The 57,671-nt window shown below is 34.0% G+C and carries 44 protein-coding genes and 3 tRNA genes (1 of these 47 running past the window's edge); 23 read left to right on the forward strand and 24 right to left on the reverse strand.

Annotation, left to right across the window (positions count from 1 at the left end; translation table 11 throughout):
* Window positions 1–241, forward strand: a 241-nt coding sequence (locus tag NTX22_05775; GenBank protein ID MCX6150014.1) for a hypothetical protein, incomplete at its 5' end; no start/stop codon positions are given.
* A gap of 46 nt (window positions 242–287) precedes the next feature.
* Here the strand turns inward: NTX22_05775 and NTX22_05780 are convergent.
* Window positions 288–941: a response regulator transcription factor gene (locus tag NTX22_05780; protein ID MCX6150015.1), complete on the reverse strand. Its 654-nt coding sequence runs from the start codon at window positions 939–941 to the stop codon at window positions 288–290.
* Between the two features lie 115 nt (window positions 942–1,056).
* Entirely contained in the window at window positions 1,057–4,200 is a 3,144-nt protein-coding gene (locus NTX22_05785) for a triple tyrosine motif-containing protein (GenBank protein MCX6150016.1), read from the reverse strand.
* 82 nt (window positions 4,201–4,282) lie between these two features.
* Between NTX22_05785 and NTX22_05790 the strand changes: the two genes are divergently transcribed.
* The 4 genes from NTX22_05790 (at window position 4,283) to NTX22_05805 (ending at window position 9,483) form a co-directional block, all read left to right on the forward strand.
* On the forward strand, window positions 4,283–7,234 hold the full coding sequence (locus tag NTX22_05790; protein ID MCX6150017.1) for a GH116 family glycosyl hydrolase: 2,952 nt from the start codon (window positions 4,283–4,285) through the stop codon (window positions 7,232–7,234).
* Window positions 7,235–7,281: 47 nt separating this feature from the next.
* The gene (locus NTX22_05795; GenBank protein ID MCX6150018.1) at window positions 7,282–8,079 is read left to right on the forward strand and encodes an alpha/beta hydrolase family protein; all 798 of its coding nucleotides are present in this window, start codon (window positions 7,282–7,284) and stop codon (window positions 8,077–8,079) included.
* Window positions 8,080–8,151: 72 nt separating this feature from the next.
* Window positions 8,152–8,565 carry a PspC domain-containing protein gene (locus NTX22_05800; GenBank protein MCX6150019.1) on the forward strand — a complete coding sequence of 138 codons (414 nt, stop codon included), beginning with the start codon at window positions 8,152–8,154 and terminating at the stop codon, window positions 8,563–8,565.
* Window positions 8,566–8,583: 18 nt separating this feature from the next.
* On the forward strand, window positions 8,584–9,483 hold the full coding sequence (locus NTX22_05805; protein ID MCX6150020.1) for a DUF5668 domain-containing protein: 900 nt from the start codon (window positions 8,584–8,586) through the stop codon (window positions 9,481–9,483).
* A gap of 1 nt (window position 9,484) precedes the next feature.
* Here the strand turns inward: NTX22_05805 and NTX22_05810 are convergent, their stop codons facing one another.
* From NTX22_05810 to NTX22_05840, 7 genes are all read right to left on the reverse strand, one after another.
* On the reverse strand, window positions 9,485–9,880 hold the full coding sequence (locus NTX22_05810; GenBank protein MCX6150021.1) for an MGMT family protein: 396 nt from the start codon (window positions 9,878–9,880) through the stop codon (window positions 9,485–9,487).
* Between the two features lie 125 nt (window positions 9,881–10,005).
* Window positions 10,006–10,419, reverse strand: coding sequence for a secondary thiamine-phosphate synthase enzyme YjbQ (locus NTX22_05815; protein ID MCX6150022.1), 414 nt, complete (start codon window positions 10,417–10,419; stop codon window positions 10,006–10,008).
* A gap of 1 nt (window position 10,420) precedes the next feature.
* Entirely contained in the window at window positions 10,421–11,458 is a 1,038-nt protein-coding gene (prfB, locus tag NTX22_05820) for a peptide chain release factor 2 (protein MCX6150023.1), read from the reverse strand.
* A 98-nt stretch (window positions 11,459–11,556) separates the two neighbouring features.
* Window positions 11,557–11,880, reverse strand: a complete 324-nt coding sequence (locus NTX22_05825; protein MCX6150024.1) for a hypothetical protein — start codon at window positions 11,878–11,880, stop codon at window positions 11,557–11,559.
* A gap of 76 nt (window positions 11,881–11,956) precedes the next feature.
* A complete protein-coding gene (locus NTX22_05830) occupies window positions 11,957–13,321 on the reverse strand; it encodes a DUF1446 domain-containing protein (protein ID MCX6150025.1) in 1,365 nt (454 codons plus the stop codon).
* 42 nt (window positions 13,322–13,363) lie between these two features.
* Entirely contained in the window at window positions 13,364–14,284 is a 921-nt protein-coding gene (gene miaA, locus NTX22_05835) for a tRNA (adenosine(37)-N6)-dimethylallyltransferase MiaA (GenBank protein ID MCX6150026.1), read from the reverse strand.
* Window positions 14,269–14,907: a protein-L-isoaspartate(D-aspartate) O-methyltransferase gene (locus tag NTX22_05840; protein ID MCX6150027.1), complete on the reverse strand. Its 639-nt coding sequence runs from the start codon at window positions 14,905–14,907 to the stop codon at window positions 14,269–14,271. Before NTX22_05840 ends, miaA begins: the two co-directional genes overlap by 16 nt.
* Window positions 14,908–15,001: 94 nt before the next feature.
* On the opposite strand from NTX22_05840, the gene NTX22_05845 reads away from it, so the two are divergent.
* From NTX22_05845 to NTX22_05855, 3 genes are all read left to right on the forward strand, one after another.
* A complete protein-coding gene (locus NTX22_05845) occupies window positions 15,002–15,520 on the forward strand; it encodes a DUF5698 domain-containing protein (GenBank protein MCX6150028.1) in 519 nt (172 codons plus the stop codon).
* A gap of 174 nt (window positions 15,521–15,694) precedes the next feature.
* Window positions 15,695–15,767 (forward strand) — tRNA-Gly (locus NTX22_05850).
* Window positions 15,768–15,926: 159 nt separating this feature from the next.
* Window positions 15,927–16,000: transfer RNA gene (locus tag NTX22_05855), tRNA-Cys, on the forward strand.
* A gap of 271 nt (window positions 16,001–16,271) precedes the next feature.
* On the opposite strand, the gene NTX22_05860 is transcribed toward NTX22_05855, so the two are convergent.
* From NTX22_05860 to NTX22_05875, 4 genes are all read right to left on the reverse strand, one after another.
* Entirely contained in the window at window positions 16,272–17,516 is a 1,245-nt protein-coding gene (locus NTX22_05860) for an IPT/TIG domain-containing protein (protein MCX6150029.1), read from the reverse strand.
* Window positions 17,517–17,719: 203 nt separating this feature from the next.
* The gene (locus tag NTX22_05865) at window positions 17,720–19,882 is read right to left on the reverse strand and encodes a hypothetical protein (protein MCX6150030.1); all 2,163 of its coding nucleotides are present in this window, start codon (window positions 19,880–19,882) and stop codon (window positions 17,720–17,722) included.
* A gap of 35 nt (window positions 19,883–19,917) precedes the next feature.
* Window positions 19,918–22,977, reverse strand: coding sequence for a TonB-dependent receptor (locus NTX22_05870; GenBank protein ID MCX6150031.1), 3,060 nt, complete (start codon window positions 22,975–22,977; stop codon window positions 19,918–19,920).
* Between the two features lie 65 nt (window positions 22,978–23,042).
* Complete coding sequence (locus NTX22_05875) at window positions 23,043–24,101, reverse strand: PorV/PorQ family protein (GenBank protein ID MCX6150032.1); 1,059 nt, start codon at window positions 24,099–24,101, stop codon at window positions 23,043–23,045.
* Window positions 24,102–24,580: 479 nt separating this feature from the next.
* On the opposite strand from NTX22_05875, the gene NTX22_05880 reads away from it, so the two are divergent.
* The 7 genes from NTX22_05880 (at window position 24,581) to NTX22_05910 (ending at window position 32,228) form a co-directional block, all read left to right on the forward strand.
* Complete coding sequence (locus NTX22_05880; GenBank protein MCX6150033.1) at window positions 24,581–25,747, forward strand: trypsin-like peptidase domain-containing protein; 1,167 nt, start codon at window positions 24,581–24,583, stop codon at window positions 25,745–25,747.
* Window positions 25,740–27,041 (forward strand): adenylosuccinate lyase, encoded by a 1,302-nt coding sequence (purB, locus tag NTX22_05885; GenBank protein ID MCX6150034.1) that lies wholly within the window; start codon window positions 25,740–25,742, stop codon window positions 27,039–27,041. Before NTX22_05880 ends, purB begins: the two co-directional genes overlap by 8 nt.
* Window positions 27,042–27,113: 72 nt before the next feature.
* On the forward strand, window positions 27,114–27,635 hold the full coding sequence (locus NTX22_05890; GenBank protein MCX6150035.1) for a peroxiredoxin: 522 nt from the start codon (window positions 27,114–27,116) through the stop codon (window positions 27,633–27,635).
* A gap of 213 nt (window positions 27,636–27,848) precedes the next feature.
* Window positions 27,849–29,456 carry a PAS domain S-box protein gene (locus NTX22_05895; GenBank protein MCX6150036.1) on the forward strand — a complete coding sequence of 536 codons (1,608 nt, stop codon included), beginning with the start codon at window positions 27,849–27,851 and terminating at the stop codon, window positions 29,454–29,456.
* Window positions 29,453–30,856, forward strand: a complete 1,404-nt coding sequence (locus NTX22_05900) for a sigma-54 dependent transcriptional regulator (protein MCX6150037.1) — start codon at window positions 29,453–29,455, stop codon at window positions 30,854–30,856. The genes NTX22_05895 and NTX22_05900 overlap by 4 nt, the downstream gene beginning before the upstream one ends.
* Before the next feature lie 156 nt (window positions 30,857–31,012).
* Entirely contained in the window at window positions 31,013–31,459 is a 447-nt protein-coding gene (locus NTX22_05905; protein MCX6150038.1) for a response regulator, read from the forward strand.
* 79 nt (window positions 31,460–31,538) lie between these two features.
* Window positions 31,539–32,228, forward strand: a complete 690-nt coding sequence (locus NTX22_05910) for a hypothetical protein (protein ID MCX6150039.1) — start codon at window positions 31,539–31,541, stop codon at window positions 32,226–32,228.
* Window positions 32,229–32,322: 94 nt separating this feature from the next.
* Here the strand turns inward: NTX22_05910 and NTX22_05915 are convergent, their stop codons facing one another.
* A complete protein-coding gene (locus NTX22_05915; protein MCX6150040.1) occupies window positions 32,323–33,882 on the reverse strand; it encodes an aldehyde dehydrogenase family protein in 1,560 nt (519 codons plus the stop codon).
* Window positions 33,883–34,247: 365 nt separating this feature from the next.
* Here NTX22_05915 and NTX22_05920 point away from each other — a divergent pair, with 365 nt between their 5' ends.
* The 3 genes from NTX22_05920 (at window position 34,248) to rsmI (ending at window position 37,938) form a co-directional block, all read left to right on the forward strand.
* Window positions 34,248–35,567: a bifunctional lysine ketoglutarate reductase /saccharopine dehydrogenase family protein gene (locus tag NTX22_05920; GenBank protein MCX6150041.1), complete on the forward strand. Its 1,320-nt coding sequence runs from the start codon at window positions 34,248–34,250 to the stop codon at window positions 35,565–35,567.
* Window positions 35,564–36,886: a saccharopine dehydrogenase NADP-binding domain-containing protein gene (locus tag NTX22_05925; protein MCX6150042.1), complete on the forward strand. Its 1,323-nt coding sequence runs from the start codon at window positions 35,564–35,566 to the stop codon at window positions 36,884–36,886. Before NTX22_05920 ends, NTX22_05925 begins: the two co-directional genes overlap by 4 nt.
* 302 nt (window positions 36,887–37,188) lie before the next feature.
* Window positions 37,189–37,938: a 16S rRNA (cytidine(1402)-2'-O)-methyltransferase gene (gene rsmI, locus NTX22_05930; GenBank protein MCX6150043.1), complete on the forward strand. Its 750-nt coding sequence runs from the start codon at window positions 37,189–37,191 to the stop codon at window positions 37,936–37,938.
* A gap of 78 nt (window positions 37,939–38,016) precedes the next feature.
* On the opposite strand, the gene NTX22_05935 is transcribed toward rsmI, so the two are convergent.
* From NTX22_05935 to NTX22_05950, 4 genes are all read right to left on the reverse strand, one after another.
* On the reverse strand, window positions 38,017–38,904 hold the full coding sequence (locus NTX22_05935; protein MCX6150044.1) for a malectin domain-containing carbohydrate-binding protein: 888 nt from the start codon (window positions 38,902–38,904) through the stop codon (window positions 38,017–38,019).
* Between the two features lie 164 nt (window positions 38,905–39,068).
* Window positions 39,069–40,208, reverse strand: coding sequence for an alpha/beta hydrolase-fold protein (locus NTX22_05940; protein ID MCX6150045.1), 1,140 nt, complete (start codon window positions 40,206–40,208; stop codon window positions 39,069–39,071).
* 21 nt (window positions 40,209–40,229) lie between these two features.
* A complete protein-coding gene (locus NTX22_05945; protein ID MCX6150046.1) occupies window positions 40,230–40,862 on the reverse strand; it encodes a YceH family protein in 633 nt (210 codons plus the stop codon).
* Between the two features lie 21 nt (window positions 40,863–40,883).
* Complete coding sequence (locus NTX22_05950; GenBank protein MCX6150047.1) at window positions 40,884–41,435, reverse strand: thioredoxin family protein; 552 nt, start codon at window positions 41,433–41,435, stop codon at window positions 40,884–40,886.
* 181 nt (window positions 41,436–41,616) lie between these two features.
* Between NTX22_05950 and NTX22_05955 the strand changes: the two genes are divergently transcribed.
* Window positions 41,617–42,900, forward strand: coding sequence for a nodulation protein NfeD (locus NTX22_05955; protein ID MCX6150048.1), 1,284 nt, complete (start codon window positions 41,617–41,619; stop codon window positions 42,898–42,900).
* 18 nt (window positions 42,901–42,918) lie between these two features.
* A complete protein-coding gene (locus tag NTX22_05960) occupies window positions 42,919–43,692 on the forward strand; it encodes a slipin family protein (GenBank protein MCX6150049.1) in 774 nt (257 codons plus the stop codon).
* A 77-nt stretch (window positions 43,693–43,769) separates the two neighbouring features.
* Here the strand turns inward: NTX22_05960 and NTX22_05965 are convergent, their stop codons facing one another.
* On the reverse strand, window positions 43,770–44,129 hold the full coding sequence (locus NTX22_05965; protein MCX6150050.1) for an MmcQ/YjbR family DNA-binding protein: 360 nt from the start codon (window positions 44,127–44,129) through the stop codon (window positions 43,770–43,772).
* A gap of 102 nt (window positions 44,130–44,231) precedes the next feature.
* Here NTX22_05965 and NTX22_05970 point away from each other — a divergent pair, with 102 nt between their 5' ends.
* Window positions 44,232–45,467 carry a cellulase family glycosylhydrolase gene (locus NTX22_05970; protein ID MCX6150051.1) on the forward strand — a complete coding sequence of 412 codons (1,236 nt, stop codon included), beginning with the start codon at window positions 44,232–44,234 and terminating at the stop codon, window positions 45,465–45,467.
* Between the two features lie 136 nt (window positions 45,468–45,603).
* On the opposite strand, the gene NTX22_05975 is transcribed toward NTX22_05970, so the two are convergent.
* Window positions 45,604–46,254, reverse strand: a complete 651-nt coding sequence (locus NTX22_05975; protein ID MCX6150052.1) for a rhomboid family intramembrane serine protease — start codon at window positions 46,252–46,254, stop codon at window positions 45,604–45,606.
* Between the two features lie 333 nt (window positions 46,255–46,587).
* On the opposite strand from NTX22_05975, the gene NTX22_05980 reads away from it, so the two are divergent.
* Window positions 46,588–48,249: a peptidoglycan DD-metalloendopeptidase family protein gene (locus NTX22_05980; protein ID MCX6150053.1), complete on the forward strand. Its 1,662-nt coding sequence runs from the start codon at window positions 46,588–46,590 to the stop codon at window positions 48,247–48,249.
* A 32-nt stretch (window positions 48,250–48,281) separates the two neighbouring features.
* Here the strand turns inward: NTX22_05980 and NTX22_05985 are convergent, their stop codons facing one another.
* Window positions 48,282–50,126: a PQQ-binding-like beta-propeller repeat protein gene (locus tag NTX22_05985; GenBank protein MCX6150054.1), complete on the reverse strand. Its 1,845-nt coding sequence runs from the start codon at window positions 50,124–50,126 to the stop codon at window positions 48,282–48,284.
* A gap of 204 nt (window positions 50,127–50,330) precedes the next feature.
* Here NTX22_05985 and NTX22_05990 point away from each other — a divergent pair.
* Window positions 50,331–50,404: transfer RNA gene (locus NTX22_05990), tRNA-Arg, on the forward strand.
* A 358-nt stretch (window positions 50,405–50,762) separates the two neighbouring features.
* On the opposite strand, the gene NTX22_05995 is transcribed toward NTX22_05990, so the two are convergent.
* From NTX22_05995 to NTX22_06005, 3 genes are all read right to left on the reverse strand, one after another.
* On the reverse strand, window positions 50,763–52,691 hold the full coding sequence (locus tag NTX22_05995; GenBank protein ID MCX6150055.1) for an ATP-binding protein: 1,929 nt from the start codon (window positions 52,689–52,691) through the stop codon (window positions 50,763–50,765).
* 103 nt (window positions 52,692–52,794) lie between these two features.
* Window positions 52,795–53,853, reverse strand: coding sequence for a hypothetical protein (locus tag NTX22_06000; protein ID MCX6150056.1), 1,059 nt, complete (start codon window positions 53,851–53,853; stop codon window positions 52,795–52,797).
* Window positions 53,854–54,007: 154 nt separating this feature from the next.
* Window positions 54,008–57,671: the 3' portion of a PAS domain S-box protein gene (locus NTX22_06005; protein ID MCX6150057.1), read on the reverse strand. It continues 14 nt past the right edge of the window; the window shows 3,664 of its 3,678 coding nt (coding positions 15–3,678); its start codon lies beyond the right edge, outside the window; it ends in the stop codon at window positions 54,008–54,010.

The raw sequence follows: 57,671 nt of genomic DNA on the forward strand, positions 1-57,671 counted from the left end.
CTCTATTTGCGGAACTGATGAACGTGTCCCTTCTTATAATAATGCAATAGGTCGTATTGTAAGAGGTAATAGCGTGGTTGGTACAGCGTGGGCAACAAAAAATAATAAGTTTGTTACGGCAGGTCATTGTTTTAAAAATGGAACGGACAATTTAACCCTGGAATTTAATGTGCCTTTTTCGAACACCCATAAGTCAATAGTTCAGCAACTTCGTAACTCATTTTTAGCATTAGCAATTTAACAACTATTCTTGATGTTTGGTAAATAAAATCGATGGTGAATTGGGACTATATTTCCCCGCGAAGAGATTTAGAAACCACTTCTGATTTGGAATTAACATGAAGCTTTTTGTAAATGTTCTTAATATGATGGCGAATTGTTTCAATTGAATTGTTCATTTGTGAGGCTATCATTTTATAGCTTGACCCATCAACTAAACATGCAACAACTTGTTTTTCTTTTTCAGTTAAGTGAGTATTTTGTTTTAATATTTTATGCGGACTAAAATATTCTAAAACTGCACGGGCAATTTGTGGAGACATTGGAGAGCCTCCTGAAGCTACTTCCTCTATCGCCTCTTTAATTTTAGGTAAAGGTGTGTTCTTTAAAAGATACCCGGTAGCACCGGCACAAATGGATTGGAAAATTTTATTGTGATCATCATATACCGTAAGCATTATAATATCAACATCAGGAATTTTTTCCTTTATCAATTTCATTCCAACAATGCCAGAAATTCCTGGAAGACCAATATCAAGTAACAATACATCCGGAGGATTGTTAAAATCCACTTGCTTCATAAATTCCTGCACAGAATCCGAAGCAACTTCGCAAAGAAAATTCGGCTGGGTTTTAAGAAATTCTTTCAATGCTTCCCGAATTTCTTTTATATCTTCTATGATGGCAATTGAAATCACACTAAAAATTACTTTTCTATTCATAATTGCACAATCCCATATTTGTGTGATAGAGTTTCAATTGTAATTTTTTATTTCTTAATCAAAAATTACCTGAACAGCATAAATTCAATTTTCCCTACTTAATACAATCCTTCTGTTAAATTTCTTTTCTTTCTAAATAAATTGTAAATCCTTTATGATTTATAAGATCCAGTTTGCCTTCAATACGTGCAGCCCGCATTTTCATGTTCTTCAAACCATTTCCTTTATAATCTATTGAGGTATCCAGACCAATACCATCATCGGAGATCTTCAAAATGAATTTATCTTCCTCATTTTTCATAATTACAAATACATTTTTTGCCTTTGAATACTTTGATAAATTATTCAGCGCTTCTTTAAAGATTAAATAAATATTCTGACGCAGATCCACAGACATTTTTTTTCTAAAATTCAGATTCTCAGTTTTAAAATCGATTTCAATATCCTGATCATTTAATAAGTTAAAAGCAAAATCGCGCATTCTATCAACAAGGTTACCAATTGAATCATTCCTGGAATCAATAGACCAGATTACATCGCTCATCGTGCTAACTATTTCGCGGCTTGTTAATTCAATTTTATTAAGTTTCTGCTTTATCCTAAAAATTTCCGAATCGTTGTAAGCCAATCCTGCATTTAGTGAAATTTTAGTCAATGAGGAGCCAACTTCATCATGTAAATCGCAGGCGATTCTAATGCGTAATCTTTCTAATTCTAAAATTCTTTTTGTGCGTACTTTATAAATAATAAATAAGATTATTGATATACCTAAAACTAAAAGTATCCTAAACCACCAGGTCATCCAATACGGTGGAGTAACAATAATTTTCCAAAAAGCGATTTGATCATTCCACACACCATCGTTATTAGAGCCTTTTACCTGCAGAATATAAGTTCCAGGATTTAAATTAGTATAACTTGCAAACCTGTTTCCACCGGAATTAATCCAGGACTTATCAAAACCTAACATTCGATACATATACAAATTATTTTTCGGTTCAGTAAAATCAAGCGCAGCAAATTCAAAGGTTAGAAAATTTTCGAAATATGAAACTGTAAGTTGATTATTATGAAAGTCAATTTTATTCTTGTCAAGGATATTATTCCATAGTTTAATTTTGGTAAACTGAATTTGTGGAAGATGCTGGTTATCCTTAATGCTGTCTGGAAAGAAATAATTAATACCATTTATTCCGCCAAAAAACATTTCCCCGGTATTGCTACGGTAATATGCACCTTGATTAAACTCTGCACTCTGAATTCCATCATCAATATTATAATTTTTAAAAATATTTGTCTTAGGATTAAATTTAGAAATTCCTTTATTAGTGCTCAACCAGATGTTATTATTTTTATCACCAAGCACTCCATAAATAATATTATTTGGTAAGCCATCTTTTTCAGTAAACTGGATTATCTTACCGGTTGTTTTATCCAACTTATTCAATCCAATGTCTGTACCTAACCAAAGAAATCCTTTTACATCTTCATAAATAGACATAACCGAATTATTACTTAAGCTATTTGGATCGCCCGGTTTGTTTTTATAATGCGTGAAAGTATTATTATTCTTATCAAACTTATCTAATCCACCGCCATACGTTCCAATCCATATAATTCCTTCTTTGTCTTCATAAACATCCAGCACAGCATTATTGCTAAGGCTATTTATATTTTGGAAATCATTCAGATAATGGCAAAACTTATTTTCCTTTTTGTTAAATCGGTTCAATCCCCCGGCTGTGCCTGCCCAAATATCACCATTTTTATCCTCCATTAAAATCCATACATAGTTATGGCTTAAACTATTCTTGTTATTTGCTTCATTTGCGTAATGATAAAATCTATTTGTTTTCTTATCAAATTTATTTATGCCTCCACCAAATGTAGCGATCCAAAGGAATCCTTCCCGATCCTCAATAATTGAAGAAACTGCATCATGACTAATGCTAAATGGATTTTGTGAATCCTGGTGGTAATTATGGAATTTATTTTTATTCCTGTCATACCGATCCAATCCTTTTCCATCAGTTCCAATCCAAATAATTCCATCTTTATCCTGAAAGATTGACCAAACAGAATTATAACTTAAACTATTTTTATCTTTTGGATTGGAAAAATAATGGTGAAATTTAGTACGGTTCTTCAGGCACTTATTCAGTCCACCGTCTGCTGTTCCTAACCAAATCAAATCAGAACCATCTTCATAAATGCATCTGATATGATTACTGCTAATGCTCATTTGATTGGCAGGATCATTTTTAATATGAACAAATTCATTTGAATTATTTTTAAGGAAATTTAATCCATTGTCAGTTCCAATCCAGTGATCTCCATTTTCATCTTCTAAAATTGAATAAATAAAATTATTGCTAACACTATGAATATCATTTGGATTATGAGCGAACCGGATAACTTCTTGTGTTGAAGGATCGAACTTATTTATTCCGCCGACGTAAGTTCCTATCCAAATTATTCCATTTCTATCAATAGAAAGCGTTTTAATTTTATTATCACTTTGTGATTTTCCATCGCCAGGAATATTTAATATGTGTTGAAATTTATAAGAAGTTCTATCAAACTTGTTCAGTCCTTCTTCGGTACCTACCCATAAGTTTCCATTCTTATCCTCGCAAATGGAATTAACAATATTACTGCTTAAACTAAATTTATCATTTTCATTAAAATGGAAGTGGGTAAAAGAACTGGAATTATGTTCAAGTAGATTTAATCCACAACCTTGCGTACCTATCCACAGATTGTTAAACCTGTCTTCATAAATAGATGTAACAATATTGTAATTAAAATTAGGTATATCCCCCTGCATATTTTTGAAGTGAATAAATGATTCGGAAATAGGATCGAATTTTTCTAATCCACCGCCCTGTGTACCTAACCAAAGATTATTCTCTCTATCTTCATAAATACAAATTACATTATTGTTACTTAAACTATTTTCATCGAACGGATTATTTGTATAAACAGTAAAGCCATATCCATCAAATTTATTTAAGCCATCTTGCGTACCAATCCAAAGATATCCATTGTGGTCTTGAAGTATGCAATTGATCTGGGATTGAGATAAGCCGTCTTCGATTGTGTACTTTTTAAATTTGAAGACGGATTGACTGAATAAAAACTCAGTGCTTAAGAAAATAATTATTAATATTTTTTTTGTAAGAAACAGAAATAATTTTCCAAAAAGCTTTGTTGGAATATAGCAAAAGAAAATCTTATATAATTTAAAAAAGCATCCCAAATCAAATATTTTTAGGATGACTTCTAATAAAGGCTACATTTAATTATCTTTGAACTGCGCGATCAAAATTATCTGAGGTTATATGAAAAAACTCTTTTTACTTATTTCCTTAACTTTCATTTTTTGGGGATGTGGTTCTTCTGATAAGAAAACACTTTTAGAACAATTAGCAATTGAGGTTAAAGATACAACGCGGGCTTTTTCTTATACAAATAAAAAATTTGGATTTTATTTTGGTGAAACAAATTCTTATTTCAAAGATAGCTGGCAAGGTTGGACACTAAAGGAACAAAGAATTTTTAATGATTACCAGATTTTTGCCAATGGTAATTTACTTGAAAGAAATAAATCGACAGCAACAGTTTATCCACACATTTTAAAAAGAGATTATAACAATCTGCTGGAAGAATTATTTTTTGCAGATAGTCTTGATCTTATCATTCTCAAATTGAAAAATATAAATTCCGAAGGAATCGAAATTAAATTTTTAGGTTTGAATTCTGATGGAAAAGTAGCAATCAGGGATAATGTTGCCAGTTTTAATTTGAATAATATATTACCCGGCAATCACCTTTTCATTGCAGCGGATAGTAAACTAAATACTTCTTCAGATAAACTTGCATTTGAAACTACCGGTAAAGATTCACTAACTATTCTTATTTACATTTCATCATCATCTGTTGAAGTTCAAAATCTTTTGCAACAAAAGGATAGAATAATTTCTAACAAAGAAACTAGAATTGAAAAACTTCTAAATGCAAGTTACATTAAAACAAATGATGAGAAATTTAATAAAGCTTTAATGTGGGCTAAGGTTTCACTTGATGCTTTAATTACTACGCAGGATTATAAAGGTATTTGGGCAGGTCTCCCCTGGTTTAACAACAATTGGGGACGGGATACGTTTATTTCTTTACCGGGCGCCACACTGGTTACGGGAAATTATCAAGATGCTAAAGAAATACTACTTGCCTTCGCTAAATTTCAGGATAACAACCCAGCGAGCAAATACTATGGCAGGATCCCAAACAGAATTACATTAAAAGAATCAATTTACAACACGGTTGATGGAACACCCTGGTTTATCATCCAATGCTATAATTATTTTTATTACACTAACGATTTGGAATTTATTAAGGAAGTATATCCCGTTGTTAAAATAGCTGTGGAAGCAGCATTAAAAAGATCAACTGATAATAATGGATTTTTAATGCATGCCGATGCAGAAACCTGGATGGATGCAGTTGGACCGAATGGACCATGGTCTCCGCGTGGAAATCGTGCAGTTGATGTGCAGGCATTGTGGTATAAACAATTATTATGCAGTTATGAAATAGGAAGAATTCTAAAAGATACAACCTTTGCGAATACTTCGATGGTGGCAGCTTATCGCCTTCGAACAAACTTTCAAAAATTTTTTGTAGATACAACCAAAAATATTATTTATGATAGATTAAAGGAAGATGGGACTAAAGACCACTCTGAAAGACCAAATCAATTTTTTGCTTTGAATGAACCAGATCTGTTTACTACATCATTACAAAGATTGAAAATACTTGGAAACGCAATGCAGGTAGTTGTATTTCCATATGGTGTTACTTCGCTTTCTCAGAATGATGAAAATTTCCATCCATATCATGATTACAAACCTTATTACGTAAAAGATGCCGCATACCACAATGGAATAATCTGGCAGTGGAATTCTGGTTCAGTTGTTCAAACCCTTTGTGGATTTGGAAAGCAGGATACAGCTTGGAAATTAACTTCAGAATTAACTCATCAAATTTTAGATCGTGGTGCAGTTGGAACTTTAGCAGAATTGATGGAAGCGTTTCCGCGTCAGGGGGAAAAGGAGCCGAGGTTGAGCGGAACATTTAGTCAGGCATGGAGCTTAGCAGAATACATAAGAAATATTTACCAGGATTATCTTGGCGTTAAACCAGATGCTTACCATAAAGCGCTTTATCTTTTGCCTACTCTACCAAATGATTTGACCGACATTGAATTTGATCAAAGAGTTGGAAATGATAAAGTAAAAATAAAATATAATTTTACAAATGAGCTAAACAGAATTACGGTCAATGCAGTTTCCGTTAAAGACAGTTTAGATATTGCAGCGGCAATTTTGAACAAAGCAGATGCAAGCTTTCAGATGAAAACCTCATTGAAAAAAAATGATAATCTGGTAATTGAAGTTCCAACTCATTCAAATACCTTAAGTGATTTGAAAGTCTTTAGGAACCAACAACGAATTTCAATTTCTTGCCAGATTTATAATGAACCTCCGGCTAATTTTGCACTTTATCAGAATGTGAAGTTTGCTGTCCCTTTCCTTAATAGAAATTTAAAAGCTTTGAAAGGACCAGAATATAAACTCCTTACTAACAATGAAATAAAAATTGAAGATGAAAATTCCACTACAATATTTAATTTGTCTGATCCCGAAAAAGATGAAGAATATAAATATCCACTAAATCCAAATTTTGCTGCTGGAATTTTGGACATAATTCATTTCTCGTTGAAAGAAGATTCTGATAATTATTTTTTTGCATTGAAGTTTAGGAAACTTGCTAATCCAGGCTGGCATAACGAATATGGATTCCAATTGACGTATGCAAGTATTTGTCTCAACACAAATTCCAATGAAAAAAATACTACAGACGTAAAATTAAATTCTGGTTATAAACTACCAATACTTAGAAGCTTTGATAGGCAAATAAATGTTGGAGGAGGAATTGAAATAAAAGATGGAAGTGGAAAAATAATAGCAGCATATCTACCAGATGCTGAAGATATAAAAAATCCTTTGGGTAATGTGAAATCAAACATCATCAACTTTTCAATTCCTAAGAAAATGATTGGAACAATAAATGGGAAATCTGTCATTTCAATTTTAGTCGGTGCACAGGATGATCATGGCGGTGCTGGTGCTGGTGAATTTAGAACTGTTGATCAGAAAGCAACAGAATGGACAGGTGGTGGAAAGAAAAAAAAATCAGATCATAATATTTATGATTTCCTTTTGATTAATTGAATAATCATTGAATAGTAAAATTGTTTTAAAAATAAGGATCGACTAAAATGAAAAAAATATTCTTTCTTTTATTACTAATTTCTTTAGGATCAACTTCATTTCCACAAGAGAAATTAGTTTTAAGTGCAGATTACATTCCTCATTCAGATACATCACTTATCTTCCTACCAAAAGATTATTCACTTGAAAAAACTTATCCACTAGTATTTTTGCTTCATGGATGGAGTGGAAATTATAAGCACTGGAATGAACTGACCGATGGATTACAGAAATATTCTGATAAATATGATTTCATTTTAGTATGTCCTCATGGCTTTTATGATTCATGGTATATCGATAGCCCGGTAAATCCAAAATCCCAAATGGAAACCTTCTTTATCAAGAATCTCATCCCTGCCATTCTGGAAAAGTATAAAGTAAATAAGGAGAATATTTTTATAACTGGACTTAGTATGGGTGGACATGGAGCTTATTTTCTGTTTTTGAAACATCAGGACTTATTTAAAAGCGCTGGAAGTTTAAGTGGAATTTTAGATATTACAGAATTTCCGAATCGCTGGAGTATGGTAAATGCATTTGGTAAAACTGATTCGATTCCAGATGTATGGAAGAATAGTTCTGTGTATAATCTTCTAGATAGCCTTAAAGATAAAAACCGAGAATTTATTTTTAGCTGCGGCACAGAAGATTTTGCTTACGGAGTGAATAAAAAATTCTACGAAAAATGTTTACTTAAGAAACTTAAAGCTACATTCATTTCAAATCCTGGTTTACATAGGGCGGATTATTGGAAAAATAATATTGAATGCCAGCTTTCGTTCTTCCGGAAATTAGTTGAAAAATAAATTAAATAAGATTGAACTTTTACCTTATACTCATTCGTCTAACGAATAGTAACAACAATTTTAGGTGATAAAATGCAGAAGAAATTATATCGATCAAGAACCGATAAAATGTTAGGGGGCGTATGCGGTGGTTTAGGTGAGTATTTTGAATTCGATCCGGTTTTAATAAGAGTTATGTTTGTTGCAGCTACCTTTCTATCAGGGATTGGAGTTATTGCTTATTTTCTTCTTTGGGTAATAGTTCCATTTGAATATACAAGTCCAATCATTACACCAGAAACACCTGTAAGCGATCCTAATGCTGCACCTCATCTAAACACAAAACAGAACAATAATAAAAGTGTAATAGCAGGGTTAATACTTATTGTAATTGGTGGATTGTTTTTAGCGGACAACTTTTTACCATTCTTTCATTTTTGGGATTTTTGGCCAATGATTTTCGTAGCCATTGGTATTGGACTATTACTAAAAGCACCCAGGAAGTAATTAACAGGAGAAATGAAAATGAAGTCGAAACATGTATTTTGGGGAACACTTTTTTTAACTATTGGTGTATTAATTTTAATAAATAATTTTACATCATTTAACTTTAATTGGAATTTCGTATGGAACCTCTGGCCCCTTGTTTTGGTTGTAATCGGGCTTTCCTTTTTTATGCGAACTTCTGAATACAGATGGATTCTTGTTGGCATTGCTGCACTTTTGGTAGGAGCAGTTCTTTTTGCTGGTTATAAAAATATATCCGATTTTTTCCATCCGAATTATTCAGATGATGAATACGAGGTGGAATATTTCAAGCATCCTTACCAGGAAGGAATTAAAAAAGCAAATCTTTCAGTTAATGCTGGTGTAGGATATTTAAAAATTACTGATACAACAGATGAGTTAATTGATGCAATGACTAAAGGCAGTTTCGGTAATTATACTTTTCAAAATAATGTAACTGATGAAAGCGCAGATTTATATCTTGAAATGGAGGAAAAGCATTTCCGCTGGAATCTTGATTTTAAGAAAAATTATGTGGAAATAAAGCTTAATCCAAATCCTGTCTGGAACATGGATTTTGAAGTTGGTGCAGAAGGAGTTGATTTGGATTTAACACCATTTAAAATTGCTGATCTTTCATTAAAATCTGGAGTTTCATCAATTAAGATTAAACTTGGGGATAAATCCGAGAACACACACCTCAAATTTAACTCTGGCGTATCAAAACTGTGGATTAATATTCCCAAGGATGTTGGGTGCGAAATAATTTCTAATACAGAATTAACTAAAAAGAAGTTTGTAGGATTTACAAAAGTTGATCAGAATAATTATCATACAGAAAATTTTAATTCTTCAGCTAAAAAGATAACAATAGATTTAGACGTGGATGTTTCTAATGTAATTGTAGAAAGGTACTGATTCAAAACTTGTAATTTCTAAATTTCATTCCATCCTGGTTTTTCAATCGCTTTGGTATCCAGAAATATTTTTCCATTAGAACACAACCATCATTATTAAATTCAACTCCTTCAGAACGGAGGAGTTCCTGCATTAAATCAGAACTACCGAAATGAATTTTCCCCGTTAATGCACCAAATCTATTTACAACGCGATGACAAGGTAAACCAGAATCCTTTGCACCATTTAATGCCCAACCAACGGTTCTTGCAGATGATTTCAAACCGCAAACTTCAGCAATTGCTCCATAAGTAGTTACTTTTCCATAAGGAATTTTGGCAACTACTTTATAAACCCTGTCAAAAAAATCTTCTTTCCTATACTTTTTTATCTTCGCTTTATTTATGTCTTTTTTCATTTTGCAAAAACGCATTATAATAATCTAAAAAGCAACTTAAACTTATCATCACAATAAAATCATTTCCATTTCACTTATTATTTTAATATCACTCCGCAATCATCAATCAGCATTCCGAATTACAATCATTCTCCCATAACTTTTATGATCAATCTTTTTCTTCTTTGTCCATCAAATTCAGCGTAATAAATTTGCTGCCAGGGACCAAAATCGAGTTTACCATTAGTAACTGGTACAATAACTTCGTGATGGATTAGCAAGCTCTTTAAATGGGCATCTCCATTATCTTCACCAGTATGATGATGCTTATAATTTGGATTAAACGGGGCAAGTTTCTCCAGCCATTCATCAATATCCTGTATAAGTCCGTACTCGGCATCATTTACATAAACACCCGCAGTAATATGCATTGCTGAGACTAAAATCATTCCTTCTTTTATTCCGCTTTTTTCTAAAATCTTTTCTACTTCACTGGTTATGTTTAAATATTCCCTTTTCTTTTTTGTATTAAACCAGAGATATTCAGTTTGAGTTTTCATTTTAATTATTCCCAAATTTTAACAGAAATGCTCTAATAAATTTATTCAGATCACCATTCATTACTCCTTGTGTGTCTGAAGTTTCTACATCGGTGCGATGATCCTTTACCATATTGTAAGGATGGAAAACGTACGAACGGATCTGACTTCCCCATTCAATTTTCAATTTTGATTTTTCAATTTCATCCAACTCTGCATTTTGCTTTTCTCTTTCCATTTGATAAAGTTTTGATTTAAGAAGTTTCATCGCATTGGATCTATTCTGAAGCTGCGAACGTTCACTCTGGCAGGCAGCAACAAGTCCTGTTGGAATATGAGTCATACGAACTGCAGTTTCCACTTTGTTAACGTTTTGTCCTCCCTTTCCGCCAGAACGATAAGTATCTATTCTTACATCAGCAAGGTTTATTTCTATTTCAATTGTATCATCCACTTCAGGAATTACAAATACAGAAGCGAATGAAGTATGTCTCCTTTTGTTCGAATCAAATGGAGAGATTCTTACCAACCTATGAACACCATTTTCAGCCTTAAGGTAACCGTAAGCGTATTCCCCTTCAACTTCAATTGTTGCACTTTTAATTCCAGCGCCATCTCCTTCAAGAATATCAATCAAAGTCATTTTAAAACCATTCTGTTCTCCGTATCGCAGGTACATTCGCATCAGCATCTCTGCCCAATCCTGTGCCTCTGTTCCACCTGCACCTGAATGAATTGTAAGAATTGAATTTTTATTATCATCTTTTCCGCTGAGCATGTTTTTAAATTCAAGATTTTCCAGAGTATCTTTAAGAGAATTTAATTCCTGGTGAATATCTTGAAGAAACGATTCGTCTTCTGCGGATTGAGCTAATTCTATTATCTCTCTAATTGATTCTTCTTTCTTATTTAGTTCGCTCCACATTTCAACCCAATACTGAAGCGATTTAATCTCTTGTAGAATTTTTTGTGCGGATTGCTGATCGTTCCAAAAATTTGATTCTTCTGTTTTTAAGGATAAAACTTTTATTCTTTCGTCTTTTGAATCTAATTTAAAGATAACCTCTTAAATTGGTAACTCTTAACTTATAATCTGAAAGCTGTTTTAATTCTTCTTCGTACATGGCGTGATTTATCCCTTTTTATTTTTATTAAATATTATATTGTTGAGTCCACTTCAATTTCTAATCTAAGCAAAGCAGCGGCTAAAGTTTTTCCTTGAGCATCGTGCATTAATGAAACAGTACCGCCGCCGCCAAGAGTATCGTGCAATAGAAAATTTAGTGCTCTGATATTTGGTAATTCAAATCTTTCAACTTTGCCAAAGCAAATTCCTTTAAAATGATTCTTAACAATTTCTGCGGTAAGATACTTTTCAATAATTTTGTAGCCTTTTTCTTCAAAAGCAATTATTCCAATGTTAGCAGCATTTCCTTTATCACCGCTTCTTCCGTGGGTTATTTCTATTAACTTCACTTTCATTTTAAATTTCTGTTTATATTAAAATCCAATATCCAATTTACAAAAACCTAAAAAAATTCAAATTACAAATTCAAGGCTAATCAATTATCTTTATAACCGGTTGAACTAATTCTTTTGGAATCAGTGCTGGCCAATATGCAACAACTTCGGTTGGTTTTGGTCTGCCGCCTGCAAATCCAGTTACACTTGGTGGTCCAGTTAAAATTAATGGAGCAATTTCTTTCCCAAATCTTTCAACCGAATTGTAATCCTTAGAACGTACCGCAATTCTCAACATAACCTCATTGATCTTCTCTTCATCAATTTCTTCCGCTAAAGGACCGTGGCATGAATTGTATCCAACAAACTCAGTTCGTATTTCTTCAAAATTAAGATGTAAATTCTCCAATCGTTTTCTTAAAATCTTATCAGCAGCTTTGGCTTTTGTTAATGCCTGGGGCCAGGAATATGTTAAAGTTCCAACTGCAGAATATCCATCAGAATAAGAGCAGGAAACTTTATAAAACTCAGTGGCAGGTTTTCCTTTAATGTTAAATACTCTAACTCTGTTTTCTCCCAAGTCTTCCAATTTAATTGATGTAAAATCAGCTACACAATCCGGCGTTATATAAATTTTCGGATCACCAATTTCGTAAACTAATTGTTCAGCTATCGTTTCAAAACTAACTTTACCACCAAGTGATTGATGTTTTGTTATTGTAAATTCTCCGTTTGGGTAAGCTTCTGCTATTGGAAAACCAATATCCTCCATTCTTTCAACTGATTCCCAATCACCTAAAAAATTTCCACCGGAAGCCTGGGCACCACATTCTAAAATATGCCCGGCAATTGTTCCCGCTGAAAGGAAATCAAAATCATTTTCACTCCAACCAAATTCATAAATCATTGGAGCTAAGGTTAATCCTGTATCAGTTGTTCTACCCGTTATTACAACATCTGCTCCCAGCTTTAAAGATTCAACAATCGGGAATGCTCCAAAATAAACATTAGCCGATAAAATTCTCTCTCGGAATGACTTAATGGATTCGCCCGTTTCCATATTGTTTAATTCGCAGCCAGACGAAATTATTTCATCAATTCTATCTTTAATATCATCACCAAGTACAACTGCAATTTTTAAATTTGTAATAGATAATGATTTTGCAACTTCAAGAACAGCTTCTGCACAAGCAATAGGATTTACTCCACCGCCATTTGTAATGATTTTAATTCCTTTTTGTTTACATGGTAAAAGAATTCTTTTCATCAATTCCGGAATGTCTTTGGCGTAACCAAGTTTTGGATTTTTATTTTTCTGTTTCTGAAGAATGGACATCGTAACCTCTGCAAGATAATCCATTACAAGATAATCGATTGGTCCTTCAACAACCTGCTTGAAAGGAGCATCAATTAAGTCGCCCCAAAAACCTTGTCCGGATGCAATTCTAATTTTTTCTTTCATTACTTTCAAAATATTTCTGGAAATAATATAACAAAATTATTATCAGTTGAAAAATTTTACCAGAACATTTGAAATTTCAGGAATATCATTTTCACTGTTTACATCAAACCACTTAATTCTTTCATCCTTCCTGAACCATGTCATCTGGCGCTTGGCAAATCGGCGGGTATTTCTTTTTATCAATTCAATTGCTCCTGCCAGAGATATTTCATTATTAATGAAAGATATTATTTCTTTATAACCAACTGTATTTAATGAATTCAATTTTTTACTATATCCTAAAGCAAAAACTTTTTTAACCTCATCAACCAAACCAATTGCAATCATTTTTTCTACTCTATCATTTATATTTGTATAAAGTATATCGCGTTTCCAGTTCAATCCAACTTGGATAAATTCAAAATCCAGCTCACGCTTATATTCATTCTGGTGCTTCCAAATAGGCTCACCTGTTAGGTGAAAAACTTCCAGCGCCCGCATTACTCTTTTCCAATTTTGGGGCAACATTTTTTCAGCACTTTGGGCATCAACTTTTTGCAATTGTTCATATAAATATTCTTTACCCATCGCATCCATTTTTTGTTTTAAGTCCAATCGGAATTCTTCATCTGTATCAACCGAATTGAAAATTCCATCTATCAATGCTTTGATGTACAATCCTGAACCACCAACAACAATTGGTATCTTCTTATGTAAGAATAGATTGTTAATCAAAGAAATTGCTTCAATTTCAAATTTGCTTACATTAAACTCTTCATCAGGATCTAAATAATTGATGAAGTGGTGTTTAACTGAATCTAATTCTTTATCTGACGGTTTGGCTGTTCCAATATTTAAATATTTAAAAACTTGCCGGCTATCAGCCGAAATAATTTCCGAAGTAAATTTTTGTGCAAGCAATAAACTAAGTTTTGTCTTACCGGAACAGGTGGGACCAACAATTACAATTACTTTTCTTTCCAACCTTCTTTACCAATTAATGGTACAAATGTAAATTGAGGAATATTTTCTATCTCGAAAGTTTCATCATCTTTTTTAGTAAGTATTTTTAGGGATTGAGATTTTCTATCACCAACTGGAATTACTAAACGTCCACCCACAGTTAATTGTTTTTTCAAATTTTCTGGTACAGTTGGGCTACCGGCAGTAACAATAATTCCATCGAACGGGGCAAATTCTGCCCAGCCAATTGTCCCATCTCCTAACCTGCATGCAACTCTAATTCCTAATTTATCAAATAGTTTTTGTGTTCTTAAAAAAATATCTGGTTGGCGTTCTATTGTAAAAACTTTAGCTCCCATCTTTTCTATAATAGCTGCCTGGTAACCTGATCCTGTTCCGACTTCTAATATTTTATAACCCGGACGTATCTTTAATGCTTGAGTCATAAATGCAACAGTGTATGGTTGCGAAATTGTTTGGTTGTAACCGATTGGTAAGGCAACATCTTTATATGCATTAGAAACCATAACACCTGGAATAAAAAGATGTCTTTCAACTTCATGCATTGCTTTTAGAACATTATTATCAGACACACCATTCCTGGAAATCTTCTCAATCAATTCTTTTCTTTCAGATTCATACATATTAAATCATAATTCTTTATTTTAACCAGCAGAAATTTAACCTTTATTTGCTTTAAATTAAACAACAACTTATTAACCAAACAGAATAATAGAAATGATAGAATCCTTAGTAAGTGCGTTACTTATAATGATGATGAGAGTTTGCGACGTTACAATTGGTACCGTCAGAACCATTCTTGTAATACAGGGAAGAAAATATTATGCAGGTATTGCAGGATTCTTTGAAGTGTTAATCTGGATATTTGCCATGCGATTTATAGTGCAACATCTTGATAATATTGTTAATCTTTTTGGTTATGCCACTGGTTTTGGTTTAGGAAATATTATTGGAATTACAATAGAGCAAAGGATTGGGATGGGGTTCCTCCAATTAAATGTTATCTCCCGGCATTTTACTGATAAAATTGCCGATGCTCTCAGAAGCGCACATATTGGTGTTACAATATTACCTGGTGAAGGTGGTGCAGGTGGAGTTTCTATTCTGGTTGTAGTAATTAAAAGGAAGCTACAAAGGAAAGTTATGAAAATTGTGGAGTCAATTGATCCACACGCTTTTATTTCTGTTCAACCATCAGTACCATACCGAGGTTACATTAACGGTGCAAGAAAATGAAAGAAATTACTGTTAATCTAAATTGTAATTTTAGGATTTTATAAAATGAAAAATGAATTTAAAGAAACATATTTAGTAATCGTTTTAATTTTGAATTTGCAATAAATGCTAATGGATTGTATATTTGAAGCAGATATTTTGATGAAATAGGTTCTTAAAAGAATGATTTTTATTGCGGGAGTAGCTCAGTTGGTAGAGCGCAACCTTGCCAAGGTTGATGTCGCGGGTTCGAGTCCCGTCTCCCGCTCAGAATCCACTTCCTGTGGATTTTTTTCCTTATAGAATTTAGCGCTTTACTTTTGATTAAGTTGAGATGTAAAGAGAAAGTCTGCAAAATCTTTTTTTAAAAACGAATAAGATTAAAACGGATATATCAGTTCGAAGTCAGAGTTCTTTATTTTTTTTTGGCGCTGTACCCAAGTGGCTTAAGGGGAAGGTCTGCAAAACCTTTATTCATCGGTTCGAATCCGATCGGCGCCTCAAGAAAGCTCGATTATACTTCATAATCGGGCTTTTTTAATGCCATCCCAAAAAACTAATATCCAGAAATACAACCATAAATAGGTCATAAGTCAGAATTTAGTCATAAAAATAGTCATAAGTATTTTCTGCTGTAGGTATCGAGAATCATGTGCATCAAATGCTTATGATAAATGAAGACAACCAACTTTACAAATGAAGTCTTAAAGAAAAAGCTAAATAATCATACAATAAAAACTGTTTACATAGATGATCAAACCAAGTATCAATATTACATTCCGTAATAAGGTGCCCCCGGTTTAAGCATATTTAATTTAACAACAGATGGAGGTAGAACAACCACTCCATTAGCATCAGTCATTTGACTTCTTACATAATAAAGAAAGTTTCCATTTCCCCATGCAAATGATAAGGCTGGCGATTCTAAAAGTATTCCAGAATACAATAGCCCGTTTGATTTATCCGAATTAACATAAACAATTGGTGATGGTAAATCTGTTGCAAGGTACATCTCACCGTCTGCAGCAAAGGTTAGGTCATTAACTATAAAATTTGCACCATAATTTTCGGAGAAATCAAAATAAGTTTCCGGTGTTCCGAGATCACCATTTGCATCAATAGGTAAACGCATTATCGTAGTCCTGGAATTAAGCTGGGCTGCTACATACAAATAAGTTATACCATTATTGATGAAAACTCGCATAGCTGTTACATTGTAATCAAACGGAAACGGGATATAACTTTTATCCTGTTTAATTCTATAAATATTAGCGTTTTTACCAGCTGCCCATAAATTTCCCAATGGATCAAAATCTATTTTCGAAATCTTAAGTGAGCTTGGTGCAAGAGCAACCCAGGAAGAGTTTTTAACACCGCCACCAGCAGGAATTGAAAATATTGCCTGTAAACCTCTAACGCCATATAGAACTCCATTTGTGCCGAACCTCATTGTTGTCCAGTAAGTTTCTCCACCTTTTGTAGAATAAACACTTGAAACACTATCTGGAGTAATTTGAACAACACCAATTGTTGAATTGTAAGAGAAAACGTTTTCCATTTTATCAACAATAACACTGGTTGGTTTATTTGTTATATCTTTTTTATCAGGGTAATAATCTTTAGCAGCCGCTTGAAGAACATAATCATATGTATTACTATATGGCACAGCAGAGTTTATACTAATCTTTATCTTTAATGAACCCCATACATTTGGAGAAACTACAGTCAACTGTGTTGGGGAGGCTGTAAGTATAGTTCCGGGTTTCTTACCAAAATATACCTTAACTGATGATGTATCTGATAAAAAGTTTTTACCAGCAATAGTTATGGTAGTTACTGCCGCTATTGCAGCATTTGGAGGATCTACCGAAGTGATCTCCGGTGTTGCTCCAATAGCGTCTGAAGAGTTGGAATAAAGACTTGGTGATACTTCATCCGAGCAGCCAACAAAATAAATCAATGAGGCAAATGCCAAAAGTATTGTTAATATGAATGTTTTAAATAATTGTTTTTTCATAATTTCTCCACAATTTTTTTCATCTATCTAGTTTTTACATCAATCGTAAATTACTTTAGATAGGATTTCTATTAAGCATATTAATTATCATGGCAACTGATAAAATGAAGATAAAAAATAATGCTCTAATATTTGAATAACCTTAAACAAGTAAATCAACCTTTAGCATATACGTGATATAGTATTTGCGTTTTAGTTTTTAATTACCGAATTATAATACACTTCTGATATGCAGTTTCATCTTTGCGATATTTCAACTCACCTGTAATTGGATCAATAAAGTCTGCAGTAACAGTGAAATGGACAATGTATACACCACTTACAACTACTTGTCCAGAAGAAGTATTTGAGTTCCATCTTTCATCACCGCTGCCGTTTTCGTGCTGGATAGTATTTATCAAATCTCCGTTTTCGGTAAATATCCTTATTGTACAATGTCCCGGTATATTCAGGAACATAATCTTATCGGGTTCACCTGGATATTGTAACAATGATGATCTGATGTTGTAAGGATTTGGAACAATCCTTATATCTGAAAGACTCTCTCCAGCTTGTCTCCTGAGATATGCGGCAATATTCGTTTTAGTAAAGAACCTACTGCTTAATAATTTTCCTGCAGGATTCGGTCCACCTGCTGCGTTATCACTTCCATCACTAAAAGCACAAAGATAATAATAATATGAGAATCCTCTCTTAGCTACTACATCATCATAACTGGCTGTACCTGGAGACAATGAAGCAACTTCGTCAAATGTTGTGTCGGGTGTACCGACAGATCGAAATATTTTATAACCGCCAAAACCAGATTTACCTTCGGAAGGACTTAGATTCCATGAGAGACTAATACGATCGCCACCTGATTTTACATCCAATAATGATGGAGGTTGTGGCGGTTGTGGGATATTGTAATTAAGTTGATAATTCCTTACTGCCCGGCTAAAAGTACTCATAATAGAATCTTTTCCAGTGTAAACCCAGGTATTTTTATAAACGTCCTTTTCAGTTGTTGTTGTTCCATCCGGTAAAGTGAATGGACCTTTATCACTTGAATTATTATAAGCCTGCATCCAGCGTTTACCAATTTGCCAGCAAGTATTGCGGTCCAATCCACTAACGCCTACTGCTAAAACAACTACTACGCTATCCCCAGGATTTATATCCCAAGGACCATAAGAAATCCAAAGTCCAGTGCCACCACCATCATTATGGACCTTCCAGGGATCTGATATTTTTGACATATAAACTTCATCCATGCGTTCGGTAGGATTACCACTGGTATTCCCTTTGTATGGCACACCGCTAAGGAAATTATATAAATCAGCTTGCTGTGGTGCTGTAGATGGAGACATATCGCCGAGGCTTGGATAAGTATCGCCGGCGTGCCAGCCAAGTACAGCCGGCTGATTGATATTATCTGATTTGTCTGAAGTTGTTTTATCTACATGGAGAGTTACAATTCCAGCGAACTGAGGTGAACTTAAGCGGCCTGTTTTTTTAACAATATCGGGCGAACCAATATTGTCATAATTATTTTCAGCTCTTTGTCCTGTCCATTCAAAACCAGCACGCAACCACTGAGGAAGTGGACTTGATTCAGTTAAACTTGAAACTTCATTGGCATGCAAAGGATAATCCTCACCGCGCCTTGTAGCCCAACTATGTTTACCATACTCCTGGTCATAACCCATCTTATCAGCACCTTCGCGGCATACACTATAGCGATTAAGAAATCCGAAACGGAATCCTTTCACCGGGGCATTAAGAACCTTCTTATTTTCCGCACTAACATATCCAGTATTCTTAAATGTATACTCAATTATAAAATAATTATCATGGTATTGCTGACTAAAAGCAAGGACGCGCCTTGTCATAGTAATACCCATCGAAGTATTTACAATGTTTGTTACTATTCTATCCGCAATCTGATTTTCATCTATGCTATCTACATCTGCAATATATGGAGCACTGATATTTACTCCATCTACATAGACTGTTGGATTAGCAAATTTTGCAGTTTGCTTTAGTACCATTGGAAAGACGGTAACTGCTGCATACGCGGTATTGATAGCATTGCAAAAGTTATCCCAATGTTGACCTTTGGAGTCGTTGAAATCCTGGCACCCAATGAATGTGCGTTCTATAACAGCATTATCCTGAAGGAGATAATCTGAAGGCCAGGTCAATCCTTCATAATAAACATTGTTCCATGCTCGTTCAGAGCCAACAGCAGTAAACTTGCTCTGAAGTGATCCTACCCTGATATAACGTGTTTGTGTTTCAGATACCTGAGCAGACAACTGAGGTATAATTGAAAACAAACAAATTCCTGCAACTAAAGTTATTAAGCATTTGTGTACACGAAACATTATGATACTCCATTTAATTATACCAAGAAATAATATCAGAAATTTACCCTGATACCAAGACTAAAATGACGAGGATTAAGAAACGACATTGATTCATCATTAGGCATATTGATATAAGATTTTGTTTCCTTTCTATGGTTGTTCGCTTTAGTAATCTCCGGATCGTTGTTGGGATTAGATTGAAGCGGATCATACGCTACATTACCAGGACGATATTCGCCGATCCGGTCATTTCCATTTTGATCGCCAGTTTCAAATGGGAAACAGAGTGATGTGAGATAATCCTGATAATCGTACGAATCTACAAAACCAGTCGTGTTAAGGAATTTAAAGTTAAATACATTTGAGATGTCCAGATAGAGTTGGAAATTCAATTTAAGAAGGTCGCCAAATCCACGGAAATCTTTTGCCAATCTCATATCGGCTCCAAAATAATCTACCCACTGAACATTGTTTGAAACGCCGGGGATATTATTTGGATTATACGTAGCGTGCGCTCCCGACTGCCAATTTGCAAGAATACTTAAACTCCAGCCACCAAGCGGATTCATGCCAAACATTACTGGACCAAAATCATCTGGTGAATCGAACTCAACGTTAGCTCTGGCATATGGCTGCGGTACTGGTTTAGATTGCTGTGGATTGAGTAATAAGTATGCACGCTGTTTGTTAAGGTCCTGAAAATATTGAGTTATATCAAAGTACCCTGAAGTAACTACATTATAAGTGTAGTTAATAAATCCCTTGAACCATCCTCCAGAAACTTTTGACAGGGTTACTTCAAATCCACGGATATCAGCATAGTTATTACTTGCAGCTTGATAATAATTAACTGATGTATTGATACTTTGATAGAGTATCCAACCGGGTTGATGAGTTACATCTTTATAATATGCGGCAAGATGAAGAAGTACTGTGTTGAATAAATTCTGCTCGTAGCCTAACTCATAAGCTATTGTCTTTTCATAGTTCATGTTAGGATTTCCCATATAGTCCACCTGACCATTAGCTTCTTGTTGAAGAAGGAACCTGTAAGAAGATGATGGTTCGGAAACGAAATGCCCATAATTAAAATACAATTTCGAATCCTCAGTTATTGGATGCGAAATTCCAAGCCGAGGGCTTAAATACATTTCTGATGTTGCCTTTTGCTTAGGCGAATTTTGAGTTATTAATTTACCTGCACCAGCGCTATATAAATTGTTATATGGATCGAGTTCCAAATAATCTGAATTTGGATTAGAATAATCGAATCTTGCACCAATGTTAGCAATGAAACCCTGGAATTCGAGTTTGTCCTGGGCATATACACCAAGTCGGTATGGGAAAATGTGGTATTGCAAATTTCTTGTCCATGTTGACATCGATGGGCTGTACGTGCCTGAACTGATATTCATATCATTATAATAAAACTGAAAGCCTGCCTTAACCTGGTTATATTTATCAAACTGACTTGTAAGATTGAACATTAAAGATGTAGTAGAGTTAACACTTTTATCACGACCAAGATTCATCCAACCACCCATACTCATTACTCCATCAATAGATCCGGTACTGTAACCCCAATAACCGTACGGCGCTTCGTCTACAAAATACCCGGCAATCGGCTCATAAATTTTTGAAGTATCACGGAGTTGACTCTGGAAAGTTTTATATCGATTTTCATTTCGCTGAAATGTTGCGTCATAGAAAGTTGTTGGACTTAACACATGCGTAAGTGATATTCCGATTACATTACGATAGATTGAGCTTGGGCTATATCTATCCGGCATGTATAAAACATTCATCCCATCAGTACTGGATAGAAGATCGGCGACTTCCGCCTGGCTTCTCATTAAATAACCAGTAGGAGTTGTTGTCCATTCATATGGAGATACCGAATGATCTTCTCCATAAATTCCCATAACTAAAAGTTTGATGTCCGGAGTGATATTAGAATTGAATTTCAATTCAAGGTGATTATCGGTATAAGCATCACGGGAAAGAGGAATAACAAACATATCACGTTCAGCAAAGTACGATAAATAGAAACGAAGGTTACCTAATTCCTGCCCAACAAACGGAACCGGACCGCCAAATCCCGCATCAATTGTATAATCAGGTTTGTTTATATCACCGGTGCGACGACGCTGCCACTCCCACAATTTCTTTGCACCCAAAGGTGTAAGATCATTCGCAGGATTATCATCCTGAAGTGTTTTTAACGCAATGGCATTCCATCCCTGAAAAGAAGGATAACTCTCCTTCGTATACTGATCCCATGCCCCGTTATTAGTGCCGGTCCAGCAAACTGTAGGATCAGTATAAGGACGGTTATAATATGAGTTCACATTGTACGGAGATATACCAAAATGCTTCTGTTGCGGTGAAGCGTAACTTACATTTATAGTTGCGGAATAACGATCCCGATCACCATCTTTTGTAATAACATTAACAATACCAGATCTTACATTGCCATATTCAGCATTAAATCCGCCAGTTTGTATCTGGATATTCTTTGCTGAAGCCAGACTAAGTGCGGAATATGGAATATTCGATCGTTCATCATTAAGACTGAAACCATCAACCAAATAGATTGTTTGGTTTGCACCTCCACCACGAACTAAGATACCGCTGCTTCCCTGCTGAATTCCAGCTTGTAATTTTAGAACTTCAGTAATAGTATGAACAGGCAATGTTTCGATATCTTCTGTTTTGATATTAAGTACACTGTTTGCCACGTCTTTTACAACCACTGGTTGGTGTGCAGAAACAACAACTTCACCCACTGTAAGAGTTGTTGTATGCAAATCAGCATTAACCACACTAGTCAAATCTATCTCAACTACAACACCCTTGATAGTAACCTTTTCATAACTTACCATACTGAATCTGATGTTGTAAGTACCAGGAGGAACATTTAAAATTGCATATGAGCCATCTGCATTCGTAGCCGCACCCATGGAAGTTCCTTCAACTATAATATTAACACCCATAAGTGGTTGTCCGGTTTCTGCATCGGTTGCTTTCCCAGCAATCTTTCCAGTTGTTCCTGCTGCAATGGGAACGGAGAAACCTAAAGATAATGTTATAAGCAAAACGTATACAAATTTCATTTTTAATCTCCTCTGATATATATAGTACTCAGAAAAACTTTTAGTCTCTCTTAATGGAAACATTATTATAGTGCGAAACTAAATGAGAATCTTTGTACATTATTTAAAACCTTGTGTGATATATAGGAATAGTCAAAAGCGAAACCGAATTTATGTACACCAAAACCTAATGTTAAACCATAATCATCCTGTTTAGTAACATAACCTGCACGAAGTGCTAAAGTATTCATAAAAACATACTCACCACCGATATTTAGATACTCAGAATATGAACGCGGATGGACTGCATCAATTGATAAAATAAAAGAATTATATTCGGACATAGTCGGGATAAAATCCATAAGATTCATTGATATCCCGAATCTGAATGTTAAGGGTAGTTGGAAACTCTCACGCTCATATGCAATCTCCCTGGAAAAATTGCTAATAGACATTCCGAAAGCTAGACTTTTGAATCCGGTTCTGTAAATCGTTCCAAAATCAAATGCAAGAACATTCAGGGAATACTTCTTCACTTCGTAAGTAGTATCCGTTGTTAACACTGAATCTATTATCACCTGGTTATAAACCGGAACCTGACTTGAACCGAGATTTTGATATGCATATTTTACTCTTCCACCAACAGCAAACTCCTCTGAAAGCCTTTTTCCATATACGAGTTTTATAGCATATGCGTATGGTTCAGGATAGCCAGCCAAATCAACAAAGCCCTGTTCATTACTGGCAACACTGGTAAATTTGAATTCACCGTAATTCACCCTTGTAAAATCAAGACCAAGCACTCCGTATTCTCCTTTGAATGGAGCAAATGCAAGAGAACCAGAAAAATATTTTATATCCGCAATCCACTTCATCTGACTCACACCGGCTTGTACCAAGGAAGTCATTTCAGATATCCCAGCCGGGTTAAAAAACAATGAAGTAGCAGTTCCGCCAACAGTAGTAACTGCCTCACCCATAGCTGTTGCTCTGGCATCTGTGCTTACACTAAGGAAACCAAATCCAGTTTGAGCTAATTTTACCTGAGAATATAAAGATGACATAAAAATAAACTGTGCTATAATTGATAGCAGAAGCGCAGGTAGAAATCGCCTCGAAATGAAGTTAGTAGTATTAATTTTCATAATATGCGATACTCCTTTGTTGGGATGCTAAAAAACTGAAGGTATAACAAGTGAGGAAATCATTTTGATAAGATCCTGAATGATTTGCCTTTGCTGATATATGATCTGTAAACACAATTAATCTTTTATTTATTGAATTGTATTATTATCAAACCTACTTAAACCAAAAGTTTAGAAGGGAAAAAACAAGAAAACAACTTTAATCAAAATACTTTACGAATTTTCTTTGGAAAATATTAAAGATAGAAATCAATATTTCCCTTTTTCGGTTGCAATATTAATCATTAAATACTCAAATGTCAATCAAATTATTTTATTGATATACGCGCGCATTGCGCCATAAAAATTGATACTCAATTTACAAGCATTAATTTCTGCTCTTTTCATTATATTTCAGTCAGCAAAAATTTTTTAATGCAAGATTAAACCAAGACGGTATTTATTGCGTCAAATTAACAAAAAAACTTAGGGTAATAAATATGAGTAAACGAGAAGTTGTATTTTTTTCAATACTAATTTCATTTGTTTTAATATCTGTTTCACCAGCTTTCAATCTATTATCGAATGAAAAAATTTATAACGATACTAATTACACTTCGGTTTCTACACAGCAACGACAGTTAGCTAACGACCATATTACAGGTTCAAGGAATAACCTGATTACAGAAACCGTAAAGAAAGTAAGTCCTGCTGTTGTTGGAATTAATGTTACTGAAACCAGAACATACAGGGATCCCTGGGCAAATGATCCTTTCTGGCGCCAGTTTTTTGGAGATCAAACCTACAACCAACAAATTAAAATGCTTGGATCTGGAACAATCATTTCTCCAGACGGTTATATTTTAACGAATGATCATGTTGCGGGAAATGCAGATAAAATTGTGGTAACGCTTACTAATGGAAATCATTTTAATGCTAAAGTTGTTGGAAACGATCCTGTTTCGGATATTTGTCTTCTTAAAATTGATGGTGAAAATCTTCCATCAATTAAAATGGGCAATTCTGAGGATGTAATGACTGGTGAATGGGTTATTGCCTTGGGAAATCCTTTTGGTTTATTCGAAATTAATGATCAGCCTACTGTTACCGTCGGGGTAATTAGTGCAAAAGGAATGAATCTGGACCCTGTAGATAATCGTTATTACCTTGGAATGCTTCAAACCGATGCTTCTATTAATAGTGGAAATAGCGGTGGACCCTTGGTAAATAGTGTGGGAGAATTAATAGGAATGAATACTTTGATTTATACCGGCGGTGGTGCAGGCAGCATCGGATTAGGATTTGCAATTCCAATTGATAAAATAAAAAAAATTATCGAAGACATAAAAAAACACGGTACTATTGACAGAAATTTCTGGATTGGAATGAGTGCCCAGACAATAGATGAAGGAATTGCTAAATACTATAAACTTGCAAGTACCCGCGGAGTAATTGTAACAAATGTAGAAAAAAATTCCCCCGCATTTAAAGCAGGAATTGAAGTTGGTGACATAATTTCTGAAATAGACAATTACAAAGTAAATAATTATCAATCTCTGATAGGAGTATTTCAGGAGTTTCGTACTGGTGAGTCTATCAATTTAAAAATTATGAGAGATAATAATCCTTTAACTAAAAAGATGACCCTGGAAAGAAAATATGATTGAAAGATACACACTTCCCGAAATGGGAAAAATCTGGCAAGACGAATTCAAATATAAAACCTGGCTCCGTATTGAAATTCTTGCTTGCGAAGCTCGCGCATTGTTTGGTGAAATTCCTGCTGAAGATTTAGATGTAATAAAATTAAAAGCAAATTTTGATGTGAAAAAAATTCTGGAGATTGAAGAAACAACCAAACACGATGTAATTGCGTTTCTTACCAATGTTGCTGAATATGTTGGACCAGAATCACGGCACATTCATTATGGAATGACCAGTTCCGATATTCTTGACACTTCCCTTTCCTGCCAGATGAAAGAAGCTGGTGAAATAATAATGCAAAAACTTGTTTCCTTAAAAAATATTTTAAAGAAACGCGCGCTCGAGCATAAATATACTCTTTGCATTGGAAGAACGCATGGAATCCACGCTGAGCCAACAACCATGGGACTTAAGTTTGCATTGTGGTTTGAAGAAACAAAAAGAAATATCAAGCGGTTAGAAAATGCTATTGAAGTAATAAGTGTCGGGCAGATTTCCGGAGCAGTCGGTACCTTCGAACATCTTTCCCCCAAAGTTGAAGAGTATGTTTGCGATAAAATGGGGTTAAAACCAGCCTTGGTTTCTACTCAGATTATCCAAAGGGATAGGCATGCCGAATTTTTATCTACCTTAGCAATAATTGGAACGACTCTGGAAAAAATAGCAATTGAAATACGGCATCTACAACGGACAGAAGTTTTGGAAGCAGAAGAATATTTTTCTAAAGGACAAAAAGGTTCTTCGGCAATGCCGCATAAACGAAATCCAATTACCTGCGAAAGGATTGCTGGTTTGGCGCGTGTTCTAAGAAGCAATTCAATGGCGGCGATGGAAAACGTTGCACTTTGGCACGAACGGGATATTTCGCATTCTTCTGTTGAAAGAATTATTGTCCCTGATAGTTGTATACTGCTCGATTATATGTTGAACCTTTCCAATAAACTAATTGATAATCTGTTGATCTATCCAGAAAATATGACTAAGAATTTAAATCTTACACGGGGATTGATCTATTCCCAAACAGTTCTTCTTAAACTTGTAAGCAACGGAGCATCCCGCGAAGATGCTTATAAGATGGTTCAAGTCCCAGCAATGGAAGTTTGGGCTAATCAAAACAAAACCTTAAAAGATGAATTGCTTAACTCATCTGAAGTAATGAAATTACTTTCTGTAAATGAATTAGAGGAAATTTTTAATTCGAAAAAAATATTGAAGAATATTGATTACATTTTTGCCCGTTCTGTAGAAACAGAATAAATAAAAGTTTTTTATCTGGAATTATTAACAGGCAAGTTTTGTTTTAAAGTTTGAATAAAAGGATTACGAAAAATGAAAAACCTATTCAAACCTTTAATTGCATTAGTTTTAAGCATGATTGCTCTTGCTTGTGGTGGTAATGCAGATAATTTAAGAAATGGTGAATTGGCTCCGGATTTTACTCTTCAGGATGCGCTTGGTAACAGCTATACACTTTCTACTTTCCGGGGTAAATCACCTGTTGTAGTTTATTTCTATCCGATGGCTGGAACTTCGGGCTGTACAAAAGAAGCTTGTAGTTTTCGCGATAATTGGAGTAAGTTCAAAGAAAATAATATTGTAGTATTTGGAATAAGCGTCGACTCTAAAGAAAAAATTAAAAAATTTATTGATGAAAACTCACTTAACTTTCCTCTACTTTCCGATAATGACAAAACCGTATGTAAGGAATATGGGGTTCTTAATAGTTTAGGTGTTGCAAGCAGAATTACATTTATTATCGACAAATTTGGTAACATCAACACAATTATAAGAGATGTAGATGTTTCTACTCATTCCGAGCAAGTATTTAATCTTACCACCAAGTTACTTTAGAATTAGGGAAGAGAATTAATAAAACAGAATACAAAAACTGGTAAAATAGAATACATCTTTAATCATCTTGCAACAAGTATTATGAATCTATTATTGAACATCTCACATATAGAATAAATCTCAAAAAATAATATTCCCATAGAAATCTTTCTATTTTTTTAATCCATCTTTTGTACTAAATTTACTTCGAAACAATAACAAAAGATATTGAAGATGAAATCAAAGAACACGATTTCAATAATTGATGATGCATCATTAATACTAAACTCAAAGGCAACAATTGATTCCCTTTTCGATCAGGAAAACACATTTAAAAAACTTATCGAATTCTATCCGGACATTCTGATTGTACAAAAGGAAGGAATGATTGTATATATTAATCCTGCAGGGGCAAAATTACTTGGTGGGGATCCGGAAAATTTTATTGGACAATTTTTTATAGATTTTGTACATCCTGATTTCAAAGAAGAAGTTAAATTGCGCTATAATAAATTTTTATCAAACAGAAATCAAAATAGACTGTTTGAAAAAAAATTACTACGTCTTGATAACACTGCAATTTTTGTAGAGACGGCTTCCAGGCAAATTAAATTACTTGGAGAAAAAGTAATCTTGGTTGTTGCAAGAGATATTTCTAATAGAAAAATTATCGAACAACATTTAAAAGAAAGTGAAGAAAGATTTCGAACATTATCAGAAAACTCCTACGATTTGATTTGTGAAATAAATGCGAATTCTAAGTTTATTTATCTAAGTCCAAATCTAAAAGAAATCCTGGGATATGATCCAAGCGAACTCTTACAAAAAAGTATTTTCAGTTATATTCATCCCCATGATTGGCCGGGTGTGCTTGATGAATTAAAGAAAGGTTATGGAAGTGTTATACTCCGATATATGCATAAGAACGGTGAGTGGCGCTGGTTTGAAAGTGCAGGAAGAAAATATACCACGGTTAAAGGAGAAGTAAGAGGGGTAATTGTTTCAAGAGATATTACTGAACGAAAATTGCTTGAACAAAAATTAATACAAACAGAAAAATTGATGGCAATTGGTGAGATGTCTGCGATGATTGCGCATGAATTCAGGAATGCGTTAACATCGGTAAAAATGATTCTTCAATTAACAATCGAATCTGAAAATTTAACTTCGACAGAAAAAAAATCTTTTGATGTTGCAATTAATTCAATTTTTCATATGGAGTCAGTAGTTCAGCAATTGCTGCATTTTTCACTTCCCACTTCAACTGAAATGAAACTTGAAAACTTGAATTCAGTTTTAAATGATTGTCTTCCATTTATTAAAATGCAGGCTAATAAAAAGAATATTAAAGTCATCAAAAAGTTTGATGCATCCATTCCTTTAGTGCTAATAAATAATGGCACTATGAAGGAATCCATAATTAACTTACTACTTAATGCCACTCAATCATTTGATAATTTCTCTTCAAGAATTTCGAGAAAAATAAGTATTACTTCTAAAAGGATTTTTTTGGATGAAACTATTAGAGATATTGACTATACCTTCAAATTTGAAAAATCTTTAATGAAACATGAAAGTAATACCGACATTGAGATTGTTATGGAAAAAGGAAATGAATGTGCATTGATTGAAATTAAAGATAATGGTTGTGGGATTGAAAAATATTATCTTTCAAGAATATTTGAACCATTTTTTACAACTAAGGAAAAAGGATCTGGATTAGGACTTTCAATTGTTAAAAGAACCATAAACGGTAATAATGGTATAATTAAAGTTGAAACCCGTAAATTGAAAGGAACTACTTTTAAAATTTATCTTCCGATATTGCGTCGAGGAAAATGAGAAATAAAGCAACAATATTAATCGCTGATGATGATGAAAAAATTTTATATGCTTTCAGAGAATTGCTTAAGAAAGATGGACACAAAAGTTTAACAGCAAAAAATGGAGTGGAAGTACTTGAAAAGTTTTATGCAAAAAAACCAGATGTTATTTTTCTTGATATTAAAATGCCATTAACTGATGGTCTGGAAATTCTTACAGAAATTAAAAAGGATAATCCCCATGTTCCAGTAATTGTTATTACTGGTTTCGGTACAATGCAAACTGCTGTAAAAGCAATACAGTTGGGCGCTTTCGATTACTTAACTAAACCTCTCGATTTATCAAAAGTTAGGGATACCATCCGGAAAGCTTTATTTACTTTAAAAGAATACAAATCAGTTTTTGTGGATCAGACAATTTACAATGCTGACATTGTTGAAAAGTACGATCTGATTGGCAATAGTATTCGAATGCAGGAAGTTTTTAAGTTGATTGGCTCCATTTCTACTACAACAAACACAACACCTGTTTTAATTGTTGGAGAAAGTGGAACCGGGAAGGAATTAGTTGCCAGGGCTATTCATAATAATAGTGCCAATTCCACAGAACCATTTATAGCTATAAATTGTACAGCATTTCCGGAAACTTTATTGGAATCGGAATTATTAGGATTTGAAAAAGGATCATTTACCGGGGCTTCTGACCGTAAATACGGAAAATTTGAATTGGCAGGAAGCGGAACAATTTTTCTTGATGAAATTGGAACACTCTCACTTAACTTGCAGCAAAAACTTTTAAGAATAATACAATCCCGCGAGTTTGAAAGAATTGGCGGCAACCTTGTGTTACCAATAAAAGCACGATTTATTGCGGCTACTAATATTGATATTGTAAATGAAGTTAGAAATGGCAGATTTAGGGAGGACTTATTCTATCGGCTTAATGTTGCCTCTGTTTATTTAACTCCACTTCGCCATAGAAAGGAAGATATACTGCAATTAGCAAACTATTTCCTTGCAAAATATAATTATAGTTTAAATAAATCCATTAGAGGATTTTCTGATGAAACAATCAGAGTGCTTTCAGAGTATCCTTTCCCAGGGAATGTTAGAGAACTTGAGAATATTATAGAAAGAGCCGTTATGCTTTCTAAGGGGGACGTAATCCTTGCTGATTCGCTTAAGGAATATTTATACCCTGTAAATAAATCCAAGGATTCTATTCCAATTACTGATGAGAACTTTTCGGAATCCAGAACTTATGTTCTGGAATTATTTGAGATAGAATTCTTAAACAATCTTTTATCAAAGTATCGTGGCAATGTTTCACTTTCAGCAAAAGCATCCAAAATGACAAGACAGAACTTTCAACGATTGATGAAAAAACATAACATTACTTCTAAAACTTTTAAGCAATAAATTTCTACTTTGTCACTTTTCGCTTGACAAAATGTAAACCGAATTATTGCACTTTAAATATTCCAAAAACCAGAAACCTTTCTTTCGGTTATTTTTATAATAATAACTCGTGGCATAATTTTGCATAGTATAAAGTAAAAATAGAAAGGTTATAAAATGGCAGACCGCAATAATATTCAAGAAGAAATTCTTCCCGTTGAATTATCTGAAATTGAAATTTTAAATGAAAAACCAACAGTTTTAGTTATTGATGACGATACAAAAATTCTTGAGGCTTTCAGAATGCTTATGGAATCTGAAAATTGTAATATGATTGCGGCTACCGATGTAATAGAAGCTTTAAAAAAAATCGATGGTAAACACATTGATTTAATCATCACTGATTTTATGCTTAAAACAAAATCAAGTGTTGAGATTTTTTCTTTAGTAAAGAAAACGCACCCAAAAGTTCCGATAGTTGTTATGACTGGATACCCGGAATTAATAAGTGAAAAAGATGTACATATGTTTGGAGGGAATTTTTTCTTAACCAAACCCCTGGAACTTGGAAAACTTAGAAAAGTAATCAGAAATTACTGTAGTCCATTAAAAATTGGTCGGTAGTTAAAAATTTGAAATAAATTCTCGACTATTAATTGTGAATCTGATCCTTTTAAATTGCTCCATTTTAAGGAGGTATATTATGGAAAAAGATATTGAGCACAAATTAGAAATGATAAAAGCAGTTCAATTTACACTGTTAACCAATAGTGATATCACATCTTCTAACTCAAAACTTATTGAAACTGTGAACACTTTAAATGATTACATTCAGAAATTGGGGAGTGTCAATAAGGTTCAACAATCAAATAAAAGCTTTGATAATTCAGAAGGATATACAATTGAAGAACAGTTTTCCAGGATATTTCTTAGGATTGTTTATGCTCTAAATAGCTTTGCATCGATGGTTGAAAATGTTGAATTAATGACAGAAACTTCAACATTAAAATATCATTTAAATAAAATTAAAGGGGATGATCTGCTTGAAAAAGGTAAACTGATGCTTAACTATGCAATAAGTAATTTCCCTTCCCTGGAACATTTTGGAATTACTGAAAGACTGCTTACAGATTTTGAATCTACATTAAGAAATTTCAGCGAATCTTTATCAGGTGATATTAGTTCTTTTAATCCGGAATTGGAAGATGAAAACGAAGATTTTAATATTGATGAAGTAATAGATTTTATTGAAAATACTGTAGATAATCAAGTTAAATCAATCAGAGGCACTTTTCCTAAATTCTATAATGAATATCAAACTTCCAGGATGAATAACAAATTAGCGAGTCAATTGAAGAATGCTGAGCAGTCTTCGTTTAAATATTATTATTAACTTAACACAAAGTTTTTCTAAACATAATTCAGTAATTAAAAAAAGGTCAGAATTAATTCTGACCTTTTTATTTTAATTTGTAATAAGATGTAAATTATATATCGAACTTAATTCCTTGTGCAAGAGGTAAATCAGTTCCATAATTAATCGTGTTTGTTTGCCGGCGCATATAAGCCTTCCAGGCATCAGAACCAGATTCTCGACCACCTCCAGTTTCTTTTTCGCCACCAAATGCACCACCAATTTCTGCACCGGATGTACCAATATTTACATTAGCTATTCCGCAATCAGAACCTTCACAGGATAAATATTTTTCTGCTTCTCTTAAATTAAGTGTAAAAATTGCGGAAGATAATCCCTGAACAACATTATTCTGAATTTCAATAGCTTTAGTAACATCTCCCTTGTATTTTATTAAATAAAGGATTGGAGCAAAAGTTTCTTCCTGTACGATTGCAAAATGGTTTTCTGCTTCCACAATTGCAGGTTTAACATAACAGCCGGAACCATATCCTTCACCATTAATTATTTCACCACCACAAACAATATTTCCACCTTGTTTTTTTGCCATTTCAAGTGCAGTGGAAAACATAGATACAGCTTCCTTGTCAATCAATGGTCCAACGTGATTCTTTTCATCAAGCGGGGTTCCGATTTTCAATCCACCATATGCTTTAACTAAAGATTCTTTTACTTTTTCATAAATAGATTCATGAACAATCAATCTTCTTGTTGTTGTGCATCGTTGTCCTGCAGTACCAACTGCACCAAAAACAATTGCAGGTATAGCCATCTTCAAATCAGTAAATTCAGTTAAGATAATTGCGTTGTTACCACCCAATTCCATAATAGTTTTTCCAAATCGTCTTGCAACAACTTCGTTTGCGTGTCTGCCAACAGAGGTTGAACCTGTTAGAGAAACTAACGGAATTCTTTTATCAGAAAGCATTCTCTCACCAACTGTAGAACCTTTTCCAATCACAAGATTGAAAACTCCTTCAGGCAAATTATTTTCTTTAAGCACTTCCGCAATAATTTTTTGTGTAGCAATTGCTGTTAAAGGAGTTTTAGATGAAGGTTTCCATAAACTTACATCTCCGCAAACCGCAGCAAGCATTGCATTCCAAGCCCACACTGCAACTGGAAAATTAAAAGCAGAGATAATCAATACAACACCAAGTGGATGATACTGATCATACATTCTATGGTTGGGTCGTTCGGAATGCATTGTAAATCCATAAAGCTGCCGAGATTGCCCGACTGCAAAATCGCAAATATCAATCATCTCCTGAACTTCCCCTAAACCTTCCTGAAGTGACTTTCCCATTTCATAAGAAACAAGCTGTCCGAGTGGATTTTTATACTGACGAAGTCTATCGCCAATCTGTCTTACAATTTCTCCGCGTTTAGGGGCAGGAAATTTCCGCCAGACTTTAAATGCTTCTTCAGCTTTTGTCATAATTACTTCATAATCTGCTTCAGATGCCTGAAAAACTGAAGAAATAAACTCTCCGTTTGCAGGAGAATAAATTTTTAATTCTTTTTCAGTCTTCGATTCATTCCATAATTGACCGCTTGATGAACCATAATTTTTATCTTCAATTCCTAAGACTTTAAGGAAATCGAGATTGAGTTCTAATTCTTTTGCTGCCATAAGGATTCCTTCAATTTTATTAAAAAACCATTTTTATTTTAGTTTTATCAAATACTGTTTAAAAAAATTGCTTTAATTTTTGGTCATCAAGTTAAGTTTTTCTTCAATTACAAACAAATGCAATTGAAAGTGCCAAATAAAATTTCTAATTTAACAGTAGAAATAAAACAGCCACTTATGAAAATGTGCCATACAAGATTTATAAATTTCTACAATACTACAGGTTTCAAATCCCTTAGAAGCTATTTCATCTCCAATTGGGAAAATGTATTCTAATCTAACATTATTTTTCCTTATACAATTCTAAAAGTAATATCGATTTTATAAATAATTGATTTTTAAACTTTCTAAACCAGAAGAGAATTATGGTAATAGGTATTAGAAGAGAAGACAAAAATGAGTGGGAAAGAAGAGTTCCACTTGTTCCCAAGGATTTAAAAGAATTAAAAGAAAAGTATGGTATTGAAACAGTTGTTCAATCATCTCCAATTAGGTTTTTTAACGATGACGATTTCAAAAATGAAGGAATTTCAATAGATGAAGATATAAGTATTGCTGACACAGTATTTTCGGTTAAAGAAATACCACTTCATTATTTTCAGAAAGGCAAAACGTACGTTTTCTTTGCTCATGTAATTAAAGGACAGCAGTATAATATGCCAATGTTGAGAAGAATGATGGATTTGGAATGCAGCCTTATTGATTATGAAAGAATAGTAAATGAAAAGAACCAAAGATTAATTTTCTTTGGAAAATACGCTGGTAATGCCGGAATGATTGAAACACTTCACCTTCTTGGTCAAAAACTAAAACTTGAAGGATATAAAACTCCATTTGAAAATATTAAGCAGCCTTATCAATATGCTTCTCTTGAAGAAGCTAAAGAAGATTTGAGGAAGATTAGTGAAATAATAAAATCAGAAGGTTTACCCTCAAAAATAACTCCAATCATTATTGGATTTGCCGGGTATGGCAATGTTTCTAAGGGTGCACAGGAAATTTTTGATATTCTTCCTAATAAAATTATTCCTGCAGATATGCTAACAAGATTGCACGATAGTCTTACACTTGATTCTTCGAATCTTTATAAAGTTGTTTTTAAAGAAGAAGATATGGTGGAACGAAAAGATAAGCAGCCATTTGAAAGACAAGAATATTTTGAGTATCCAGAACGGTTCGAATCAATTTTTGAAAAATATATTCCATTCTTAAGTGTTCTTATTAACTGTATTTTCTGGACAGAAAAATATCCTAAATTTGTAACTAAAAGTTTTCTGCAGAATGATTACGTAAAACAATCCAGACAAAAGCTAAAAATAATTGGTGATATTAGCTGCGATATAAACGGCTCGATAGAAATTACTTACAAAGCTACTAAACCCGATAATCCAGCTTTCACTTATAATTTTAAAGATGATTCATTCAAAGACGGAGTGCATAACAAAGGTGGAATTACTGTTATGGCAGTAGATAATTTACCCTGCGAATTTCCGGGTGAAGCTTCAATTGCATTCTCATCGGTTCTAAAAGAATTTGCCCATCAAATTGCCAAAGCAGATTTTCATAATGATTTTGATGAATTAGAATTACCTGAACCAATCAAAAGAGCATTGGTTCTTCATAAAGGAAAATTAACCAAAGATTATCAGTATTTAAGTTCATTCTTAAATAAGGAGGAAAAATGAAAAAGGTACTTGTACTCGGTGCTGGCTTGGTTAGCAAACCAGGTGTTCAGTATTTATTAAAACAAAAAGATATTGAAGTTACTGTGGCTTCCAGAACTGTTAGTAAAGCAGAAAAATTAATAAAAGGATTTCCAAACGGAAAAGCTGTTGAAGTAAATGTGGAAAACCAAGATGACTTAGCAAAGGTAGTTAAAGACTGTGACATAGCTATAAGTCTGTTACCATGGATTCATCATTTAAAAGTTGCTGACTTTTGTATTGAATACGGTAAACATATGGTAACTACTTCCTATGTAAGCGAAGGAATGAAAAAGTTGGATGAACCGGCTAAACAAAAAGGATTATTGTTCTTAAACGAACTTGGCGTTGATCCAGGAATTGATCATATGTCGGCAATGAAAATTATTGATGAAGTATATGCTGAAGGTGGAAAAGTGCTCCACTTCTATTCATATTGTGGTGGTTTGCCCGCACCGGAGAATAATGATAATCCATTTGGTTATAAATTTTCCTGGAGTCCAAGAGGTGTGGTTCTTGCTTCCCGCAACTCATCTAAGTTTTTGGAGAATGGTGAAATTGTTAATATCGAAGGGAAAAATTTATTTCTGAACTTTAAGGTTGAAGAGATTGAAGGACTTGGAAAATTTGAAGTTTATCCAAATAGAGATTCTACCCCATACAAAGAAATCTATGGTTTGAAAGATGCACTTACTGTTAAACGAGGTACTTACAGAAACATTGGATGGTGCGAAACATTTAAGAAGATTGTGGATTTAGATTTAGTAGATGAAACTCCACGCGAGGAATTAAAAGATGTAACCTTCAAACAAATGATGGCTAAAATTGTTGGCTGTAAAGAAACAGATGATGTAAAAGCTAAGGTGGCAGAAAAAATTAATTTGCCTGTTGATCATCATGTTCTTGGCAGGCTGGAATGGCTTGGTTTATTCTCTGATGATAAAGTTTCTAAAATAAATAACAGGTTAGATATACTCAGTGATCGACTCCAGGAAAAACTTGTTTTTAAGGAAGGTGAGAAAGATTTGTTAATTCTGCGTCATCGTTTTATTGTTGAAAACAAAGATAAAACAAAAGATATGATCACTTCCACATTAATTGATTTCGGAATTCCTTTCGGTGATTCATCTATGGCAAGAACAGTTAGCTTGCCAATGGCTATTGGAACAAAGCTTCTTGCGGAAGGCAAAATTAAAGCAAGTGGAGTTCATATTCCTAATACTAAAGATCTGTACGAACCAATCCTGACTGAATTGGAAACATTGAACATTAAAATGGATGAAAAACGGTGGAGAATCTAACAATTTCGGATTGCTGATTTTTGATCATGGAATTTAAAAAGTATTGTAATTCATAATTCATTTTTTTTATATTTGAATTGTCTTTTTTCACAAATTAAACTACTTGCTTGATGCGGCTCCACAGTGGAGCCGTCATCATTTTAAAACAGCCTACCCCTTAATCCCCTTCCTAAGGAAGGGGAAAGGAAATCTCAATCAACAAATTTGGAAACAGAGATATTTTATTTTTTTATTCGTTGATATTAAAGAGTTTTTATAAGTTTAGGATATAAATTGTTTTTAATTCAATTTAAGAATTGCATATGTCAAGAAACAAAGATTTAGAATTAGTTGGATCAAAGTCCCCCTCTTTGGGAGGGGGATTTAGGGGGAGGCTATTTATCGTCAGCACTCCGATTGGTAATTTAAAAGATATAACACTCCGCGCGTTGGAAGTTCTACGAGATGTAGATTTTGTTATTTGCGAAGATACAAGAGTAACCGGAGTATTGCTTAACCATTATGAAATTAAAAAAGAATTGATCTCATTCAATGCTCACAGCGAATCTTCTAAAATAAATTTTGTGTTGGAACGAATAAGAAATGGAAAATCCTGCGCATTGGTTTCTGATGCTGGTACACCTGGGATCTCTGATCCAGGAGTACGATTGGTTAATGCTGCAATTAAGGAAGAAATACCGGTTGAACCAATTCCCGGAGTTTCTGCTGTTATTACTGCTTTAAGCATTGCCGGACTTCCAACGGATTCATTCATCTTCGAAGGATTTATTCCCCAGAAAAAAGGAAGGCAGAAAATATTAAAGCAGCTTGCTGAGGAAGATAGAACAATTGTTTTGTACGAATCAACTTACAGGATTGAAAAGCTCCTGAATGAATTAAACGAATTTATGCCTGAGAGATTTGTTGTTGTTGCACGAGAACTTACTAAAAAATTTGAAGAAGTCTGGCGGGGTGATGCAGCCCAATTGGTTGAAGAAGTAAAATCAAAAACAATAAAAGGCGAGTTTGTGGTTATTATCGCTCCGAAAAATTGGAAAGAACAGATTGTTTAATTAAAACCGGAAAGAGAAATGAAATCGAATCATTTTTATTATTTTATTTCTCTTTCCGGTTATATCAAAAAAAAAAAACTACTTAACTAAGGACATCTTTTTAATTTCCACTAAGCCATTCAATTCAAGTTTATAAAAATAAATCCCGCTATTTAAATTACTTGCGTCGAACGTAGCTATATAATTTCCACGATTTTTATATTCGTTAACTAACATTCCAACTTCTTCTCCTAATGCATCAAAGACAACCAGTTTAACATTGCCGGGATTGTTTACTGTAAATTTTATATTTGTAGTCGGATTAAATGGATTAGGATAATTTTGACTAACCAGATAATTGTCAGGTGATTTATCTATACTACTTTCCTGAACATCAAGAGGAACTTCTCCACCTTTTGCTGGAATTACTTCCAATGCAGATATTTTCCCTCTATTTTTTGTTGGTTTAAAACGTATTGTAAGAGTATCATCCAAGACAGTTACATCAAATTTTTTTACTATTGCAGTTGCTGGACCTACTTCTGCAAGAATGTCAAAGTCATTTAATTTTATATCTCCTTCAATTTCCACACTGAACACTCTGTCACCTATTTTTCCTGGTTGGCCACCCGGGCAATCCCAGTAGATTTCCGCAAAATGCATTGCCACAGTATAATCTCCGTTCTTTACCGGAATATTATAACTAAATAAACCTAGATCATTATCTGCAGCGCGTTCAGTAAAATACAGTTCATCATACTTTGTATTTTTAATATCCCAAATACTTGGATTACTATATTTATAAGTGCCTGTGTAATATTTATCAGCTTCAAATACAATTCCGGAGTACTCTACTCTTGGTCCTCCACAATTAATTCTTATTGATGGTTGAATTTGACCATAATTTATTGAAGTTGCACCAAAATATATAATTGCAAATACTATAATCAACTTAAAAATAGTTTCTATTAATTTAATTGAAATCATTTTATCACCCTCTTGTTTTGTTTGATCATCGCACTTAATTATGCTTCCTAATAAAAGATAACAAGTCCTGGATAAAGGTCAAGAAGTTATTAATATTTGTGCGAAGAATCACCGGAGTCAAAATTCAATTAAAATTGAATGGAATATGTTTGATGATTAGAAGGTTAATTTTTTCCGAACATAAACAATAATGGTTGCCAAAGGATTTTTGCCCAAGCAGATTCATTATGATCTGCAGTTTTATCAACAAGAATTTCAAAATCCTCATTTTGCCGGTAACCTTTTTGTTTTAACAGTTCGATGGTTTCATCTAAACCGGGCTGGATTATTTTCTCAATATTAATTCCCCCATTATAGAAAAATATTTTTATTGGTTTAGATTCGCCATTATAATCTCTTACTTTAGGCAAATAATCAAAATGATAAACTTTAACTGCTGGTGATAAACAACCAGCCATTGAAAAAACATTAGAATATTCCCACACAAGCATAAAGGAAATCAATCCACCCATAGAACTTCCCATTGTAGCCGTATTTTTTCTGTCCTTTAATGTGCGATAGTTTTCATCAATGAATGGCTTTAATTTTTCAACAATAAATTTCATATAAGCGTAACCGGAATCAGTGTAAGAATATTCCGCAGTTCGATTTGGTGTATTATAAATTCCAACAATAATAATCTCTTTCATCTTTCCTTTCTTTATCAGGCTATCAGCCGTTTCATCAACTTGCCAATCAACTCCGAACGTAGAAGTCAATGGATCGACAATATTTTGTCCATCATGTATATACAAAACTGGATAACGTTTTGATTTTTCTTTATCATAACTTGGTGGAAGCCAAACAATAATATCTCTTGGATTAATTCCCTCACCTTCCATATTCCGATGATATTTTACAATACCGGTAATCTGCCCTTGGAAATGATTTTTTACACTTCCCCATTTTGCAATTTTATAAGTTATAACTGTATCATTTGTTACTGTCAAAGAATTATTACGCGGAACTGAATTATCAGACTTGAGAGCTTCCTGCCCCCAGGATCCTAATGTAAATTTATAAAGAAGATCTTTATTGATATCAAATGAAAATTCTTTTTTCCAACTGGCATCAGCCTGTTTTTCCAGGCTGATTAAGCCAGGATTCCATCCACCGAATTGAGGATCATTCCCAGTTATAAAAACTTGGTCAGTTACTAATAGAGAATCGGTAATTACAATAACAGTAATTTTTTTTATTTCTTTTTCCTGAGCGTTAACAAAACCATTAAGTATTAGTAATGCAATCAATAAAAAATATTTCACAAGCAAATCCTAATAAATGTATTATTCAAACTGTTTTCTGAATTCTGCAAATTGATCTTTCAGTTGGTTCACTTCATTCTGAAGCATTTCTACCACTGATTCCAATTTTGCAGTTCGATCTTCCTCATTTGTAATTTCTATTTTTTCCACAAGAACAGGCTGACCACAGAATAAATGGGAATAACGTCTTTCTTTCATTCCCACCTGGCGCTCAAGTTTAATTACAAATGGACCATCTTCGCGTCTGTTCAAATTTTCCAAAGTCTCATCAATTTCATTCAAGCTTTGAAAATTAAAAAGTCTTCCTGAACGAGATCGGATTTCTCCCGCAGTTTGAGGACCTCTTAACATCAATACAGTTAACGAAGCAATTTCTTTTGGACCCAATTTTAATTCTTCAACAAAAGATTGTTTGAATTTTGGAACCCTACCAGCGGATTCAACCATCCTCACAAATCTTTTTCCACGTAACAGCTCAATCGTTACTTCAACATCTTCTTCGGTGTAGGATACAACTGGTTCGCGATTCGATTTTTGATTGCAAGCATTTGTTAAAGAATTTAATGAAAGTGGATAATATTCCGGAGTTGTAATTTCTTTCTCAATTAAAGAACCGATTACCCGTACTTCTTTTTCTGTTAATAAAAGATTCACATTTCCCTCAAGGATTAATTTTTATTTCCATTTAATACTACAGCCAATACTCGGTTTCTGGTCAGTATCAACTGGAGCTCCAGCAATCATTTTTTCCAGTGTATTTTTAATTGAATCACCCGTTACTGGAATATTTAGTGAAGGTCTGGAGTCATCAAATTGACCTCTGTAAACCAGTTGCAAGTCTTTATCAAAAATATAAAACTCAGGTGTACACTCTGCTTTATAAGCCCTTGCAATATCCTGGCTTTCATCATAAAGATATGGGAAAGTAAATCCAATTTTAGCGGCAACCTCTTTCATCCTTTCAGGAGAATCTTCCGGATATTTGATGACATCATTAGAACTTATGGCAGCAAATGAAATTCCTTTAACTTGAAATTCTTTAACAACCTGTGATAATTTATTTTGGATGTGGATTACATAAGGACAATGATTACAAATAAACATAACTACAGTAGCTATGGTCGATTTAATCTCCATTAAACTTACTACTTTACCAGAAATTGTGTCTGGTAAATTAAAGTCAGGAGCTTTTGTTCCAAGAGGAAGCATATTAGATTCAACAGCCATATCAATTCCTTTCCTTTATTTTAAATTAACTACGACAAAATTTATCTCTTTGTATTAAATCTAACAAGGAAAAAATCATATCAATTAATCTTTGTAAAGAATTACTTTGCATTAATAAAGCTTGATTGCTTTAAAAAGGAATTTTGTATAAGTTTGTTTTAGCAACAAGTTAACCAAACTTATGTATATATTAAAATTGGTTTTCATTTCATTTCTTCTTATCTGGACAAATCTTTTTTCCGAAGTAAAAAAAGTATATGTGTTAACAATAGATGGCACAATTAATCCTGCATCAGCAGATTATATTAAATCCGGCATTGCCACAGCCGTTGAAGATAATGCAGAGTGTCTCATCATCAAATTAAATACTCCTGGTGGACTGCTAAAATCCACCAGAGTGATTGTAACTGAATTACTCAAGTCTCCAATTCCAATTATTGTTTATGTTTCACCATCAGGTTCTCAGGCTGCCTCTGCAGGAGTATTTGTAACCTTAGCCGCACATATTGCAGCAATGGCTCCGGGAACTAACATCGGTGCTGCTCATCCAGTTACTCTCGAAGGAAAAATGGATACGGTGATGATGGAGAAAGCAACAAATGACGCTGCCGCATTTATTAAAACTATTAGCGAGAATCGGAAAAGGAATATTAAGTGGGCGGAAGATGCAGTTAGGAAAAGTGTTTCGATTACCGAAACAGAAGCATTAAAAGATTCTGTAGTAAATTTAATTGCAGCAAATCTTAATGAACTTTTAATAAAGATTGACGGACAAGAAGTTGAAACTGTAAAAGGTAAAAAGATATTAAAAACAGCAAATGCTACAATCATTCAAAAAGAAATGAGCTTCCAGCAAAAAATATTGGATTTGTTGAGTGATCCAAATATTGCATACATACTTTTTATGATCGGCTTTTATGGAATTCTTTTTGAGCTGTATAATCCAGGCGCAATTTTTCCTGGCGTTGTTGGAGTAATAGCTTTGATACTTGCCTTTTATTCGCTTCACACCTTACCTGTAAACTACGCTGGTTTGGCGCTTATCATCTTTGCAATAATTCTTTTTGTTCTTGAAATAAAAATTGTCAGTCACGGACTTCTTTCTGTTGGAGGCACGATTTCACTTATCTTAGGCTCAATTATGTTAATTAACTCAGATTCATTTTTTGAAACAACTAAAATTTCCTGGGAAGTAATATTTTTCGTTGTGCTGTTTACTGTTCTGTTTTTCTCATTTGCAATTGGAATGGGAATAAAAGCACAAAAAAGAAAACCTGTAACAGGTGTTGAAGGGATAATTGGAGAAATAGGTGAAACGCTTACTGATTTAACACCACAAGGTAAAATTCGTGTTCACGGAGAAATATGGTCAGCAGAAAGTATTGAAGGAAATCTTGGTAAAGGAGAAAAAGTTGTTGTGGCAGAAATTTTTGGATTAAAACTTCGAATAAGAAAATCAATTTAATGTGTTAAGGAGGTTCAAATGCAAGCGGTACCAGCATTCTTTTTTATTTTAATCATGTTTGTTGTCATCATTCTTTCCAGTTCAATAAAAATTTTACGTGAATATGAAAGAGGTGTAGTTTTTCGTTTAGGTAGATTGATTGCAGCAAAGGGTCCGGGAATTATTTTTTTAATCCCGATTGTTGATAGAATGGTAAGAGTAAGTTTAAGGACAGTAGTTATGGATGTTCCTGAACAGGATGTTATTACCAAAGATAATGTTTCTTTAAAAGTTAATGCGGTTGTTTATTTCAGAGTATTTCAACCGGAAAAAGCAATTGTTGAAGTTGAAAATTACTTACACGCTACCTCTCAACTTTCGCAAACTACTCTCCGTAGTATTTTAGGACAATCGCAGCTTGATGAACTACTTTCTGAAAGAGAAAAAATAAATGCTGAATTGCAAACTATCATTGATCATATGGCTTCGCAATGGGGAATTAAGGTTTCCAATGTGGAAGTTAAACATGTAGATCTGCCAATCGAAATGAAGCGCGCAATGGCAAAGCAAGCAGAAGCTGAGCGGGAACGCCGCGCTAAAGTTATTCATGCTGATGGTGAATTCCAGGCAAGTCAGAAACTTTATGATGCTGCGAAAATTTTAAGTGAAAATCCAGTTTCTATCCAATTAAGATTTTTACAAACTTTAACAGAAATTGCAACTGAGAAAAATTCAACTACAATCTTCCCAGTTCCAATTGATCTGTTGGCGCCATTTATTAAGAAATCTAAAAAAAATAAGGAAGGTAATTAGTAATACCTGATCAAAATACACATACTGGATGTTCGACGATGGATTACTATTATTTCCCGAACATCCGGTATTTTTGATTATTTCATTTTGTTCAGTTTTTCCTTTTCAGATTTTTTCAATCCGCTTACAACCAGATCATAAGAATGATCTATCATTTCCAACAATTCTTTTTCTGAAATTAAATTATCGATTGTAACTGTATTCCAATGTTTTTTATTCATATGGTAACCGGGTTGAACTGCCTCATATCTTTCTCTTAATTCTATTGCTTTTTCAGGATCGCATTTCAAATTAATAGTAAAAGGAAGATCAACCAAATCGGTAAGTGCAAAAATCTTTCCCATCACTTTAAACACCAGTGTATTTTCATCAAAAGGAAATTCTTCTGTTACTCCCATTTTCTTAAGACAATATTTTCTGAAGGATTCAATATTCATTTATTTTTCCTAAGTTCTCTTAAAATTATTCTTATATAAATTTAATTATTTGTTTTATCTTTCCAATAACGATTTATAAAATTATTTAACAGGAAATTTGTAATGTCAAAATTAACAATGGTTTTATTCTTAGTGGTTTTATTTTTCTCAAGTAGTCTGCCACAATCGAATTCTACTCAGTTCGTATCAGTTAATGGAAAAGAAATAATCTCTCCTGATGGCAAACCTTTATTGCTAAAAGGAATAAATCTTGGCAACTGGCTGGTACCGGAAGGATACATGTTTAAATTTGAGAAAACCAGTTCCTGGCGACTTATTCACCAGGTAATAGCTGAGTTGATCGGACCAGATGAAGCAAACACCTTTTGGAATAAATATCATGAGAATTACATTACTCACGAGGATATTAAATTTATCAAAAGTATTGGATTGAACTCCGTAAGAATTCCTTTTGATTTCAGACTCTTCACTCCAGAAGAACAACCAGATGTATGGATAGAAACCGGATTCAAATTACTAGATAAAGTTATTGGATGGTGTAAGAAAGAAAATATTTATGTTGTACTTGATATGCACTGTGCTCCTGGCGGACAAACAGGTGATAACATTGATAATTCCTGGGGTTATCCCTGGCTCTTTGTAAGTAAAAAAAGCCAACAAAGAACCATTGAAATTTGGAAGAGGATTTCAGAACGATATAAAGATGAAACAATTTTAGTTGGTTATGATTTTTTCAATGAACCAATCGCAACTTACTTTGAGGCTGACAGAGCTACTTTGAATGCACAACTTGAACCTCTGTACAAAGAAATTACTTCGACAGTTAGAGCTGTAGATAAAAATCATTTAATTTTTCCTGGAGGAGCTCAGTGGAATACAAACTTTAAAATATTCGGTGCTCCATTCGATTCAAAATTAGTTTATAACTTTCATAAATATTGGTGCGATACTACTCAAGACCAAATTCAAGAGTACGTTGATTACGGGAATAAATACAGTGTTCCGCTTTGGATGAGTGAATCCGGTGAAAATACAAATGAATGGATTGGTGCGTGGCGCAGACTTATGGAGAAAAATAATATAAGCTGGTGTTTCTGGCCTTATAAAAAGATGGATGCGACGAGCTGTCTTGTACAGTTTAACCGTCCTGAAGGATACCAAAAAGTGATTGACTACGCAGAAGTTCCAAGAAATTCATTTGAAGATATCAGAAAACTTCGTCCGAATGTTGAAGAAGTTAAAAAAGCGTTGGAAGGATTTCTGGAAAATTGTCAATTTAAAAACTGCACTCCAAATAAAGGATATATAAAAGCGTTGGGATTAAATATAGCAGATTAAATTTCATTTAAACTATTGCTCTTATTCTTGATCTTAATCTTTTTCTTGATTTTTCTATAGCACTATAAACGAATAAATAGAAGGATCAAGATTAAGATCGAGAAAAGGAGATTTGAGAAATAAACTTTGCTATAAGTTAATCAAATGGATAACCTTTCTTATAAGATATTTCTGGTTTCTCCTGATTTTCATTCTCGTCTACTTCTTCATCTTCCCAATCATATCTTTTAGGAGGATCTTTTTTCCGAAATAAAATTGAAAAAAGAAATCCAACTATACCTCCAATCAAATGAGCTTCCCACGATACTTTATAATCAACCGGTAAAATTCCCCAGATCATTCCACCATAAAGGAAAGTAACAATTAAAGAAAGGGCTATCGAACGAGTATCTCGTCTGATTACTCCGCTGAAAAATAAAAAACTTGCAAAGCCATAAATCAAACCACTGGCACCGATATGATAAGCTGATCTTGCAAAAATCCAGATCAATATTCCTGAAATGAAATAGATACTAAGAATCACTTTCCAGCGTGAGGTTTTGAAAAAATAAACAATACCAGTTGAAAGAAATAGCAGCGGAAGAGAATTTGAAATAAGATGATTCAAATCCGCATGGATGACTGGCGATAATAATATTCCAATTAATCCGGAAAATTTTCGCGGAAATATTCCGACTTGAATTAAATTGAATCCGAAAATTATCTCTGTTAATTTTATTACCCAGAGAAGTACAAGAAACAAAGAAGGGATAAGTAATTGAATGTCTATTCTTTCTTTTAACTTCATAATTATTCTTTAAATATTTTTCTGGTTATATCACTTCTTAAAACTATACAATTCCCTCAAAATATTCTTTGATTATTTTTCAAATTGTTTCTTTCCAACTAACAATTTCTTGGGCAACGAAAATGTTTAATTCAAATTATTTTATTGACATAAACAAATCTACGTATTAACTTGTCTTTAGTTTTCGGGGAAACTACCTGAATGAATCAAATTCCAAAATAATTTCCTTGATTCATTTTTTTATTCCTTCTCTTTTCCCAGAAAGATGAATTGATTTTGAGTTTATAGAATTACCAACTCTTGTATACTGTAAGAAAAGAAAAGGTAAAATAAATGAAAACAATTTTAGTCATCTTATTAGTAATAATATTTGCTAATCCAGTCGCTTCTCAAATCATCAAATTTGATGGCGGAAGCTCTTGCTCTAACAAATCACACTATAATCTTACTGAAAAAGCTATTGATTCATTAGATAAAATTTTAAGACTTCACCTAAATAAAACTTATGAAGATACTACTGAAGTTCTTTTTAATGATCCAATTGGTGATGGTGGAACAAACAGCTTTGGAAAAACAACTGTTAATTATGTTGATCTTGATTGTACAAATAAATTAAAAGATTTTAATTGCAATAATATTACTTATGATGGACATCTGGGAACCGATGTTGAATTATTAAATTTTTATGATATGGATGAAGGGAAACCAGTTTTATGTGCGGCAGATGGATTTGTTATAGATGTTCATGATGGTGAATATGATCGGAGAACATCCTGGACAAATGGCGCTGTAGGCAATTCTGTAATTGTTCAACATCAGGATGGTTCATTTGCTTATTATTGGCATTTCAAAAAAAAATCCATCCGGGTAGAAAATCACGATGTTGTGCATTCTGGGGATACACTTGGAATGATTGGCAGTTCTGGGTTTTCAAGTGGACCGCATCTTCACTTTGAAATCCGGAATAAAACTGGACAAATTGTGGATCCATACAATGGCAGTTGTCAACCGAATCATGCACTTTGGAACTTCCAACCGGAATATGTTTCAAATTTACCTTTTCAATTATTGGATTTTGGTATAACAACAATTCCATTAAACTGGGCGATTATTTCTGAAAAACCTCCAGTTAAAACTCACGTTACTCTTGGAGATACTATTTATTCCTGGTTGCGATTGCGCAATGCGAATACTTCTGATACTTTGAAATGGGAATTATATTTTAACAATGTACTCTGGACAACTTTCCAATTTTCTCCTTTTGCATCGTACCCAAGTAGTTGGTGGTATTCATCATGGGTACTTCCACAGGATTCTGTATTCTTTGGAAATTGGAAAATATTAATTTTTAGGAACGATAGTCCTATCGCAGAGAATAGTTTTATATACAATAATAAAAACAATCAATTACCTGTTGTTTTGGAAAAAGTTATTGAAGTTGATAAAGAATTTATTGTTAGCGAATTTTCTGCAATTGATACAGATGGTTCAATCTTTTGGTATAAAATTAATCAAGATCCTGGACATGGTACTATTGAACAATTTGGCGGAAGACATAGAAAATTTTTATATAGACCCCAACCAGATTTTACTGGAGTTGATACACTAAAACTTTATGCAATCGATGATGAAAACAAAGCTGGTAAGATTGGAAATATTTTATTCCTTGTAAAAAAACATGTTTCTGTTGATAATCCTTTGAACCATCATCTTTCGTTTAAGTTGATGCAAAACTTTCCTAATCCATTTAATCCAATAACTACTATTATTTATCAAGTTCCAGAACCAGCGCATGTTACATTAATAATTTATAGCATTCTTGGCGAAGAAATTTCCACTTTGTTTGATGACTATAAATCAGCCGGGAGGTATGAAATAAAATTCGATTCGAACAATTTACCTGATGGTAAACGAACACTTTCGAGCGGAATATATTTATATAAATTACGCTCTGGCAATTTTTGTGATATAAAAAAACTTATCATATTAAAGTAAAAATATGGTGCATACCAATTGCTGAAAAATTATTACCATTCCAGCATCGTTATCTTTCCATCCATATCAGAAACAACAATACTATTTTCAGATATTGGCAAAACAGGATTTACCGAAGTTACACCAATTCTATAAATCCATTTAACCAATCCATTAATTGCATCAAGACAATAAACAAATCCATCTCTTGTACCAAAGAAAATATTTCCAGAATGTTCGATGATGGGTGATGGATTGAAATCATATCCATAGCCGGCTGCTGAAATCCATTTTGTTTTAAATTCTTTTTCAACTGGATCCAAGGCAATCACGGTATCATTCATGGTTCTGGCAAATATAGTTTTGCCATCTTCAGAAATGCCGATTGATTCCCTTACCTGAAAGCGATTTGTTCGCCAAATAGTTTTTCCACTTTGCTCATCAATAGCTGTAATAAACCGATCAGGAGCGACGATAAAAACTTTTCCATTAGAGGTTACAGGTAAGCAAGCTGCAGGTGAATAAAGTACTTCCGGTCTTCCATTAGACCATTTCCAGGCAAGCGAACCATCCTTTTTATTTAGCGCATATAAATAAGTATCCCACGCACCAAAAATAATTTTGGCGTTACAAATTAAAGGTTTAGCTTCTATAAATTCTTTAACTTGATCAAAATCCCAAATTTTCTTTCCTGAATTTAAATCCATTGCTATGAATTTACCATCGCTTGTTCCCATAAAGACATTATTCTTTTCGATAACCGGAGACGATACTATTGGACTATCTGACAATATTTTCCATAAAATTTTTCCATCATTTTTATCCAAACAAAAAATATTTTTATTAGTTGATGCAATTACAATTTTATTCTCTGAAATAGTTGGAGTGGAGAATATTCTTCCATTAGTTTTGAACTTCCATAATACTGTCCCTTCAATAGAAAAAGCAATAACTTCCCCACCGGTATTTGTAGTTAGAATAATTTTACCATCGCTTACCGGGGTTGAGGCATTTACAAAATTTGTTTCTGCAAGCCATCTTGCTTTTACTTTTGGATATTTTTTATTTATTGAAAAATCCGGTCTGTTATATTTTGTAGTATCATTAGAAAAGGAAATCTTTGTTAGTTTAATTTTATTCCAGGGAATTTTCTGTCCAAGTCCTGGATTTACTTCTGTAAAAAATATTGAATCCCCTTTTAGTTCAACTATATTAAATCCACCTATTCTACTTTTAGCTCTTAAATTGGATCTGCCCATAACGCCAGGTATCCCTTCGAAGTTAAGAGCTTTATTAGAATGACCATGACCACATAAGATAAGCCGGGTATCATACTTTTTTAATCTATCCAAAACTTCAAACCAATTATCAATTGATGAATCGACCGGGTAATGAGTAACAAAAATAATCGGCTGATTTTTATTCACTGTTGAGAGAAGAGAATCGAGCCAGCGAATATCCTCAGGTGCAAAATGACCATCTGCCATTCTCATCAATGGTCCCTCATGAAGCCCGATAAAAAAGTATTCGCCAAATTTAAAAACGAATCGATCATTTCCCCATAGTTGTTGGAACTTAGTTCCACCGGATTCGGACCATTTTGTATCGTGGTTCCCTGGAATTAAATAATATGGTTTTTTCAAGCTATCGAGAATTTTTTTTGATAGCACCAAATCTATATTTCTCCCTGTTTCGGAAATATCACCGGAGAGAATTATAAAATCAATATTTGAAAGTTGATTTATATAGTTCATTGAAATTGATAAATCAGAAGCTCCTGATGGACTACCAACATGAGTATCGCTTAACCAGGCAAATCGAAAATTATTGTCCTGAGCAAAAACAGAAATTACAGTTATAAAAAATAAAAGAAGAAATAATTCAAATGTTTTTTTCATTATGAACTCAATTTTATACTTGGTTAAAATATAAATTTTGATTGAGTAACTAACAAACAAAATTTGAGTAGCTTTTAGAAATTGAAACTGAGAGCGGTTTACCTTATATTTGAAAAAGAATTTCCATCAATTTTACAATCAGGTTAGGAATTTAATGTAAATAGATTTTCTCTAACTTAAATTATTGAAATAATTTTTAACATTGCACCTGTGGCTCAATTGGATAGAGCATCTGACTACGGATCAGAAGGTTCGGGGTTCGAATCCCTGCAGGTGCACAAGAAAAAGCCCGAATATTGTCCATATTCGGGCTTTTTTACGGTTGAGCCCGGTTTGCAGTCATTGGCATCAACCTAAGAAAATTTTGTACTTGAATAGCTCCGGCATTTATACCTGAGTATCGGAATCCTAAAAAAATCCTGGACTTTAGTCCAACCTACTTGCAGTAGGCAAGTACAATCCTAATGTTGGGCTAAAGCCCTAAATTCTTGGAGAATATTCTTTCCCCCGACTTGAAAACCTGCCTACGGTAAGCAGGGTCGGGGTTATTTTTATCATAAACTAAATATTTTACCTTAAGTTAACGCCTATGCGTTTTCGCGGGGAAGACCTTTTTGGAGAGGACCCACAGTTATTTTAATTTTTATTATTCCAATTAAGAGCCTCTTTTAATAAAGAAAGAAACTCTGATTTTGCAAAAGGCTTGGATATATAATGCGTACAACCTTCACTTAACAATTTTTCTTTATCACCAGCCATAGCGTAAACTGTAATAGCTATTATGGGAATCTTTCTGTAACCTTTTATTTTTTGTAATAATTTTATAGTTTCTATACCATTTAATTTACCACCAAGATTTATATCCATCAGAATTATATCATATTTATTCCTCTTTACTAATTCTATTGCCCCTTCACCATCTGCAATGCAATCAATATTATAAGAGCTTGCCACTAATGTTTTAATCAACTTTTGACTCACCAGATCATCTTCAACATATAAAATTAATGGTTCACCAACTTTCTTTATTTCAACTACATATTTTTCTTCTTTAGTTTCAATCTCTGCTTTTTCACTTTTTTTAAATGCTACTTTAATTAGCGGGAACTTTACTCTAAATGCTGAACCAACGCCAACTTTGCTTTCAACTGTTATCTCTCCATGCATGCTTTCCGCATATTTCTTTACCAGCGTAAGTCCTAAACCTGTACCTTCATATTTTCTATTCCATCCTTCACTTGCCTGCCTGAAAGGCTCGAAAATAATTGCCAGATTTTCTTCCACTATTCCTATACCAGTATCTGTTACCAAAAATTCCACATTCATTTTTTCGTCGTCAATTATTTTATTAATTTCAACTGTTACTTTACCTTTTGGAGTGTACTTAATTGCATTATTCAGAAGGTTATTGATGATAGAATTTAACAAAATTTTATCGAGGTTGGAAAATAATAATTCTTTGCCTGTAATTACTTTTAGTTCTATTCCTATAGCTTCTGCAGATTTTTCGAATACTTTAACTAATTCAAGAACATACTCAGTTAATTCAACCTCTTCAAAATATACTTCCAGAGTTTCGGATTCAATTTTCGATAAATTAAGTATCAGGTCTAATGTTTGCTTTAGCCTGTTTCCGCTTTCAAAAATTATTTTTGCCTGTCCTTTAAAATTTTCATCTGTTAATTGTTCTTTCATTATTTCTGCAAAACCAAGTATTCCATTTAACGGTGTGCGTAGTTCGTGGCTCATATTGGCTAAGAAACTGGATTTTAACCGGCTCATTTCTTCCGCTTTTTCTTTGGCTTTAATTATTTCTTCTAATAAATGTTTGCGTTCGGCAACCTCTGCAATCAACATCGTATTGGTGTCCTGCAGATCAGCCGTGCGTTCCCGAACCTGCTGCTCCATCATAGTATAGGATTTATTAAGCTGCTCAGATGTCTCAAATTGCCGGCGCTGAGCACGTTCTGTAAACAGGGTTTTTATACCAGTCCCTATCATCAGTGCCACAACAGTCAAAAAGTCACCCATAATGAAATCAACAAAAACTGATTCAGTCCAAAGAGCAACCGAAATAGTATAGACCAGGAGGGTTGACATCCCAACCAGTATTGTTGCCCATAAGCGCAGGTTCGAAAAGGTAAATATCCCGAAAATAATGATTAAGAAACTCCCGAGTCCAATTGAACTTGTGAGTCCATATGGACCAGATCCATAGCTTATAAATAATGCCGCAGTTAAGCAGGTATAACTCAGCCAGAATAAAGCGGTGATATATGATATGAAGCGACGCACTGCCAGTTTGCGACTTAAATACCAAGCCAGGGCACTGACGGGAAGAGCGCCAAGAATTCTTATCATAATGGCTTGATGACCGGTTTCCGAAATAATTGTGTCCTGCCATATAAATCCGATCATAATTAAAGCGCCTACTAAACATGCCCAGCGTAATTGTTCGGCGGTGTTATCTCTTTGTTGATTCAGAAACTTTTCTTCTTTGATCTGATCAGCAAACGCCACGGACAATTTCTCCCTCGTCTTGGAGAATATTCCGGAATGGTTCATAATGGAGGCTCTCCTATACCGGACTGGACTACACCTTTGTTAGCCATTAGTGCTAATGATTGTTGTGAATCCATTTTATTCTCCTTATTTGAAGCGTCATCAATCATAAAACCACACCAATGGATATTGTTATTAGATGAGACCGACCAAATTCCGGCTGTATTTCAGGAAACATGTTGTATTGATATCCTATGTCAATACTTAATTGCTTAAACGGGTATATTCCCACACCACCAGTCCATGATGTATTACCGTTATTATCCAGAGCTAATCCTCCACGAGCGAATAAAGCATCTACTATCTGGTGGTCAATTCCTGCAAACATCCTATGAACTTCCATATTACCTGTGTCATTTTTTAATGAACAGTATTGATAGTCCATATTGACCGTTGAGTTACTACTGTATTCATATGAAGGACCGGCACGCAAAGTAAACTGTTTTGCTCTGTCTTTAACTTGTAGATTACCAATTCCTGAACCGAATATATCATACACTTTTGCCGTTGATGGTGATTCCGAATAATCAACAACTATACCTCCCAGAAGATTATTTATAATACTGCAAAGAGCCCCGACTCTAAAACCATAGTTAGCGCTTGAAGTATAAGTATGTGTTTCGGCAATGTATTTGGTTGTAACTTCCGATGACGAATAATTAAAATTTCCACCTAAGGTTAGATCATCAGAAATTCGTTTTCCCCATTGAACCTGGACATAATCCATATCATACAAAAATTTATAATCTGGCAGCGGAGCCCGCATAGCTCTTTCATTGCTGCGCACCTGTGCAAGAGACACCTGAACAGTTCCGAAGTTGTTAAAATCTTTGGTGATAGATTCGGATATAACATGTAAGACTGTACCCTCCTGGAAAAGAATTTGAGAATATTGTGGACTTAATGATAAGTGATAATTCCCCTGTATGTTTTGCCAGACAGTTGAGGCTGGATTGACAGATGACTGCCACTTACTGCCGGCAGAAGCACCTCCTGTGGCGGCAACGTCTGCGTAGGAGGAAAAACGGCTTAATGCTGCAGGGAAGCGTAATGAAAAGTCTTTGTTATCAAATCCCTTAGCGTAAGCATAGCTTCCTAAATTTGCCAATGCAATGAACAAAATGATTGCCCCAAACAATCCCCTTCTGTATTGCAATGCTAACATTACTGCTCCTATTTGTTTATTCCGTCTGAAAAAATATTTTACAATTATTCAGATCCTAACGGGGCTTTCATTCTTTACAAATTTATTAGACTTTAATACAATTGCAGTAAAACCATTTTTAAAATATTATTCTTATTCAAATCTAATTTATTTTCTAATGATTTAGCCCTTCACTTAACAAAGAAAGAAACTCATCTTTTGAAAAAGGTTTGGATATATAATGGGTACAGCCTCCGCTTAACAATTTTTCTTTATCACCTGCCATAGCGTATGCTGTTACTGCTATTATTGAAATACTTTCGTATCCTTCTATTTTTTTTATTTCTTTGGCAGTTTCCAGACCATTTAGCTTACCTTTTAGATTAATATCCATTAAAATTATATCGTATTTTTTTTGCTTTACTAATTCAACTGCTGCTTCACCTTCGTCAATATATTCAATTCTATAAAAATTACTAACCATTGCTTTAATAACTTGTTGACTAACAATGTCGTCTTCGACATATAAAATTAATGGTTTATTATTTCTTTCTGTTTCAATTACATAATTTCCTTCTTTCGTTCCAATATCTGCTTTTTCACTTTTCCTAAATTCTGATTTTGTAATTGGGAACCTGACTTTAAATGTTGAACCGACGCCAACTTTACTTTCCACACTTATAGTTCCTTTCAGACTCTCTACATATTTCTTTACCAGTGTAAGCCCCAAACCCGTACCTTCATAACTTCTACCCCATCCTTCACTTGCCTGCCTGAAAGGCTCGAAAATAATTACCAGATTTTCTTCCTCTATTCCTATACCGGAATCTGCTACCAACAGTTCTGCATACAATTTTTCTTTGTCAATTATTTTATTAATTTCAACTGTTACTTTACCTTGGTGTGTATACTTAATTGCATTATTCACAAGGTTATTGTTGATGGAATCTAAAAGAACTTTATCCAAATTAGAAAATAATAATTCTTCCCCTGTAATTACTTTTAGTTCTATTCCTTTTGCCTCTGCAGATTTTTCAAATACTTTAACCAGGTTTGGAATGTAAGAAGTAAGTTCAATCTCTTCAAGATTCACAGCTAAAGATTCTGCTTCAATTTTAGATAAGTCCAGTATAAGGTTTAATGTATCTTTAAGCCTGGTTCCGCTGTCAAAAATTATACTTGCCTGCTCTTTTAACTCTACATCATCCAATTGCGTTTGAAGGATTTCCGCATAACCAAGTATTCCTATTAGCGGTGTTCTAAGTTCGTGACTCATATTAGCTAAAAAGCTGGATTTCAGCCGGTTCATTTCTTCCGCTTTTTCTTTTGCGTTTATTATCTCATCTTCGGCAAGTTTGCGTTCTGTTATGTCAATAAGAATACCAATACTTCCAATCAAATTACCAGCTTCATCATTCCATGGAAATGAATGATCCGATAGCCAAATCAATTTACCAGCTTTAGTTCTTAATTGATAATCAGCCTGCCACTCACCAGTCATTCCTTTCTGCCTGTCTTCTACAACTAAATCAATATTAACATTTTCAACATGGTATTTACAAATCTTCACTACTAAACTTTTTAAACCAATTTCATTAATTTCCTCCGGAGAATATCCGGTTAGTTTTTCTATTGCAGGATTCATGTAATCAAACATCATAGTATCATATTTAAGGCGGTATATAACATCGTTTGTTGCTTCAACTATAAACCGGTAACGTTCTTCACTTTCTCTTATTTGTTTTTCAGCCTGCATTCTTTTAAATGCAATTCCAATTGTAGAACCTATTTTTTCAAAGAACTCGATCATTTCCAATGTAAACCTGTTAGTGCGTTTATCATTAAATTGAAGCAAGCCTATAGCATTTCCTCCGGATTTTAGTGGAATTAAAGCAACAGATTCATAACCATCGCTGTTACATCTATTCCTTGTAGCCGTTTGAAGTTCTTTTTCCGAATATGTTGATAACAGTTCAGTAGTGCTGTTTGTCCAAAAGCTGCCACCATAGGTAAAAAATGAAAGTGAAGGATCGATTCGATTTGAAATTATATTACCGCACATACATTCCAAAAATGGTTTACCATCAGGAGCATATATAATTTCACCATCCAGGTTTCTGGCACATAAGAATCTTTCCTCTTCAACAAAATGTGCGGGAAATCCATTAGCAACAAAGTATGGATAATCTTCACCTTCTTTCAGGCGGATTGCGATGGCTTCAAATTCTGTGAATAATTTAGTCTCTTGTAGTATATCATCTATAATTTGCTGCCATTCATTTGGTCTGTTTAATATTGCTAATATTTTTGCAATAAAAACTTGTCTATCCTCTGCAAGTTTTCTCTTGGTAATATCACGGATGTTACATTGAATTACTTCGCTTCCATCAACTTGATAAACATTACTAACGAACTGAACGTAAATAGTTTTTCCATCGATAGTTTCAAACGGCAGATTTTCATATGCAATATATTTTTTCTCCTGCAATTCTTTAACGTTCAATATAGATGCAGCTTTATCTTTAATAAAACCAAGTTCCCACAAATGTTTGCCAATTATCTCCTCTTTAGAATATCCAAGAAGTTCAGTTAGGTATGGGTTGGAATCTACAATAATTCCTGTCTGGGCATTCAAAATTAATACTCCATCTCTGGCAGCTTCAAATAACCGGCGATATTGGATTTCAGATTTTATCATCGCTTCTTCCGTATGTTTGAGGACGGTGATGTCCCGCGCAGTTGAAAGAGCACCGGTAACATTATCGTTTTTATCTTTTAAAACACGGCACCACCAACTAAGCAATCGAATTTTGCCATCTATGCGTCTTTGTTTGCTTTCAACATATATTATATTTTCACTACCATTAAAAAGCGGTTGGGTGTATTTATAAGTTTCTTGCTCACCTTCAAAATAGTATGATGCTTCTTTTCCAACTACATCATTTCCAAAAAATTCTATACCCGCCGGATTAGCCCATGTGTAAATTTTATTGTTATCAACTTCCATAATAATATCCGGAACAGAAGCTAAAATTGCTTCCTGCCGTAAAGATAAAATGCGAAGCGCCTCATCTGTACGTTTGCGTTCAGTGATATCATTATAAGTAATAACTACACCATACCCTTCCAGAGGCACAGGCGTAGCAGTAACGCTTATCCATGTGATCATGTTATCGGGTTTGACTATACCCATTTCGACATTTTCCACTTTGCACTGTTGTTTCAGTGCCCGCACACTGGCATATTCATCAGGCGGCATAGGTGTTCCATCTAAGCGCACGATGCGCCACTCATGGCTGTCAATATCGCGTTGGTTTTGCTCGGTTTGTGGTATGCCGAGCAACTTTTCGGCTGTTGGATTGGTTTCTAAAATATTTCCTAACTCGTCCGATACTGTAATGCCCAACGGTAAACAGTCGAACAACGTTTTATATTTAGCTAATGCAACGCGCAGTTCTTCTTCCGCTTGCCGTTGAGTTTCTTTTTCCTTAGCTTCAACAAGCGCCCGTTTAATAGCATAGGGAAGTCTTATCGGTCTATCCTTTAAAACGTAATCAACAGCTCCCAGTTTTAAAAGTTCTACTGCGGTTTCCTCGCCTATTGTTCCGGAGACGAAGATTAAAGGAACATTCGGGCAAATTTCTTTAGCCCATCTTAGTGCGCCGAACCCATCAAATCCGGGTAGTTTGAAATCAGCGAGAATGACATCATAAGTATTGCTGCGGAGCAAAGAGACAAATTCCTTTTCTAACGCAGTACAATCCATATCCAGGTCAAATCCCGCGTCTATCAATAACTCGCGGATGATCTCAACATCTTGAGGCGAATCCTCAAGTAAA

This window comes from Ignavibacteriales bacterium (genome assembly GCA_026390815.1).
In the GTDB taxonomy this organism is placed as follows: domain Bacteria; phylum Bacteroidota; class Ignavibacteria; order Ignavibacteriales; family SURF-24; genus JAPLFH01.

What these genes read in the sequence shown, in the direction of transcription:
- NTX22_05780 (MCX6150015.1), bottom strand. Translation starts at nt 941, where the DNA reads ATGAATAGAAAAGTAATTTTTAGTGTGATTTCAATTGCCATCATAGAA.
- NTX22_05790 (MCX6150017.1), top strand. Translation starts at nt 4,283, where the DNA reads ATGAAAAAACTCTTTTTACTTATTTCCTTAACTTTCATTTTTTGGGGA.
- NTX22_05795 (MCX6150018.1), top strand. Translation starts at nt 7,282, where the DNA reads ATGAAAAAAATATTCTTTCTTTTATTACTAATTTCTTTAGGATCAACT.
- NTX22_05800 (MCX6150019.1), top strand. Translation starts at nt 8,152, where the DNA reads ATGCAGAAGAAATTATATCGATCAAGAACCGATAAAATGTTAGGGGGC.
- NTX22_05805 (MCX6150020.1), top strand. Translation starts at nt 8,584, where the DNA reads ATGAAGTCGAAACATGTATTTTGGGGAACACTTTTTTTAACTATTGGT.
- NTX22_05810 (MCX6150021.1), bottom strand. Translation starts at nt 9,880, where the DNA reads ATGAAAAAAGACATAAATAAAGCGAAGATAAAAAAGTATAGGAAAGAA.
- NTX22_05815 (MCX6150022.1), bottom strand. Translation starts at nt 10,419, where the DNA reads ATGAAAACTCAAACTGAATATCTCTGGTTTAATACAAAAAAGAAAAGG.
- NTX22_05825 (MCX6150024.1), bottom strand. Translation starts at nt 11,880, where the DNA reads ATGAAAGTGAAGTTAATAGAAATAACCCACGGAAGAAGCGGTGATAAA.
- NTX22_05830 (MCX6150025.1), bottom strand. Translation starts at nt 13,321, where the DNA reads ATGAAAGAAAAAATTAGAATTGCATCCGGACAAGGTTTTTGGGGCGAC.
- NTX22_05840 (MCX6150027.1), bottom strand. Translation starts at nt 14,907, where the DNA reads ATGTATGAATCTGAAAGAAAAGAATTGATTGAGAAGATTTCCAGGAAT.
- NTX22_05845 (MCX6150028.1), top strand. Translation starts at nt 15,002, where the DNA reads ATGATAGAATCCTTAGTAAGTGCGTTACTTATAATGATGATGAGAGTT.
- NTX22_05860 (MCX6150029.1), bottom strand. Translation starts at nt 17,516, where the DNA reads ATGAAAAAACAATTATTTAAAACATTCATATTAACAATACTTTTGGCA.
- NTX22_05865 (MCX6150030.1), bottom strand. Translation starts at nt 19,882, where the DNA reads ATGTTTCGTGTACACAAATGCTTAATAACTTTAGTTGCAGGAATTTGT.
- NTX22_05870 (MCX6150031.1), bottom strand. Translation starts at nt 22,977, where the DNA reads ATGAAATTTGTATACGTTTTGCTTATAACATTATCTTTAGGTTTCTCC.
- NTX22_05875 (MCX6150032.1), bottom strand. Translation starts at nt 24,101, where the DNA reads ATGAAAATTAATACTACTAACTTCATTTCGAGGCGATTTCTACCTGCG.
- NTX22_05880 (MCX6150033.1), top strand. Translation starts at nt 24,581, where the DNA reads ATGAGTAAACGAGAAGTTGTATTTTTTTCAATACTAATTTCATTTGTT.
- purB (MCX6150034.1), top strand. Translation starts at nt 25,740, where the DNA reads ATGATTGAAAGATACACACTTCCCGAAATGGGAAAAATCTGGCAAGAC.
- NTX22_05890 (MCX6150035.1), top strand. Translation starts at nt 27,114, where the DNA reads ATGAAAAACCTATTCAAACCTTTAATTGCATTAGTTTTAAGCATGATT.
- NTX22_05895 (MCX6150036.1), top strand. Translation starts at nt 27,849, where the DNA reads ATGAAATCAAAGAACACGATTTCAATAATTGATGATGCATCATTAATA.
- NTX22_05900 (MCX6150037.1), top strand. Translation starts at nt 29,453, where the DNA reads ATGAGAAATAAAGCAACAATATTAATCGCTGATGATGATGAAAAAATT.
- NTX22_05905 (MCX6150038.1), top strand. Translation starts at nt 31,013, where the DNA reads ATGGCAGACCGCAATAATATTCAAGAAGAAATTCTTCCCGTTGAATTA.
- NTX22_05910 (MCX6150039.1), top strand. Translation starts at nt 31,539, where the DNA reads ATGGAAAAAGATATTGAGCACAAATTAGAAATGATAAAAGCAGTTCAA.
- NTX22_05915 (MCX6150040.1), bottom strand. Translation starts at nt 33,882, where the DNA reads ATGGCAGCAAAAGAATTAGAACTCAATCTCGATTTCCTTAAAGTCTTA.
- NTX22_05920 (MCX6150041.1), top strand. Translation starts at nt 34,248, where the DNA reads ATGGTAATAGGTATTAGAAGAGAAGACAAAAATGAGTGGGAAAGAAGA.
- NTX22_05925 (MCX6150042.1), top strand. Translation starts at nt 35,564, where the DNA reads ATGAAAAAGGTACTTGTACTCGGTGCTGGCTTGGTTAGCAAACCAGGT.
- rsmI (MCX6150043.1), top strand. Translation starts at nt 37,189, where the DNA reads ATGTCAAGAAACAAAGATTTAGAATTAGTTGGATCAAAGTCCCCCTCT.
- NTX22_05935 (MCX6150044.1), bottom strand. Translation starts at nt 38,904, where the DNA reads ATGATTTCAATTAAATTAATAGAAACTATTTTTAAGTTGATTATAGTA.
- NTX22_05950 (MCX6150047.1), bottom strand. Translation starts at nt 41,435, where the DNA reads ATGGCTGTTGAATCTAATATGCTTCCTCTTGGAACAAAAGCTCCTGAC.
- NTX22_05955 (MCX6150048.1), top strand. Translation starts at nt 41,617, where the DNA reads ATGTATATATTAAAATTGGTTTTCATTTCATTTCTTCTTATCTGGACA.
- NTX22_05960 (MCX6150049.1), top strand. Translation starts at nt 42,919, where the DNA reads ATGCAAGCGGTACCAGCATTCTTTTTTATTTTAATCATGTTTGTTGTC.
- NTX22_05965 (MCX6150050.1), bottom strand. Translation starts at nt 44,129, where the DNA reads ATGAATATTGAATCCTTCAGAAAATATTGTCTTAAGAAAATGGGAGTA.
- NTX22_05970 (MCX6150051.1), top strand. Translation starts at nt 44,232, where the DNA reads ATGTCAAAATTAACAATGGTTTTATTCTTAGTGGTTTTATTTTTCTCA.
- NTX22_05975 (MCX6150052.1), bottom strand. Translation starts at nt 46,254, where the DNA reads ATGAAGTTAAAAGAAAGAATAGACATTCAATTACTTATCCCTTCTTTG.
- NTX22_05980 (MCX6150053.1), top strand. Translation starts at nt 46,588, where the DNA reads ATGAAAACAATTTTAGTCATCTTATTAGTAATAATATTTGCTAATCCA.
- NTX22_05985 (MCX6150054.1), bottom strand. Translation starts at nt 50,126, where the DNA reads ATGAAAAAAACATTTGAATTATTTCTTCTTTTATTTTTTATAACTGTA.
- NTX22_05995 (MCX6150055.1), bottom strand. Translation starts at nt 52,691, where the DNA reads ATGAACCATTCCGGAATATTCTCCAAGACGAGGGAGAAATTGTCCGTG.
- NTX22_06000 (MCX6150056.1), bottom strand. Translation starts at nt 53,853, where the DNA reads ATGTTAGCATTGCAATACAGAAGGGGATTGTTTGGGGCAATCATTTTG.